The sequence below is a fragment of the Arthrobacter sp. TJ-270 genome (genome assembly GCF_058269075.1).
The window spans coordinates 57,672-115,342 of the sequence record NZ_JBZCNB010000003.1 but is presented as its reverse complement, the minus strand read 5'-3'; the positions used below and the strand labels follow the sequence as shown (position 1 = coordinate 115,342).

Below are 57,671 nucleotides of genomic sequence, written 5' to 3'. Positions count from 1 at the left end.
GAGGACAACCGTATCCACGCTGAGATTGCGTAGACGCTGCAGTAGATCGGTACCGAAGAAGGCGCTGTCCCGTGTCTTCACCAATTCCGGAAGTCCGTCGATGTCCAGCCCGTCAACGGGCTCCGCCTGTTCCGTGCCGCTGAAAAGGAATCCCTGGTCGTCGTCGAGCATGCTCAGGGTCCACGTCGATTTGTCCCGCTGATGCTCCGTGCGGATTACATAGACCGAAATACCGGCTTCACGGGCATCCGCGATGGCCGAGTTACATGCCTTGACCAGCGGATCCTGCTGCCGTCCGAGGGTTTCATCCTCGAAGAACGCCTTCTGCATATCGATAATCAGCAGCGCAGCCGTCATGTCTCTTCCTTCCCTGTTGCGGGTCCATTGCGACCATTTAGCCAGCATACTTACGTTCCACCCGTGCGGCGGGGTGGCTGCATACAAGACAAGGGCAAACAACTGGGCCTCCTCGGCCTACTTGTTGACTGTTAACAGTCGAGCGACTAATGTGAGTCCTGACACAATGCCGTCGTCGGCGGTCGTGACCGCTAAGGAGCGCGTTTCGCCGAAACCGGAGAAATCCACACGAGGTGAACACCCATGGAATCGACCACAGAACAGATCGCGCCTGACGCGGAGCGTCTACAGCGAATCAAGGAAGCGGCCCACCGCATCCGAACCAATGCGCTCATCCAGGCCGAGGTGCAGGGGCAGGGTTACATTGGACAGGCGCTCGATCTGGCCGACGTACTCGCCGTCCTCTACACCGACCAGCTCAAGCTCGATCCTGCCAACCCTGAGTGGGAGGACAGAGACCGATGCCTGCTCTCCATCGGCCATTACGCCATTGCGCTCTACGCTGCGCTGGCTGAGGCGAAGTTTTTCCCGCGCGAGGAACTGGAAACCTACGCAACCGACGACTCGCGACTGCCCATGTCGGCGATGGCTTCCTACACGCCCGGCGTGGAGATCTCCGGTGGATCGCTGGGCCACGGACTCACGATCGCAAACGGGGTGGCGCTCGGCCTCAAGCGAAAAAGGAACCAGGCCTTTGTGTACAACATCCTGTCCGACGGCGAGTTGAACGAGGGCTCTACCTGGGAAGCGGCTGCGGTAGCCGCACACCACGCGCTGGACAACCTCATCGCCATTGTCGATTTCAATGACCAGCAGGCCGATGGAAAGAGCTCATCGACCCTCGGCATGGAGCCGATCGACGGCAAATGGGAGGCTTTCGGCTGGATCACCCGACGCGTTGACGGCAACGACATCTCCGCCGTCCTCACCGCTCTGGAGGAGTTGCGCGCCGCAGATGCTGCCCAACCCCGCTGCCTGATCGTGAACACCAAGCTCGGCAAGGGCGTGCGGTTCCTGGAGAACCGGGAAAAGCTGCACTTCATGTCCGTTGCCCCTGATGAATGGAAACTGGCCCACCAGCAGCTGAAGGAGTCGTTCGAAGCATGAGCACCACCCAGAAGAAGAGACTGACCTCGGATGCGATGAGTGCATCCCTCGCCCATGAGGGCCAGCGCGTCACCGCCGCTCCGCTCGGCCACGCGCTCGTCCAATTGGCGGAGCAGGATGAACGGATCGTGGGTCTTTCCGCCGATCTGGCCAAGTACACCGACCTGCATATCCTGCGCGATGCCATGCCGGATCGTTTCTACCAGATCGGCATGGCCGAGCAGGCACTGCTCGGAGCCGCAGCAGGCCTGGCGCTGGAAGGCTTCGTCCCCTTCGTTTCGACCTACTCGGTCTTTGCCACACGCCGCGCCTATGACTTCCTCTGCCTGGATATCGCCGAGGCAAACCTGAATGTCAATATGGTGTGCGCGCTGCCCGGTCTCACCACCGGCTATGGTCCTTCCCACCAAGCCACGGAAGACGTTGCCATCCTCCGCGGCATGCCCAACCTGACCATTGTTGATCCCTGTGATGCGGTCGATATTGAGCAGGCCGTCCCCCAGCTGGCTGCACACGAGGGCCCGACGTACATGCGCATTCTGCGCGGCAAGGTCCCGAGGGTCCTCGACGAGTACGACTACACGTTCCAGCTGGGTAAGGCCCAGTTGCTCCGTGACGGTGCAGAAGTGCTGCTCATTTCCACCGGCCTGATGACCGAGCGTGCGCTGGAAGCAGCGAAGGCGCTGGCGCTCGACAAAGTAGACGTGGCCGTCTTGCACGTGCCGACTCTGAAGCCATTGGACGAGGCCACCATTCTGCGCGAGCTGGCTCGGGACCGAGTGGTTCTCACCTGTGAGAACCACACAATCATCGGCGGCCTCTTCGACGCAGTGGCACACGCTGCGGTGCGTGACGGCGTTCATCGCCGCGTCACCCCGATTGGGTTGCCCGACGAATTCCTTGACGCCGGCGCCCTGCCCACCCTCAACGACCGCTACGGGGTCAGCACCTCGAAGATCGTTGAGCGGGTCAAGAGGCTACTGAACCCCCCGCATACGGAACGCGCGGACTGATAGCCGCTCGAGCTCGGCCACTCCTTGAGGTGATCCCCGGCGAGGTCTAGCGTTGGCCACACGGAGGTATTGGGCGGAACTGATCAACCGCCGTATAGAAGGAGAACTGGCTGTGAAATCACTTTGGCTTGAATCGTCACCGCGCATCCCAGTCGACGCCTTCCAGGAGGGCGGCCAGTACGACTCTGTGATCGTCGGTGCCGGCATCACCGGGCTCACCCTGGCCGCGCTGCTTGCGCGGTCCGGCCAGCGCGTTGCGGTCCTGGAAGCCCGCACCGTCGGAGCGGTTACCACGGGAAACAGCACGGCGAAGGTGTCACTGCTGCAGGGCACCCGGCTGTCCTCGATCATCAAGCATCACGGCGCGGCCCTGGCTCGCCATTACGTCACCGGAAACCGCGAAGGCCAGAGCTGGCTGCTCCGGTTCTGTGACGAGAACGGAGTTCGCCACGAGCTGCGCGACGCAGTGAACTACGCGGTAACCGACGACGGCGCCCGCCTCCTCAGTGACGAACGCGATGCGTGCGCGAACTCCGGACTCACCGCCGTTCTGGGGGACTCTTCGGAACTGCCCTTCCCGGTGACGCGCACCCTGCGCGTACCAGGCCAGGCGCAGGTACACCCGATGGAGGTGCTCGCGGCACTGGCCGTCGACCTGCGGAAACATTCCGGCCACCTGGTCGAGGGCGCAAGGGTGACGGGGGTGAAGGCGGGCAGTACAAAGGGCGAACGAACCACCGTCCAGACCTCCGTCGGTGAGGTGTCAGCAGCCCACGTGGTCATCGCCACGGGTACTCCGATCCTGGACCGCGGCGGACACTTTTCCGTCCTCCAACCGCACCGTTCCTATGCGGTCGCTTTCACGGTGCAGGATGAGATCCCCAACGGCATGTACCTCTCGGTCGATTCGCCCTCCCGGACGTTGCGCAATGCCACGGTTGAAGGCCGGCCGTATCTCATCGTGGGCGGCAACGGGCATGCCGTCGGGCGCCAGGCGCACACCCAGTCCCTTGTCGATGACATCATCCGCTGGACCCAGGAGCACTTCCCCACTGCACAACCGGCATTCAATTGGTCGGCGCAGGACTACCGACCGGCGTCGTCCGTTCCCTATGTCGGCAAGATGCCGGTGGGAGGCCAGTCCATCTACACCGCCACCGGTTTCGACAAGTGGGGCTTCACCAACGGAGTAGCTGCAGCCCTGGCCCTGTCCGCGGAAATTCTCGGTGGGAACATGCCCTGGGCGAATGAGCTCTACAAAATCCGCGTGGGCAAACAGGATGCACTCAGCACCGCGAAGACCAATGCCGGTGTGGGCCGCGAAATGGTCGCCGGTTGGCTGGGAGGGCTGGTTCGATCCTCCCACGCTCAGCCGCCTGAGGGTCAGGGCGTCGTCGTGCGCAACGGTGCGCGGCCGGTCGGGATTTGCCAGATCGACGGCGTGACCCATCGTGTGTCCGCGGTTTGTCCGCACCTCGGCGGAGTTCTGAGCTGGAACGATGCCGAGCGATCATGGGACTGCCCGCTGCACGGCTCGCGCTTCACCCACGACGGCGAACGGCTGGAAGGACCTGCCACGCGCGACCTTCAAGCGCCCTAGGATGAGTTCACCCGCTATTCAACGTGGGTTCACTCAGCATTCACCTGTATCGTGGGCGTGTGATTTTTCGTCGCGCTCTTACCATCGCCCTCAGCTGTGCTGCCGGTCTTACCGTCGCCTCCTGCGGCTCGGACTATCCGCTTGGCTCCGAGCAGGAAGCTGCGGCTGAGAACGCTTCCTCCAGCCTGAGTGGAACCATTACCGGTGCCGGATCATCGGCGCAGGGTCCTGCGATGAATGCCTGGCAGTCGGAGTTTGCCACCATCCACCCGGATGTTCGGGTGCAGTACTCTCCCGACGGGTCCGGGGCGGGCCGTGGTGCTCTCCTTGCCGGTGCAGTCGATTTTGCCGGATCGGATGCCTACCTCAGCGAGGAAGAGCTCGAGGAGTCGCGCGAAGTATGCGGCCCCGACGGCGCGTTCAACATTCCGGCTTACGTGGCCCCCATCAGCATCGCCTTCAACCTTCCGGGAATCGAGGAGCTGAACCTCGACGCGGAAACGATCGCCCGCATCTTCCACGGTGAGATCACGAGCTGGAATGATCCCGCGATCGCGAGCCAGAACGAGGGCGTGGACCTGCCCGATACCCGTATCACGCCCGTGAGCCGCTCGGACGACTCGGGAACAACAGAGAACTTCACCGATTATCTGCACTCAGTGGTGCCGGACGTCTGGACCGACGAGGCGGACGGCACCTTCCCGTCCGGTTTGGCGGGAGAGAACGCCAAGGGCAATGCCGGCGTCGTCAGCACCGTCTCCAGCACAGAAGGAGCGGTCACCTACGCGGACGACTCCGCCGTGGGACCGCCGCTCGGCAGGGCGAAGCTCCTGGTGGGCGATGAGTATGTCTCGGTCAGTCCGGAAGCGGCTGCTGCCGCCGTCGACGTCGCTGAGCCGGTGGAAGGCCGCGCCGAATTCGACATCGCGTTGAACCTTGACCGGAAAACAACAGCGGCCGGAGCATACCCACTGGTCCTCGTGTCCTACCACATCTATTGCGCTACCTACGAGGATGAGGAAACCGCGAATCTCATCAAAACCTTCGGCTCCTTTGTGGTCAGCGATGAGGGGCAACAGGCCGCAGCCGAAGCCGCCGGCAGCGCGCCGATCTCAGAGAGCCTGTCGAAGCGCGCCACGGAAGCGATCAATACGATCAGCGTCGAGAAGTAAACACCTACACGTGAAAAACGGAGGGTCCTCGCGCAAGCGGACCCTCCGTTTCGTGTTCTGCCTTAGGCCGGGTTGGAGGCTCGAGGTCCACCCGACTCCGGATCGTCCAGCGACGGATCGGCAAGGCCTGCGCCCCCCGCCAGGGGATCGGCCGTCTGGCTGACCGTAGCCGAACCCGAACCGGGCGCGTCGACGTTGCCCCGCCAGGCACCCGTCTCATTCCCCGTGTTCTCGATGAACTCCTTGAAGCGGGCGAGGTCGGACTTCACCTGCCGGTCATCGGCTCCAACCGCTGCTCCGACCTTCTCGGTGAAACTCTCCGGATCCCAGTCCAGCTGGACAGTTACCCGGGTAGTGGACTCATCAAGCCTGTGAAAGGTGACGACGCCGGCATGGGACTTCCCATCGGTGCTCTTCCATGCAATGCGCTCATCGGGGTGCTGTTCGGTGATCTCGGTGTCGAACTCCCGTTCCACCCCGCCGATCTTGGTGACCCAGTGGTTTCGGGTATCAGAGATCTGGGTGATGGACTCCACTCCCCCCATGAACTCAGGGAAGGTCTCGAACTGCGTCCACTGGTTGTAGGCGGTGGACACCGGCACTGAAACGTCAATAAATTCCTGAACTGTTGCCATTGTCTGTTCCTCCTCTTTGTGCTGGAACTCGCGTGGAACAAGTCGCGGTGTTGATGACCGCTTGATCGCCACGCTAACCCACGGCTCATCACGGATCAATAAAATGCTAAGTTTACTTAGAGTTTTCCCAGCAACTGGATTCGGCAAAAAGTCCGAGTCTAGGCTGGAACCGATGCTGGCGGCGTTCAGCGGCCGGATTTCCCTGACGAGTGGAGGATTAATGAAGGCGTCAAAGACCCTGACCGACAACATGCAATCTGTACTGGTTGACCTGGTGGAACTGCACCTGCAGGGCAAACAGGCCCACTGGAACGTCGTCGGCAAGAACTTCCGTGACATGCACCTGCAACTGGACGAAATCATCGTAGATGCGCGTTTGTTCGCTGATCAGATGGCCGAGCGCATGCGTGCCCTGCACGCGGTTCCGGACGGGCGGAGCGCCGTCGTCGCCAAGGGAACCTCGCTGAATGATTTCCCGTCCGGTCTGGTGGACACCAAGGACACAGTCACCATGGTGGTTGCCATGCTGGAGTCAGCTGTCGGCCGGATGCGTGAGGTCCATGACCAGGTGGACGAGGAAGATCCCACCACCGCCGATATCCTGCACGGCATGATCGAGAAGTTTGAGCAGTACGCCTGGATGGTGGACGCCGAGAACATGACGCCCACGGCCAACGTGGTGAAGCCCGAACAGAAGTAGAACACCTAGGCAGCAGGGTGGCGGTCGTCCGACCGCCACCCTTTCGCGTTCCTAGCGACCGGGGAAGTTGGGACGTTCCTTCTCCAGGAAGGCCCGCGTTCCTTCTACCTTGTCCTCGGTTGAGAAAGCGGCGCGGAAAGATTCCGCCTCAATGGCAAGGCCTTCACCGGTGGGCTTGCCCTGGGCGGCTGACAGCGTCTGCTTGACGAGCGCAACGGCGGCGGGAGACTGGCGTGCCACCAGCGCGACTGTGCTGCGCGCGCCGTCGAGCAGGTCCTCGACAGAGTCGAACAGCGCTGTGACCAGACCCGCTCTCTGTGCTTCCTCGGCGTTCATGCGGCGTCCGGTGAAGAGCAGGTCGCGCGCCAGACCGGGCCCAACATACTGTGGCAACCGCACGGATCCACCGAAGCCGGGAACGAGGCCTAGGCTGACTTCCGGCTGCCCGAAGGACGCCGCCGACACCGCATAAATGACGTCGCACGCCATCGCCAGCTCGCAGCCTCCACCCAGGGCAAAACCGTTTACAGCAGCGATGACGGGAACCGGCAGCTGCTCTATCGCGAGGGTGACCCGGTGCATGCGTGAGCTGTAGGCGTGAGCTTCGTCCGGGGTCATCGCTGTCATTTCACGAATGTCCGCGCCGGCGACGAAGGCCTTTCCCGCGCCGGTGATGATCACGCCGCGAACCGGCCACGCGCCGTCGTCGTTGGTCAGAACTTCCGACACTGCGGCGATGCAGTGCTCAAGGTCTTCGATCACCCTCCAGGAGAGGGCATTAAGGGCTTCGGGCCGATTCACCGTAATGGTCAGCACCGAGTCGCGGATGTCGGTGAGGAGCGTGGCGTAGACGGGAAAACGCATGCGCCCAAGCGTAGTCCTAGGAGCGGGTGAAGGGAGCCCGAGGTCTGGTGCGGCAGCGGCCCGGTGAAATGTCGGAGGGGGATGACACCTTTGAATCAGGCACACCGAAGGAGCGCATCCATGACCGACCTCATCTTTCATCCACCCTGCTCGTCGCTGGAATTCCTGAACCTCGGACGGGCGGAAGCGCTCAACCGGGAACAGATCGATTCGCAAATGGCACAGGAGGGAGTCCTGCTGAGATTCAGCCACACCACCGGTGAACTGCCCTGCGCCTACACCGTCGGCCTGACGGAGCAGGGCCTTCCGGAACTCATACTCTATGGCCAAAGCCCGGGCCACGTGCGTCATGCGTGGTCACTGCTTGAACCGGCGCTTCATCAGCTCACGCGGCCTGGGAGCCGGGTTTTCCACGGCCAGTTCAACGGGCAGACCGTCGGTGTGCGGCGAGCATCGCTGCGAAGACTTCGGGATGCTTTCCAGCTATATGGCCAGAACGGGTTCAGCGCGCTGCAGGTCTACTGGATGGTCGGTTCGGACAATCACCTGCCACAGCAGTGGGAAATCCGGTTCCTCGCGGCACAGCCTTTCCTCGGCAACGGCACCTTGGGGGACCTGGTTGATGGCAAGGACAGCTCATAGCTAGGGCAGCAGCTCGGGCGGAATCAGAAGCAGTAAGGCTACGCCCGTGCCGTTGAACACTATGTGGGTCACAATCGCCGCGCCCAACCTCCCGGTGATAACCGTCAGCACACCGCACATCAGGCCAATCGTGAATGTACTGAGCAGGAGGTAGACAGAAGAACGGAGGTCCGGAACAGCACCGGTATGCAGCAGACCGAAGGCAAGGGAGCTCACCAACAGGGCAATGACCGTGGAGGTCATGATGGACCGCCTCTGCACGGCAGGTGTCACTGCGTCACGCCGGTTGCCTGTGCGTCGGAGCCATAGCGCGTTCTGGACCCCCCGCAGCACGAGGCCACGGTTGAACAGCTCCTCAAGAAAGGGTGCAATCAGTACACCGCCGAGAACACCGTTGATGAGCAACCAGACGGTATCCCCCATTAGGAACAGTTCCGCATTGCCCTGGATAATTTCACCGTCCTGCAGTGGCCACAGAAGGGTGAGAAGGATGAGGATTATCGCCACGACAATGCGGGCGGCTATGCCGACTCCCAGTCCAACCGCCACGTCCACCCACTGGAACCGCAGACCGAAGTCGCGCGAAAGGGACCGGAAGCCGTGACGCCGCGAGGCATATAAGGTAACGCCGAACATCGCCGTCCAAGTCAAGAGCAATGACGCGAAGACCAGTTCGGGACCGAAGGGCAGTGTCTCCGCCAGCGCGAGGGTCCCGAGCAGCGGCAACAGCACCACAAGCACCAGCCCGCTCAGTGCCAGTCCGGCTCCCCAGCGGGGTGCGAGGGGTCCCTCGGCGGTCAGCTGGCTGGGGTTGGCCAGGCGAAGCGGCGTCTGCTGCCATATCGGTGAGGGAATGGATCGGGCCATGCAAGCACCCTACCGGTCTATTCGGGGAAGAAACTGGGCGTCGCAGTTGACGGGTGGGGGTGGGTAGTTCTTTAGTGAAGGGACATCAAGATCAGGGAGTGTGGATGAGCGAGTTCGGATTACCGCCAGGGTTCGTGTTCGGGACCTCGACGGCTGCGGCTCAGATTGAGGGTGCCGTCAATGAAGGTGGACGCGGACCCAGTATCTGGGACGAATACGCGAGCCAGCACAGCAACATCCTCGATGCCTCGAGCCCCGCCCTCGCGTGCGACCACTACAACCGGTACGAGGAAGACTTCGACCTGCTCAAGCAGCTCGGCGCCAAGGCGTACCGGATGTCCATTGCCTGGCCCCGCATCCAGCCCACCGGTCTCGGCCCGGCGAATCCCGAGGGGATCGCTTTCTATCACCGGCTTCTCGATGCGCTGCTGGAACGCGGCATCGAACCGTGGGTAACGCTGTACCACTGGGATCTTCCGTTGGCGTTACAGGACGCCGGCGGCTGGCAGAACCGCGACACAATCGACGCCTTCGCCCAATACACGCGCATCCTCCGCGACGAATTCGGGGGCAAGGTTGCCGCCTGGATGACGGTCAATGAACCGGTGGTGCACACCGGCGTCGGGCATGCGATCGGGCGGGCTGCCCCCGGGCTCATGCTGCTCGGTAGCGCGTTTTCGGTTGCGCATCACCTGCTGCTTGCGCACGGACGGGCCGTGCGGGTGCTGCGTGAAACCCTGGACACCCCCATCGGGATCGTCAACAACCACTCCCCCGTTGAGCCCGCCGGCGACTCGGAGAAGGAACGCAACCTCGCGCTTCTCTATGACCACTACCACAACGGCCAGTTCGCGGCTCCGCTGCTGACCGGTGAATACCCGGCAGACCTAGGGGAGATCGAGGGCATGTCCTTCGAGGTCATCCAGGACGGGGACATGGAGATCATTTCCACACCCCTGGATTTCTACGGCATCAACTATTACTTCCCGACGAAGGTTGGGGCTGCCCCTCCACTGTTTCCGGTCCCCTTCATGCCGCGTGACTACTCCGACGTGCCGAAAACCGACTTCGACTGGCCGGTCATCCCCAGCGGCCTGACCACAATCCTCAAGCAGCTCAAGGAGCAGTACCCAAACATCCCGCCGATCTACATCACCGAGAACGGCTGCGCGTATGACGACGGCCCGGGCAGAGACGTCGAAGACACCAACCGGATCGAGTTCCTGGAAAAGCACCTGGCAGCGATCGGGGATGCCGTTGCCGAAGGCGTGGATGTCCGCGGCTACTTCCACTGGACCCTCGTGGACAACTGGGAGTGGCAGGAGGGTTACACCAAAAAGTTCGGTCTGATCCGCATGGAACCCGCCACGCTTGACCGCATTCCGCGGGCGTCTTTCCACCGGTACGCGGAAATCATTGCCCAGCACAGCGGCGCCGGCGCTGATGCTGCCCAACCGCCGCTGGCCGCCGAAGCATCCTAGTCCCGGTTCAACCGCTAACGACGACGACCGCGGCCGCGAGCGCCCTGTGCACCCTTGGAGCTCCCCGGCTTGCGCTTGGTGTTCTTGCTCTTACCCGGAGCGGGCTTGCCCTTCACAGGCTTTGCCGTCTTTTTGGGCTCCCTGGACGTTTCCTTCTGCGCCGACGGCTGCCGTGAACTCCGCGCGGTCCTCCCGCGGACTATGCCGACGAATTCCTCGATCTCATCCGTGGTGTTATCGGCAATCCAGGCGACGGCGATGGTGGTTGGGGGCGCGTCCGGCACAACACGGGCAACGACATCGCGGCGGTTGTAGTGACGGGCAACGGACATGGGAAGCACAACGACGCCGGCACCCGACGCCACAACCTCGACAGCCATTCGCGCGCCGCCGCACTCCTGAACGTCGAGGACCTTTTCATCGCCCAGTTCGGGGAGCGGAACCTCGTCGAGCAAGGAGAGCTCGTTGTCCTTCGAGACGACCACCACAGCAAGTTCCTGGTAGAGCGGGATGACACTGAGCGCGTCCCGGTCAACGGGTAGTCGAACAAAGGCGATGTCCACAGAACCGTCCCGGAGCGCTGAGGCAAGCGCGCCGTCGTCGTACTCGGTTGCTTCGATCGGAAGATGCGGATTCCGCTCACGCCAGCGTCCCACCCACTTCCCGGGCGTCACCCCGGGCACGAAACCGATGTTCAGGGCGGAAGGCTGGAACTCGGGCACGTCTTCACAGTAACCCAGTCGACGCTACCGCTCCTGTCCTCCACAGTTCGCTGACGCTCGGCGCGGGGCCCTCGCCCAGTACGCGCTTCTGGGCTCCCATTCCTCGCTGGCGCTCGGCGCGGGGCCTCGCCCAGTACGCTTAGGAGAATGACCCCAGCGAAGTCCCCGCAGACCATGAAACCGGCTACAGCCGCGAAGAAACTTGGCATCTACCTGCCCGCAACACCACAGGAGTTCCAGGACAACGACATCTCCCGTGGAGACTTCAACGAGATCCAGGAGAATCCGCCCGAGTGGCTCGCGGAGCTGCGCCGCAACGGTCCGCACCCGCGCCCGGTGGTGGCGCACAAACTTGGCGTCTCGATCAGTGGCCTCGCCCGCGGTGGAATTACGGACCCGCTGACGACGGCGGAGATCACCGCACTGCTTCAGGCACCGCCTGAGTGGCTGGTGGCAGAGCGCTCAACGATGGCGCGGGTGCGTGCCGAGGAGAAGCGGGCCAAGGAAGCGCGGCGCGCGAAGGACTAGCTCCTACGCCGGGTTCAGCGGCTCGATCAGCACGGGGCTGTCATCCCGGACGGGTCCCACCTCATGGAACTGCAGCCGTTCCGCAACGGGAGTGGCGGCGGCAACCGCTTCGTCAGCCAGTTCCTGCGTCCCCTTTGTTGTCGGGTTCAGCCACTCGCTCCAGAATTCGCGGGGCAGCGTCACGGGCGTGCGGTCATGGATTTCGGCCACTCCTCCCACTGCTTCGCGGGTCAGGATGGTTGAGGAAAGGACCCACCGGTTGGGATGGTCATCCGGCAGTTCCCGGTTGCGCCACCACGCATACAGTCCAGCAAACACCACCGGTTCACCGGGCAGGTGGATGTAGAACGGGGTCTTGGTTTTCCCCTCGGTTAGCCACTCATAGTAGCCGCTGGCTGGAATGAGGGCACGGCGGCTCTCCAGTGAGGGCTTGAAGGTGGGCTTGCTGCCCACGGTTTCTGCTCTGGCGTTGAAGGTGGGGCCCTTGGTTTTCAGTTCCTTGGAGAACGACGGCGTCAGCCACCATCTCGCCGCCTCCATGCGACGGGTAACGTGGTCGTCCTTGAGGGACTCCAACACCACGCGAATTGGGTCGGTGGGGCTGATATTCCACGAGGGTCCGGGGAGATCGTCGCCCACCGTCTCGACGTCGAAAAGGTCCACCAGATCCTTGTTTGAGCCTGCCACAACAAAGCGTCCACACATGGAGACAGGCTACTCCGTATCGCTTGTCCACAGACTCTTCCACAGGTCCTACGATCAATTGACTTAATCGAACACAGGTTCGAATATTAAGTGTGAGTTCACCAGCTGCAGCCCCGTATCAGGCGGTTCCCTCGGGTCACCCCCCGCAGGGTGCCCGTCGGGCACTGTCTGCGGTGGATGACGCTGCCGCAGCCAACTCCAAGGCCAGGCTCAAGGCAGAACTGCAATCCAGAATCAACGGAATGCAGAACAGCCGGCCCTCTTCCCGGCGGATGCCCACCGTGCCGGTGTTGGCAGGGATCCTTCCGGGTGGTGGCCTGCAGGCGGGTACCGCGTATTCGGTGACCAACTCCACCACTCTCGCCATGGCTTTGCTGGCCGGACCATCAGGTGCCGGAGCCTGGTGCAGCGTTATCGGCATGCCCACCTTCAGTGTGGAAGCCGCCGCCGGCTTCGGCATAGCGCTGGACAAACTGGTTTTGGTGCCAAATCCCGGTGACCAATGGCTCACAGTCACCGCAGCAATGGTGGACGTGGTGTCGGTTGTCCTTACCTGTGCTCCGGAACAAGTCACTCCGTCGGATGCGTCCCGCCTCATGGCCCGCCTGCGTCAGCGGGGTGCCGCACTCGTGACCATGGGCCCGTGGCCGCACAGTGAGGCCACGCTCAGCGTGACCGGAAGCAACTGGCAGGGCCTGGGTTCAGGAACCGGCCATCTTCGAAGCCGCAGGATGAGGATTACAGCGCGCGCTTCCACCGGCCGTTCCCGTACTGCGGACCTGTGGCTTCCGGATCTCCAGCGCGGGCCCTGGGCTGCATCAACACCCGCTGCGCACGCGGAGTCCGGGCAGCAGGAATTCTTCTCACGGTCGGCCCGCGCATCATGAAACTTCCCCGTACCGGCCAGGCTGCACCGGCTTCCCCCACCACTACCCGCACCATGGTTCTCTGGTGTCCCGACTGGCCCATCACTGCAGCACTGAGGGAATACCTCCTGCCGGCGGAACATCCCGTGGCACTGATCGAGAAAGGCGAGGTTTTCGCCTGCTCACCCGCTGCCCGGGAACAGGGAGTCAAACGGGGACTTCGTCTCCGGGAAGCCCAGGCCCGGTGCACCGCCCTCACTGTTCTTCCCTATGATCCTGCGCTGGATGCGAGAACCTTTGAACCCGTCATAGCCGCGGTAGAGAAAATCATGCCCGGGGTGCAGTTGGTCCGCCCGGGATTGTGTGCCCTTCATGCCAAGGGTCCGGCCAGGTATTACGGCAGTGAAGAGCACGCTGCGGCTGTTCTGCTCAAGGCCCTCGCCACCATTGGCCTCACTGCCGCCCGCGTGGGAGTGGCAGACAGCCCTTTTGCCGCTGAGCATGCCGCCCGGGCAACTGAATTCCTGGATGATGCGGGGACCGACTCGGTGTGGATCATCCCACCCGGGGAGTCGGCCTCTTTTCTCAGCAGCTTCCCCCTGGAAGTTCTGGAGGAACCAGCACTCGCGGTGGTCCTGCGGCGGCTCGGAATCCGCACTCTGGGCGATTTCGCTGTCCTCACCCGTACTGACGTGCGCAACCGGTTCGGCGCGGAAGGCGCGCTGGCCCATCTCAAGGCAACCGGATTTGACCACCACAGCGTGGTGGAAAGAAAACCACCGGCGGAACTCGACGTCGTCGTGCACTGTGAACCGCCGCTGGCACGCATTGATGAACTCACATTCACCCTCCGTCTGTCCGCGGAAGAATTCGTGGGCCGGCTGCGTGAGGCAGGGCTGGTGTGCACCGTCCTGGTGGTACGGCTGCAGTCAGAATCCGGTGAGGAATCAGTTCGGCTCTGGCGCCATCCCCGCTGGTTCGACGCCGATGATGTGCTGGACCGTGTCCGCTGGCAGCTACAGGGCAGCGGCAACGTTGAGCATGGGCTGAGTTCCGGGATCAGCAGAATCCAACTTCTGCCCGAAACCGTAGAGGATCTCAGCGACCATGCGGACGGCCTGTGGGGAACGGGACCCGACGAGAATATTCACCACGGCCTTGCCCGGGTGCAAAGCATGCTGGGACATGGGGCGGTGCTGACTGCCATGGTGGCCGGAGGAAGGATGCTCACCGACCGGCGGGTTTTCATTCCCTGGGGAGATCCACCGTCGGAGGATGCAGCGAAAAGCCGGGATCTCCCGTGGCCCGGCCAGCTTCCCGGTCCTGCTCCTGCCACCGTCTTCGATGAACCCCGTTCCGTCGAGGTTCTGGACAGGACCGGAAACGCTGTGGACGTTGATGAGCGCGGACTGCTGACAGCGGCTCCGGCCCTGCTTGTCGCTACGCCTCCCCGGCAATCCGCCATTTCTTCCTGGGCCGGGCCCTGGCCCATCGTTGAGCGCTGGTGGGATTCAAACGGGCGCACACTCAACCGGTTCCAGGTCGTGGATGAATCGGGAACTGCCTGGCTGCTGCTTCTTGAGGATCACCACTGGTGGGCGGAGGCCAGCTATGACTGAGCGCCCAGCATGCGGGCCGCTCCACACGGACGCGGGGCCCTGATATGGGTTTCAACAATCCCCCTATTTCCTGGTCCGAGTTCGAACGCACCCTCTCCGACCGGCGCCGTCCCGGTTCCCCTCCCCTGGGTGCGGACGGTGGTGACAGCCCGGCGTGGTCGCTGAAGCGACATCCGTACTCCCCGCCGGAAGACGCGGTGCCAACCACGGTCGGTCCTGTGGTGCCCTACGCGGAACTACACGTGCATTCGAACTTCAGTTTCCTTGATGGCGCCGCCAGTCCCGAACAGCTTGTTGAGGAAGCCCACCGCCTTCATCTCCACGGGCTGGCGCTGACCGATCACGACGGTCTCTACGGGGTTGTCCATCTGGCTGAAGCGGCGGAAAAACATCCCGGGTTGTCCACGGTCTACGGCACCGAGCTATCCCTGGAATTGAGTAAACCTCAAAACGGTGAACCGGATCCCGAGGGCCGGCATCTGCTCGTTTTGGCCCGCGGCGCCGAGGGCTATCATCGGCTGGCTGCGGCCATCACTGAAGCCCAGCTGAAACCGGAAGCCGAGAAGGGCAAGCCCCGGTACAACCTCTCCGAGCTCGCCGCCAGGGCAGGCAACAACTGGATGATCCTGACCGGATGCCGCAAAGGGTCCGTCCGCCATGCCCTCCTCAACGGAGACCTTCAGGAAGCGGAACTGGAAACCCGGCGTCTGATTGACCTGTTCGGGGCGGGCAATGTCGCCGTCGAGCTTTATGACCACGGCAATCCCCTGGACAGTACGCACAACGATGCCCTGTGGGAGATCGCCTCCCGGCTGAAGCTGCCCGTCGTTGCCACCAACAATGTGCACTATGCCGTTCCGGAGCAACACAGACTCGCCACCGCAGTGGCGGCCGTCCGGGCGCGCAGATCGCTTGATGACATGGACGGGTGGTTACCGGCGTCGGGCTCTGCCCACCTGCGCAGCGGCGCCGAAATGGCCACCCGCTTCGCCGCCTATCCAGGGGCGGTGGAACGGACAGTGGAACTGGCCGATGATCTGGCGTTCCGGCTCAGCAGCGTCAAGCCCGGCCTGCCCAAACTGAACCTGCCCGAGGGCCACACCCAGATGAGCTGGCTGAGAAAACTGGTGTGGGAAGGGGCCGCGAAGTTTTACGCCGGTCGCACCGATGTATGTGAGCGCATTGAGAAAGAACTGCACGTCATCGAGGAGAAGGACTTCCCGGGCTACTTCCTGATCGTCCATGATCTGGTTCAGTTTGCGCGCAGCAGGGGAATCCTCTGCCAGGGACGCGGATCAGCAGCGAACTCCGCGGTGTGCTACCTGCTGGAAATCACCGCCGTCGACTCCATCCTGTATGACCTCCCCTTTGAACGCTTTCTCTCCAGCCTGCGGGATGAGGAACCGGATATCGATGTCGATTTTGATTCCGACCGCCGCGAGGAGGTCATCCAGTACGTCTATAACAAGTACGGTCGATTCAATGCCGCACAGGTTGCCAACGTCATCACCTACCGGCCCAAGTTTGCGGTCCGCGACATGGCCAAGGCGCTGGGACACAGCCCCGGGCAGCAGGACGCCTGGTCAAAGCAGGTGGAACGGTGGGGCGCACTGGTTTCCAGCGATGATCACGACATTCCCGGACCGGTGGTGGAATTGGCACAGGGCGTACTGAAATTCCCGCGCCACATGGGGATCCATTCGGGAGGAATGGTGCTTACCGACCGCCCGATCGGAGAAGTATGCCCAATAGAGCATGGACGAATGGACGGGCGCACCGTCCTGCAATGGGACAAGGATGACTGCGCCTGGATGGGCCTGGTCAAGTTCGACCTGCTGGGGCTCGGCATCATGGCAGCCATCCAGTACAACTTCGACCTCGTGAAGAAACACTTCGGCGAGGAATGGACGCTGCACACCATGCCCCGGGAAGAACAGGGTGTCTACGACCAGCTGTGTTTCGCCGATTCCATCGGAGTGTTCCAGGTGGAGAGCCGCGCCCAGATGGGAATGCTGCCGCGCCTGCAGCCCCGACGTTTTTATGACCTGGTCATTGAGGTTGCGCTGGTTCGTCCCGGACCCATTCAGGGCGGAGCGGTGCATCCGTACATCAAACGGAAACTGGGCGAGGAGGAAGAGAGCTACCTCCATCCCAAACTCGTACCGGTTCTCAAACGCACGCTCGGCGTTCCGCTCTTCCAGGAACAACTCATGCAGATGGCCATGGTGGTAGGTAACTGCTCGGGTGCAGACGCGGACCAGTTGCGTCGCGCGATGGGGTCCAAGCGAGGCCTCGAGCGGATCGACACACTCAGGGAGAAGCTGTATGAGGGCATGAAGTCCAACGGGATCACCGGGGAGGTCGCCGACTCCGTCTATCGAAAAATCCAGGCGTTCGCCAACTTCGGATTTGCTGAAAGCCATTCGATCAGCTTCGCCCTGCTGGTGTACGCCAGTGCCTGGTTACGGCTTCACTATCCGGGGGCTTTTCTTGCCTCGCTCCTGCGCGCACAGCCGATGGGCTTCTACTCTCCCCAGACTCTGGTGGCCGATGCCCGCCGACACGGTGTCACAGTCCTTCGTCCGGACATCCTGCTTTCCGGAACCCATGCGGATCTTGAGGTCAACGGCTCCGCCGCCACGGCGCCCACAGGTTCGGCCGACTGCCTTGCGTTTCACCAGCCCCCCGTAGGGAAATTTGATCGCTCCATTCCGTTCGACTCAACTACTCATCGCCGGGATGGCAACTATGCGGTCCGGTTAGGGCTGGACAGTATCCAGTCAATCGGCAAAAAACTTGCCCAGGCCATCGTCGAGGAGCGCGGGACTAACGGCCCGTTCGAGAACATGGGTGATCTTGCACGCCGGACGCAACTGAACTCGAATCAGCTCGAGGCACTGGCAGCGGCCGGAGCGTTTGACTCAATGGGGCTCTCCCAGCGGGAAGCCCTCTGGCATGCCGGCCCCGCCTCTACCGAGCGTGAGGGCCAAATCAAGGGGACCACTGTATATATCCAGCCGCCCCTGTTTCCGGACCTTACCGAAGGAGACCGAGTGGCAGCTGATCTCTGGTCAACGGGAATCACCACCGATGATCATCCCGTGCGCCATGTCCGGCCAACATTACGACGCCGGGGTGCGCTGACGGCCGCAGACCTCCTTTCCGCCGAGCCCGGCCGGCGGGTTGAGGTCGGTGGAGTAGTCACCCACCGGCAGCGCCCTGCCACCGCCAGCGGCATCACCTTCATGAACCTCGAAGATGAGACGGGTCTGGTAAATGTCATTTGCTCAGTGGGCGTGTGGCAGCGCTACCGGCGAATAGCAAGGGAGGCTAGCAGCGTGCTGGTGCGGGGGGTACTGGAACGGTCCAACGAAGGGGTGGTGAACCTCGTCGCGGACAAGTTCGAGGTCCTCCGGCTCAAGGCCACCACAAAATCAAGGGACTTCCGCTGAGGCCATGCGCCGGGGGCACTGCAACAAAAAGAAATGCCCCGACCTGAGGCCGGGGCATTTCAGTTGGTGCGCGAGGGGGGATTTGAACCCCCACACCCTTTCGGATACTGGCACCTGAAGCCAGCGCGTCTGCCGTTCCGCCACTCGCGCAAATTGAGTGAAGATCCTTCGAATCAGCAGAAACAAGCATAACGGAGGCCTGGCAAAAACACCTAAACGGATGAGTTGCCCCACGTTCCGCAACTTTGAAATCTGCGGAAACGTTGAATGTTATCGACAGGCAACGTCCCCGGTTAAGGCCATTTAGGGGACGCCCCAGTAGTATCGACACAAGACAGCAGCGACCCTGCATGCCTCCGCGCGCTTCCGTGCGGGCAGGTCCGGGTAGCCAAAAACGCAGGTGAGGAGGTAGACCATGGGCATTTTGGATAACGTCGAGCGCGGACTCGAGAAGATCGTTCGTGGTGCCTTCTCCACCGGTTCGCGCTCCCAGGTGCAACCCGTCGAAATAGCGAGCGCACTCCGCCGGGAGCTCGACAACAAGTCGCTGACGCTGGCGCAGGGACGCACCCTTGCCCCTAATGTTTTCACCGCCCGGCTGTCCGATCCCGACTTCGCCCTCGCCCAGGAGTGGGGGTCTCCGCTCGCCGAGGAACTGTGCGACGTCGTTATCAAACACGTCAACAGTCAGAACTACACTCTCAAGGGTCCGGTTCGGGTGTCCTTCACCCGGGACTCCGCCCTGAAACCCGGCGTCTTCGAAATCGACTCCGCTACGGAGACGCAGCCCACGCAGCGACCTTCAGCTCCGAGCGCCCCAAGCCGCCAACCAACCCCCTACCAGCCGGTCCTTGAGCTCGACGGTCAGCGCTACTCGCTCAACGTCGGTTCCGTGCTGCTGGGCCGCTCATCGGAAGCAGACATCCTGATCGATGACACCGGCGTATCCCGGCGTCACCTCGAGATCCACACCGGCCAGGGCCAGTCCCGCGCTGTGGACCTCGGCTCGACGAACGGCAGCTACGTAAACGGGCAGCGTGTGCAGGGAGAGGCTGAGTTGACGGACGGCACCGTAATCACAATGGGCCGCACCCGCATGACTTTCCGACTTGTACCCGTGCAGAACGGCGGCCACTAAGCATGAGTGATCTGACCGTAACGCTGCTGAGATACGGCTTCCTCCTCCTGATCTGGATCCTCGTGCTCAGCGTTGTCAGCGCGCTCCGGCGGGACCTCGTCGTCGGGCTCCGTAACCGGACCGGTGCACCGTCGGCCCGGCAGGCCCGCAAACATCCCGAGCTCGTTGAGGAACCACCGGCCAAGCCGCAGGCCAGACGTCTCGTTGTCACGGAAGGACCCCTCAAGGGGACCTCCCTTGACCTCGCATCCAGTCCCATCCTGCTCGGCCGTGCGCAGGAAGCCTCGCTCGTTCTGGAGGATGACTATGCCTCAGGCCGCCATGCCCGGCTGTTTCCGCAGGGCAGCCGCTGGTTCATAGAGGACCTGGGATCGACCAACGGAACCTACCTCGGAGGCAATCAGCTAACGCGCGCACTACCAGTGGAGCCTGGAGTACCCATTCGGATCGGTAAGACGGTCATTGAATTGAGGCCATAGTCACATGGCCCTGGTTTTCCGTTTCGCGGCCCGTTCTGATGTTGGAAAGGTCCGCGCCAAGAATGACGATTCCGCCTACGCCGGGCGCTACCTGGCAGTTGTGGCTGACGGCATGGGTGGGCACGCGGGCGGCAACATCGCGTCGGCCTCAACCGTCCTGGATCTGGTGCACCTTGACCGGAAAGACTACGACGGCGACGCCGGTACCCACCTAGCAGACGAAATCCAGACCGCCAATTCGCTCCTGTCCGAATTGGTGAGCACCAACCCCCAGCTGGCCGGGATGGGGACAACCGTCACCGCTCTGCTCCTCAATGGTGAGAAAATCTCGTTTGCTCATATCGGTGACTCTCGCGCCTACCGCTTGAAGGATGATGTCTTCGAGCAGATAAGCGTCGACCACACCTTCGTGCAACGACTCATTGAGGAGGGTCGGCTCAGACCGGAGGAAGCAGAAATCCATCCGCACAAGAACGTTTTGATGCGGGTTCTAGGCGACGTCGACGCCAGTCCGGAGTTGGACCTGACCACCTTGGATGCGGCGCCCGGTGAACGGTGGCTGCTCTGCTCTGACGGGCTGAACGCTGTCCTGAATGACGCCACTATTGAACGTGTCGTTCGGGAAACGCCTAACCTCTCAGCCTGCGTTAATAGCCTCGTTGACCTGACACTGGCTGGCGGTTCCCCGGACAACGTCACCATCGTTGTAGTTGACGTGGATACTGCAACCCCCGAGGATCTGCGCACTGCCGCCCTCACCGCACTCCCGCCCGCCCGGGAAGCGGCGGGAGAAAAAGACGGTGAGGCTTCTCCCTCCGACGAAGAATTACCCGGTGCCACCATCAGGGCTGACGTCATCCGCGAGGACCTGTCCTCACGACCCCACACTCTGGTGGGTTCAGCAGCATTAGCTACCGAAACAGGTCAGATCCCAATCGTCACCCAGAGATCCACAGAACGGCGTGCGGCCATGATGCTCACGCACAAGGCGCCCCCTGCTGACACGGACGACGACGATACCGATGACGACCCTGGACCCCGCCGCCGGCGGCGCTGGCTGCTGCCGGCCGCCCTGGCTCTGATGGCGCTTATTCTCGCCGCGGTTCTCTCGCTGGGCTACGTGTGGACCCAAACGCGCTACTACGTCGCGACCTTCGACAACAATGTCGCCATCTACAACGGCGTGGCACAGACCCTCGGACCATTTCCGCTGAGCCATCTTGATCAGACCACCGACATCCCCGTCTCCAACCTTCCGGAGTTCCAGCGCAACCGCCTGGAGAATACGCTCGCTGCAAGGGACCTACAGCATGCGCAGGACATCGTCGAGGACCTCAGACAGTCCCTGCGTGCGTTGCCCTGCCCGCCTGCGAGCGACCCGGACCAGTCCGGGAATACAGCATCACCCGAAGCGGCACCACCGGAATCATCACCCGCTGCTAGGCCGACGACGGGCACCTCGGCCACAGCCGAAGCCGCACCGGGAGAACCCGCCCTATGCGGAGAGAGAATCCCATGAGTGACCTCTTCACAGTCCCAAAATCCCGGCGCAATGTCGAAGCGCTCCTGCTGCTGGTGGCCCTGACGGTAGCCATCGGGGCCAACTGGCTCGTCGGTCTGGACAAGGACAATCCATTCGACTCCGCCTTTTGGTTACAGGGCGGGACGCTGGCCGCGCTTGCACTGATTTTCCATGTGGTGCTTCGGGTCCGCGCGAAATATGCAGATCCGGTAATGCTTCCGATCGTGATAGCGCTCAATGGAATCGGACTGGCGATGATCTACCGGTTGGACCTGGCTCTTCCATCCAGTTCGCAGCCGGTCGCGCCAAGCCAATTTCTCTGGACAACCGTGGCCATGGGGGCATCTATCGCAACCCTCCTGGTCATCCGCGACCACCGCATACTTCGCCGATATACCTATATCTCCCTCATCGTCAGCGCCGCGCTGCTGATGCTCCCGCTCACCCCGCTCGGTGTGGAGATCAACGGCGCCCGCATCTGGATCAACGTGGGTGTAGGGACGTTCCAGCCGGGCGAAGTTGCCAAGATTACGCTCGCTATATTCTTCGCGGGGTATCTATCTACCAACCGTGATCTCATTCTGCTTGCCGGGAAGAAGCTCGGTCCACTGCAGTTGCCGCGGTTCCGCGACCTTGCCCCCATGGTCGCCGCCTGGCTGGTGAGCATCGGTGTCCTGATCTTCCAGCGTGACCTCGGTTCTTCGATCCTTTTCTTCGGTCTCTTCATGGCCATGATCTACGTCGCCACGTCGCGCGTCAGCTGGGTACTGATCGGCCTCGCAATGATCGCGGTGGGAGGCTTCGTTGCCCTGCAGCTATTCAGCCATGTCGCCCTGCGCATTGATAGCTGGATCAACGCGTTCGAACCCGAGGTGTTCAACCGTAATCCCGGCGGCAGCGGACAGGTTGTCCAGGGTCTCTTTGGGCTTGCGAACGGCGGGCTGGCGGGTACCGGGCTTGGCCAGGGCCGGCCCGACCTCGTGACTTATGCCAACAGCGACATGATAATTGCCGCCCTCGGCGAAGAGCTGGGCCTGATCGGGCTCTTCGCCATAGTGCTGCTGTACATCCTGCTCATCTCACGGGGCTTCCGTGCGGCTCTTGGCACCCGTGACGGCTTCGGAAAGCTCCTCGCCTGCGGCCTGTCGTTCACCATCGCGCTCCAGTGCTTCGTGGTTATCGGCGGAGTAACCCGGCTGATCCCGCTCACCGGACTAACCACGCCCTTCATGTCTGCCGGTGGGTCTTCCCTCCTCGCGAACTGGATCATCGTCGCCCTGCTCCTGCTCATTTCCGAGACCGCCCGTCGGCCGGCGATCAAAGGTCCGGTACGCGAGACGTTCCCCGAGGGCAAGCAAAATCGCAATTCCCCAGCCAAGGACAACATCAGGGAGGTCAGCGCATGAACCAGGCCATCCGACGCTCCTGGATCGTAGCCATCAGCATGTTTGCGCTGGTCCTCGGTTCGCTCACCTACGTCCAGTTCTTTCAAGCGAGCGCGCTGGAAAACAATGACTGGAACACACGTCAGATTCTCCAGGATTACGGCAAGAACCGCGGCGCGATTTTGGTGGACGGGCGTCCGATCGCCGAATCGGTTCCGTCCGATGACCAGTTCAATTATCAGCGCGTGTACAACCAGCCGGCCATGTACGCCCATCTCACCGGCTTCTTCTCGTTGGTCAACGGGTCCACCCAGTTGGAGAACGTCATGAACGAGGAACTCTCAGGGAGCAGTGACGATCTCTTCATTGACCAGGTGGTGCGCCTCTTCTCCGGTGCCCAGGCTCAGGGTGCCTCCGTCGAGCTGACCATTGATCCGCAACTGCAGCAGATGGCGTGGGAGATGATCCCCGAGGGCCAGACCGGATCGATCGTGGTGATGGAGCCGACTACCGGGAACATCCTGGCGATGGTGTCCAAGCCTTCCTACGACCCCAACCTGCTCGCGGCACATGACACGTCCGTGGTGGTGCAGAACATCGAGCAGCTCTCGCAGGTACCGGGCCTGTCCATCTATTTCAACCCGGCCACCCAGTCGCTGGTTGCTCCCGGCTCGGTTTTCAAATTGGTGGTGGCAGCCGCAGCACTGGAAAGCGGTCAGTTCGATGCTGAGTCCACCATTCCGAATCCGCCGGTGCTTGATTTGCCGGATACCGACGTTGGGCTTCCCAACTTCACGACGGGCGGTTGTATGGCTCGGGCCACCGCTGACCTCGCGTTCGCGTTGGAGCAGTCCTGTAACACCCCGTTTGCCCAGATCGCCTGGGAACTCGGTGAGGACGCGGTGCTCGAGCAGGCGGAAAAGTTCGGTTTCGGAGAGAGCTTCAACGTGCCGGTCGACGTCGCGGCAAGCCAGTTCCCCACTGGGTTGAACGACGCACAACTCGCCCAGTCAGCGATTGGCCAGTTCAGCGTTGCAGTGACACCGCTCCAGATGGCCATGGTGAGCGCCGCGATCGCCAACGACGGCGTTCTGATGAAGCCAAATCTGGTGAAAGCAGTCCGCGGACCGGATCTCTCCATTATCGAAGAACCCGAGCCGGAGGTGCTGCGGGAGGCACTCAGCGCCGAGAACGCCAATCAGATCACCGAGTGGATGGTCAACGTGGTGGAGAACGGTACTGCACGAAACGCAGCGGTTCCCGGCGTGCAGGTGGCCGGCAAGACAGGCACGGCGGAGGTCGCCGAGCAGGGGGACAACGCCTGGTTCACCGGCTTCGCGCCGGCGGACAATCCCGAAGTAGTGGTCTCCATCGTCATGCAGGACGTCGACATCGCGACAGGTGCCCAGCTAACAAGTCCAAACGCTAAGAGACTCATAGAGGCGGTGTTGAATAGGTGAGACCTACTTCAGGTATCACATTAGGCGGCAGGTTCCAGCTCACTGATCGCATCGCCATCGGAGGCATGGGGGAGGTCTGGAAGGCACGGGACCAGGTGCTCGGACGCCTTGTGGCCATAAAGATTCTGAAAGAGGAATACACGGGTGACCCCGGCTTCCTCAACCGGTTTCGTGCTGAAGCCCGTCACACCGCGCTGCTTAACCATGAGGGCATCGCAAACGTCTTCGACTACGGCGAGGAAGGTGGCTCGGCCTACCTCGTAATGGAGCTCGTTCCCGGCCAACCGCTGTCCAGCATCATCGAACGCGAACAGATCCTGGCACCGGACAGGGCGCTCTCCATCATCGGCCAGACCGCCACCGCGCTCAGCGTCGCGCACCGCCAAGGACTCGTGCACAGGGACGTCAAGCCCGGGAACCTTTTGATCATGCCGGACGGCCGGGTCAAGATCACGGACTTCGGAATTGCGCGTCTCGCTGACCAGGTGCCGCTCACTGCAACAGGTCAGGTGATGGGTACTGCCCAGTACCTGGCACCCGAGCAGGCAACCGGCCAGCCCGCGACCGGCTCCAGCGATATTTATGCGCTCGGGGTCATCGGCTACGAGTTGCTCGCGGGACGCCGTCCGTTCTCGGGTGAATCGCAGATCGCTATCGCCCTCGCGCAGGTCAACGATGCTCCGCCTGACCTGCCCGAGAGCATTCCTCATCCGGTCCGCGCGCTCATTGCGAGCATGTTGGCCAAAGACCCTGCTGACCGCCCGCCGAACGCGGAAGCCCTCGCTGAAGCGGTTGCAGCCATCCGCCGCAACGACGTTCGTGCGGCCGAGGCCGCCGTACCCGGCATGCTGCTGTTCACCGACTCCACGGGCCCGCTCACCACGCCGGTCCCGGCGCCCACCAGTGCTACCCGCGTTGTACCTGCCACGACGACGTCTGCCTTACCCACCGTCGCGGGTGCCGGCGCAGTAGCCGCCTCCCGCGAGTGGTCCGAGGAAGACATCGACGAGGAAGTTCCACCTGCGGAAGAATCGCGAGGACGCAGCCCCTGGCTGATTCCGCTGATCATCCTGCTCGTGCTGGCTGCGCTGGCGCTTGCCGGATTCCTGCTGGCACCGCTGTTGGCTGGGGGTGACGACGACGACCCCGCCGCCGCGCCCACCACCTCTGCGTCCCAATCGCCATCTCCGACCGAGAGTGAGAGCCCGACGCCGGAGGAAACCACTCCGGAACCGACTACGGAGGCGCCCACAACGCCGGAAGCCATCGTGGTGGACGCAGCTGCCTACCAGGGCCGGCCCATCGAAGTCGTGGTGGCCGAGCTGAACTCTCTCGGATTCTCCGTCGACCAGCAGCCGGAAGTCACCGATGAGTTCGAGCCAGGAATAGTACTGAACCTCAATCCCGTCGGTCCCCTCCCGCCCGGATCCCAAATCACGGTTACCTTCGCGGAGGCCCCAGAAACCCTCACCATTCCATCGGGTCTTCAGGGCGCCACCGAAGAAGAACTTCAGCAAACCCTTGCCGATCTGGGGTTGAGTGCCGTCCGTTCCGGCACTGAAGAATCCAACCAGGAAGAAGGCACCGTCCTGTCAGTGGATCCGGCGGAAGGAACCGAGGTGGAGCCCGGCAGTACGGTGCGTTACGTCGTTTCCTCGGGTCCCGAAGAAACCGAAGCACCGCCGGCGATTGGACCTGGTCAGACCCCGCCGGGCCAGGACCAGCCCTAGAAGGCATGTGAAGGGGTACCAGGTGAGCAGCGAGAGAATTCTCAACGGGCGCTACGAGCTGGGCGAGCTGATCGGCCGCGGCGGGATGGCTGACGTCCACCTTGGGCGCGACATCCGGCTTGGCCGTACCGTGGCGATCAAGGTGCTGCGTCAGGATCTGGCCAGAGACCCCCTGTTCCAGTCCCGTTTCCGTCGTGAAGCCCAGGCTGTAGCGGGATTGAACCACCCCACGATTGTGTCCGTCTACGACACCGGTGAGGAGGAGGTCGAGGGCCGGCACCATGATGACGTCCGAGTTCCATTCATCGTCATGGAGTATGTCGCCGGGCGAACCCTACGGGACCTTGTGAAAGCGGGGGACCTTACTCACGAGACCTCGATCGACTACATGCTGGGCGTCCTCTCCGCGCTCGAATACAGCCACCGCGCAGGAATAGTCCACAGGGATATCAAGCCGGCCAACGTCATGATCACGCCTGAGGGCCAGGTCAAGGTGATGGACTTTGGAATAGCGCGCGCGATCGCTGACTCGGCAGCCACCATGACCCAGACCCAGGCAGTGATTGGCACCGCCCAGTACCTCTCCCCTGAACAGGCCCGTGGCGAAACCGTGGACGCACGCAGCGACCTCTACTCAGCCGGTTGCCTACTGTACGAATTACTTACCGGCAGACCGCCTTTCGTCGGCGACAGTCCAGTCTCAGTCGCATACCAGCACGTCCGGGAAGCTCCGACGCCGGCGCGCGAGCTCAACGACAGCATCCCGTCCGAGATCGAGTCGGTGCTTCACATCGCCCTTGAGAAGGACCGGGCCCAGCGCTTCCAGAGCGCGGCTGACTTCCGGTCGGCGCTGCTGGACGCCCGCAACGGCATCCGTCCCGCCGGACCGGACGCTCCCACTGAAGCCATCGCTGCCGTTTCCTCGCGAAGGGAGGACCCAGCGCCGCAGACAAGAACCATGGCCAGGGCGCTGGCCGTCGAGAGCGTGGCCGCCGGATCACTTGAGGAAGGTGAGGAGACGGGCTCGCTTCCCGTCACGCATGCGACGCAAAATCGCCGCGACGCCGAAGAGCGGCGGCGTTCACGCCGGCGCAGCTGGATTGCGGTGCTGCTCGTGCTTCTGGCGTTGCTGTTGTCGGCCGGTGGGGTCGCACTCTTCGGAATTCTCAATTCCCAACCTGAGGAACCCCTCCTCACAGCGGTACCTGCTGTTGACTCGATGACTGAAACCGACGCAAGCAACGCCCTCACCGCCGTCGGACTCCGTCCGCAGGTGGAACTCGAGTTCCACGACGAGGTGGAGTCAGGCCTTGCGATCGGCACCGATCCAACCGCAGGCAGCGAGGTGGAACCCGATTCCCTGGTCACGCTGCAGATCTCCAAGGGTCCAGCCACCCGCACCATCCCCGAAGAGATCTTCCAGATGACGGAGTCATCAGCACGGGATGAGCTGCAATCGGTCGGTTTGCGCGGCGGCACGGTGAGTGAAGCGAACAGCGCAACCGTTCCGGTTGGACGCGTGATTGCCACCGAACCGGCGTTGGGGTCATCCGTGCCGGCAGACTCGGAGGTGAACCTCGTGCTCTCCACCGGCCAGGTGACCGTTCCGCGGGTAGTCGGGCTACCCAGCGAAGAAGCCGTGGCCATTCTTGAAGACCCGGCCCGCGCGCTGGTGCCGCGGATTCAGGAGGAGCCGAATGCCGTCGTCGCACCCGGCCTTGTAGTAAGGCAGGAACCGGCGGAGAACGTCGACGTTGCGCCCGGCAGCGAAGTGGTGATCTATGTCGCCACAAGGCCGCCAGAGGAACCGCCCGCCGAGGAAGAACCCGCTGAAGAAGAACCTGAAGCCTCGGCGACTCCCAGCACCACACCGCCCCCTCCCACAGAGGAGGAGACCGGTAACCAGGGACGCGGTCGGGGTCAGGGCAATAACGGCGGGTAGTAGCAGCCGCTGAAGAACTAGGAGCCCGACTGCTGATGAATCAGAGGGCTCAGCATAGCTGAGCGCTCTGCGGCACCAGCCAGACCAACCTGCTCCAGCCAATTGCCGAGCATGCGGTAGCCTCCTTCGGTAAGCACCGATTCCGGGTGGAACTGCACGCCGCACAATGGTGCAGAGCGGTGCTCGAGGCCCATAATTACGCCACTGGCCGTTCGCGCCGTGACACGCAGTTCAGCGGGAACATCACCGACGGCAGCCAGCGAGTGGTAGCGGGTGGCCGTCAGGGGCGAGTCCAGGCCCTCGAAGACGTTGGTGGAGTCGTGCTCCACAAGCGACGTCTTGCCGTGCATCAGTTCCGGCGCGTGCGTGACCGACCCACCGTAAGCCTCGGCGAGTGCCTGATGGCCCAGGCACACGCCCAGCATCGGCTTGCCGTTCTCGCCGCACCACTTGATCAGGTCGATACAGACGCCTGCCTCTGCGGGAGCGCCGGGCCCGGGGGAAATGAGGACGCCGTCGCGGGCTTCCGCCAGTGCGATCGCGTCGGCGAGCGTGACATCGTCGTTTCGGACAACGGTGGTCTCCGCGCCGAGTTCCTGCAGGTAACCGACAAGGGTGTACACAAAGCTGTCGTAGTTATCAACAACCAGAATGCGGGTGGGGCTGCTCATGGTCAGGTACCAATCGTTGAATCGGTCAAGGGGCTGAATTGGGAGAGCCAGGGGAAGACCCAGCTCACCAGGACGGCTACGGCTGCTGCGGCGATCAGAATTGACCAGATTATGCGCAACCAGAGCGGCCCCGGGAGGTGACGGAAAATGAATGCGTACATCAGGCGGCTCCCTGGATAACGCCGGCTACCTGCGCCGCGATCTCGTCCGGCGGACCGTCGTCCAACGGCCGGAACGAGTCCATCATCGCGTAGGCAATGATCCGTTCCTGTGCTCCGAAGCGCGGGTTGCAGCTGGTGAGGGTGAGTATCCGTTGCTCGGGTTCAACCCCGGGTTGCGTTGGAACGGGCGCCAGAACGTCCACACGATCAGGCAGCACAATCTGTGTGTTGCGGTAGACGTAGGTGTAGTACCCGTCCTGTGTCTGCACGTACATCCGGTCCCCCGGCACCAGGGTGTGGATATTGTCGAGGACAGCACCGTTGGTTTGGCGGTGGCCCGCCAGAGCGAAGTTGCCGATCGCACCCGGCATACCGGTCTCCGGGTAGTGCCCGAGACCCAGGTTGTCGAGTACCGCCGTAGTTACACCGCTGGTCACCGGTCGGGTGTAGTCGTCGCCGAAACGAGGAATGTGAATAACCGCGAACGTCTCGCCGGCCGCCCTCTCTCCGAGCACCGGAATCTCGTTGGGTGCCGACGGTTGAGGGGCATCCACGGCCTCCGGAGGAGCGGACTCTCCACCGAGGTCCGCGAGGAATTCCTCCACAGCCTGGTCCTGCTTGGCGTTCGATTCAACGTTGGTCCACCAGAGCTGCCAGGCGACGAACAGCAGGAGAATCACACCGGCCGTCATGAGCAACTCACCGATCACCTGAGCAGCGATCTGAAGGACACTACGACAACGACGGGCAGCGGGCAGGCGCCGAGAACGGTCACGGCGGGCCACCGCGATGCCTCCGCCGAGGTTGCTCAAGCCTTCTCCCTGCTTACGGATATGTTGCCGGGCGTCGCGGCGCCGGTTCATTAGCTAGAATGGGCAGCTAGAACCGCGCCGATGACGATCGTGTTGTCTCAGGATAACTGGTGTCACCGCTGCAGTCCGAGCCTGTATGACCGCAAACACAGTGGCTGGTAACCCAGCGCACCGTCTAGGAGGATCCGTGCCCGAGTCGAAGTCCCGCAAGAAGCAGGTCGAGTCGAGGACGCGCGCGGCTGCGGAACCGAAGCCCAATCCGGTTTGGTTCAAACCGGTGATGTTCGGGCTGATGCTTCTCGGCCTGCTATGGATTCTGGTGTACTACATTTCCGAGGGACGCTTCCCGATCCCGGAGATCGCATCATGGAACATCCTCATCGGGTTTGGAATCGCGATTGCCGGCTTCCTCATGACCACGCGCTGGCGCTGACGGGCTCCCCGGTTCAGGCTCTCAAACCCAGCCTCGCCATAATGCTGTCAGTGACCTCCACAGGCGTGCCGACATTCTCGACAATCAGCCCTTGCTCGTCTTCCTGAAGAGGTTCGAGGGTGCTGACCTGTGAGGGCAACAGAGATTCAGGCATGAAGTGGCCGATCCGCGTCTTCATCCGTGACCGGATGATTTCGAGGTCTCCCAGCAGATGCACGAATCGCACATCCCCGTCCGCGGCCGCAAGGACGTCCCGATAGCGTCTCTTCAGGGCCGAGCAGGTAACGATGGTGGACTCACGTTTCGCGGTCTTGTCGCTGATCCACCGAGCGATCGCTTCAAGCCATGGTGCCCGGTCTTCATCGGTCAGGGCTATGCCTTGGCTCATCCTGTCGATGTTCTCGACGGAGTGGAATTTGTCAGCTTCTGCGTAGACCCAGCCCAGGCGCTCCGACAGGGCGGTGGCGATGGTCGTTTTGCCCGATCCGGACACCCCCATGATGATGAGATGCATTGGTGGTTCCATGTCGTCTCCTCGACCCCCTCGTCGCACGGCCTAGTGATGCACCGCATCTATCCTCTCAGACAAAGGTATCACCTTTCAGGGAAAGGATAGTACCTTTGAACTGCCGTTGCACTCCCGGCATATCCTGATTTCATCCTCGCCCCCACCGTCGGAAAGGTCCACCAGTGGCGCTGTCTTCGCAAGGCCCGGCACCGGTAGCGGCTGTGATGTATAGCGGCATCATCGAGGAGCTCGGAAGGAGCATCGTCAGCGGTGGGCTGTCAACCGGGGAACGGTTGACGATTGAAGCGCTGCAGCAGCGCTTCGGAGTTTCCCGGACCGTAATACGGGACTGCATGCGCATCCTCGAATCAATGAACCTGGTCTTCAGCAAGCGCAGGGTCGGGATTGTGGTCCAGGCACCCCGGCACTGGAACGTGTACGACGCGCGGATCATCCGCTGGCGGCTGGAGGGCACTTCCCGCGCGCGGCAGTTCAAGAGCCTGACGGAACTGCGCTGCGCCGTCGAGCCGCTTGCTGCGGCAGGAGCAGCCCGCAACGCGACCGGGGAACAGCGTACCGCCGTCGTCAATCTAGCCGCTCAGATGCGCACGCTCGGCGAGGAGGGCCGGCTAGAGGAGTTCCTCGCCGTCGATGTCGAGTTCCACGCGTTGCTCCTGCGTGCCAGCGGCAACGAGATGTTCTCTGCACTTGACGGCGTCGTCTCGGAAGTCCTGCGCGGCAGGACCAATCAGGGGCTCATGCCCCGCAAACCGCGGGAGCATGCCCTCGCCAGTCACGAAGCCGTCGCCGCCGCGATCGCCGCCGCCGATTTCCTCGCTGCTGAAGCAGCGATGCGGGAACTGCTGGCCGAAGTGCGGGAAGCCATCACCTGAGCCCGGAGTAAGTGCAGTAATGGTGGAGAACGCGTCATACACACGTTGTGCACCGAGTTATCCACAGCTGTGTGTAACTTAGAGCGACCTTCAAGCATTCGCCGCGTGAATGTACGGTTCGCTTATCCACATCTGTGGAATTACATGTGTGTAAGTTTTCCCCGTTGTTGATAAACCCTGTGGATAACTAGGCCGGCAGTGCGACCAGATTTGCTCCGACAAAGGTCAAGGCAATCAGCACGAGCGTCAGGGCCGCCAGAGCTGACCAATGGATCAAAGGCCGCTTCGAGCCGCGCGGTGTGTAGGCGATGATGGCCGCGGCCGCGCTCCCGGCGAGGAGGCCACCCAGATGCGCCTGCCAGGAAATCCCCGCCACAACGAAACCGAGAACGGTGTTGATGGCGATCAGCACTGCCAGCTGCCGAATGTCGCCACCGCGCCGACGCTGCACGATCAGCATGGCGCCGAAGAGTCCGAAGACAGCCCCTGATGCTCCAACCACGCCCTGGAGAGGATTGGTGAGCAGGAGAACGGCAACCGAGCCGCCAAAGGCTGCGATCAGGTACAAAGCCAGGAACCTTGCCCTTCCCAGCAGAGGTTCCAGCGCCTGACCTATAATCCACAGCGCGTACATGTTGAAGCCGATGTGGAGCAGGAATCCGGTGGAGTGCAGGAACGCGGCTGTAATCATGCGCCAGGGCTCCGGAGTGATTATTTCCGAGGTGTATATGCCCGCGTACGCCAAAGCATCGGTCACACCAGGGACGGCGAGTTGTGCGAGAAAGAGAGCCACGCAGGCTCCAATCAGCGAAAGTGTCACCACAGGCCGACCCTGCCGGACCGTTCCGCCGAAAACAGTCCTGGTGGTTGGAGCGTTGCGCTGCGCCTCGCGCACGCAGTCAACACACTGAATCCCGACGGCCGCCGGACGCTGACACTCCGGGCAGGCTGGCCTGCCGCATCGTTGACACCGCACATAACTCACCCGGTCAGGGTGACGCGGGCATACGGGAACGTCCTGGTCCGGCTGGCCCGCCGGGACTCCATAGGTCATGGGGCGCTAGGCCTGCTCGATGGTGATGCTGTTGATGACGACGTCCTCGAGCGGCCGGTCACGGCCGTCGGTGGGGATGGCGTTGAGCTGGTCGACGAGGGCGCGTGACGCCTCCTCCTTTACCTCACCGAAGATGGTGTGCTTGCCCTGAAGCCAGGTGGTGGGAACCGAGGTGATGAAGAACTGTGATCCGTTGGTTCCGCGACCGTTCTGCAGACCGGCGTTGGCCATGGCCAGCTTGTAGGGGGTACTGAAGTCGAGATCGGGGTTGATTTCGTCGTCGAACTGGTAGCCCGGGCCGCCGATCCCCTGGCCCAGTGGATCGCCGCCCTGGATCATGAAGTCCTGGATGACACGGTGGAAGACGGTGCCGTCGTAGAGGGGCGCGTTGGTTTCCTCTCCCGTGCCCGGGTGGGTCCACTTGATTTCGCCGGTAGCCAAGCCAATGAAATTCTTCACCGTCTTGGGAGCGTGGTTTCCGTAGAGCTCCACCTTGATGTCACCGAGGCTCGTGTGAATGGTTGCGTTTGCAGTTGCGATAGCTGTCATGGGCTCCATTCTTTCACGCAGAGGCGGTGTAAACCCCCGAAGCACCGGGTTCCGCGCACAGTGAAAATGCTGTGAAATCAACCTTTGGATAGCACTGACCTCCGGATAGCACGTAGGCTGACTAAGAACAGTCACTATCCTTGGGAGGTAGTTGTGAAGAAATCCGCAACCGTTGTCCGCACCATCGAAAACAATGTTCTGATGGGCGTTGGCACTGCACGGGGTTGGGCCACGCCACGAGTGGATGCCGCAAAGGGTTGGGTTGCTCCGCGCATCGAACGAGGAATCGAAACGGCCTCACCGAAGATCCAGCAGGGTGTCAACCGCGCAACGCAGGGTCTGTCGGAAGGCATCGCCGTCGTCACCCCACGAATCCAGGAGAGCCTGGACAGGGTGGGACCCCGTATCAACCAGATTGTCGATGACACCGCTCCGCGCATACAGGGTACTTTGGACCGTGCAACTCCGGCGATCCATAACGCCCGTGACCGGGTCGTGGGCGAGTACATCCCCGCCGTGTCCTACCGTCTTGGTGACGCCGCCGATTCAGCGTCACGCACCCTCGCCGCTGTTACCGTCCCAGCCGGTGTTGCCGGTGTCGTCACGAAAGTGACCGGTGACAAGAAGGCCGTGAAGAAATACCAGAAGGCCGCGGTTGAGGCAGCTCAGCGTGCCGCAAAGGATCTCAAGCGCAGCAAGCGAAGCAAAGGTAACAAGGGCTGGCTCATCGCCGGCATTGTCGCTGCAGCTGTGACCGCCGGTATCGCCATCTGGCGCGCTTCCCAGCCTGTCGAAGATCCGTGGAAAACCCCGGCTCCAGTGGAACCGAAGCCGACTTTCGACGCGACGCAGAAGGACGAGAGCACGGAGGCTCTCACCGACATCAGCGAAGCCGCGGACCGCGCGGCGGAGAAGTCGAACGATGACACCGCGCCGAAGGGGCCCGCCGTCTAACTCGCTTCCCATCCCTCTTCAAAGCGGGAAAGATCCTCACATGGGTGGATCTTTCCCGCTTTTTCGATTTCTCCAGCGTGAGCGTCACCGGCTGATGATAGATTTACCGCCGTGCACCCCGTGAAGCCGTCCGTGTCGATCGTGATTCCGGCGTACAACGAAGAAGTCGTCATCCGCCAATGTCTCATCGCCGCCATCTACCAGTCCATGCCGGCCCACGAGATCCTGGTCGTCAGTAACCGCTCCACCGACCGTACGGCGGACATCGTCCGCCAGATGCAGCTTGAGTACCCAGAGAGCCCGATTCATCTGCTCGAACAGAATGACGTGCAGGGGCTCATACCCACCCGAAATTACGGCCTGGACCGTGCCTCGGGCGATGTCCTGGGAAGAATTGATGCGGACTCCGTCCTGGAGCCGGACTGGGTCGAGACGGTCCAGGCCGGCTTCAGCGACCCGGAGGTCGCCGCAGCCACGGGCCCGGTCGTTTACTACGACATGCCGATGCGACGCTGGGGTCTGAAAGCTGACGACAAAATGCGCCAGCTGGTCCTCAAGCTCGCACGCAACCAGTACCACTTCCTGTTCGGTTCCAACATGGCGCTACGCAGGACAGCATGGGAGCAGATCCGTGAGAACACCTGCCGCGATGAGAAGGATGAAATGCATGAAGACATCGACATCTCCCTGCATCTCGCTGAACAGGACCTGGTGATCCGCTACATCCCCACCATGGTCAGTGGAATGTCAGCCCGACGCCTTGAGAACTCACCCAAGGATTATCGCTACTACGTGACGCGGTTTGACCGCACCTACCGGGCTCACCAGATCGACAAGCGGGTCCTGAAGATTCCCATGCTCATCTTCATGTCCATTTACTACCCTGCGAAAGTCCTGCGCGCCGTACACACCGCGCGTTCTTCCCGGACCACAGCATCGCGCCGCTAACGCAGCCTTAAAACAACGAAGGGTTCCAGCCATAATCGCTGGAACCCTTCATTTTACGGTGGAGGCACGGGGACTCGAACCCCGAACCCCCTGCTTGCAAAGCAGGTGCGCTACCAATTGCGCCATGCCCCCGTAAAACGGAACCTGATCAGTATACCCCGATCATTGAGTGAAGTTTTACTCGACCGAATCGGTCGCGTTACTCCACACTTCTTTCTCCTTCTCGGACTCCTGCCACCGTTTATAGGCAAAGAGTCCTGCGACTGCAGCTGCCGCTACCAGCAACTTCTTCACAGTGCTCCTTCCTTGCAGTTTCCTGCCGGTTTCAGGATCCGTGGGCGTACCAGGACTTGAACCTGGGACCTCTTCGTTATCAGCGAAGCGCTCTAACCGCCTGAGCTATACGCCCCCGTACCTCATCGGGCCGAGATACGACTTTACAGCAGGCCCTCAGCGATCCACAAATTGAGGACCGCCGCAGGTCAGTCGTCCGTGAGCGTCACACCGATTCCGCCCACCAGAGTGGATGAGATGTTGTACAGAACGGCCGAAAGCATTGCCAGTGCGGTCAGCAATACCACATTCACGACAGCGATAATCGTTGCGAAAGACACAACCTGGCCCAGGGATGCGAACTGGCGGAGGTCGAAGCCCGCTCCCTCGGATCCGGCAATCTCGCCCAGCAACTGGTTCACCCGGTCGAAGATGCCGGTGAGGTCAAGCACAGTCCAGATCACGATGGCCGCGACAACGGTCACGATACCGAGCGCTACGGAGAGCAGGAAGGCCATTTTCAGAACCGACCAGGGGTCGATCTTACTGACCAGCAGGCGAGCTTTACGTGCCTTGGCCTTGGGCGCGGGCTTGACCAGTCCAGGACGGCTTACGGTAGGCCTCTGCCCTGATGAGGCAGGGCGTTGCGTTGGCCGCGCGGGTGGATTGACCCGAGGTCCTCCGCCTGACGACCGCACGGCGCTGCCCGCAGTCGCGCGCGGATTTGAGTTGGCAGAACTCACTCGGAACCTCCAATATCGCTTGACTCAGCCTCCGGCTCAGCCGTCTCTTCTGTCGATAACGGTACTTCATCTCCCGCGCCCGGCGCAGGTTCAGCGTCATCCAGGCCCATCACGGGGATGTCATCATCAGCTGTCAATCCCCGTTCGGTGTTACGGGCCACGGCGATGATCCTGTCGGACTTGTCCGGCTTGGCAAAAATAACACCCATGGTGTCGCGGCCCTTTGCGGGAACGCCGGCAACCGCCGAGCGGACCACCTTGCCCCCGCCCATGACCACGAGCACCTCATCCTCTTCCTGCACGATGAGAGCGCCAACGAGATCACCACGCACTTCGGCAAGCTTCGCTACTTTGATGCCGAGTCCACCGCGGCCCTGCACACGATATTCATCGGCTTTGGTCCGCTTTGCGAAACCGCCTTCGGTCACGATGAAGACATAGGAGTCGTCGCTGACCACGTTCGCTGCCAGTAATTCATCCTCGTCGCGGAACTTCATGCCGGTAACCCCCGAGGTAGCCCTTCCCATCGGGCGTAGCGCTTCATCTGTGGCGCTGAATCGGAGCGACTGGCCCTTCCGCGAAACGAGCATCATGTCATCGGTTTCGGAAACGAGTTGGGCTGACACGAGCTCATCACCGTCGCGCAGGTTAATGGCAATCACACCCGCCGAGCGGTTTGTGTCGTAGTCCTCAAGGCGGGTCTTCTTGACCAGACCGCGCTTGGTAGCGAGTACCAGGTACGGGGACTGCTGGTAGTCCCGCAGGTCGAGAACCTGTGCAATAGTCTCGTCCGGCTGGAACGCGAGCAGATTGGCGACATGCTGACCCTTCGCATCCCGCGCAGCTTCGACCAGCTCGTAAGCCTTCGCACGGTATACACGTCCCAGGTTGGTGAAGAACAGTAACCAGTGGTGTGTAGTAGTCACGAAGAAGTGTTCAACGACGTCGTCGCCGCGCAGCTGCGCCCCGCGGATGCCCTTGCCGCCGCGGGCCTGCTGGCGGTAGTTGTCGCTACGGGTCCGCTTCACGTACCCGCCGCGGGTAATGGTGACCACCATCTCCTCTTCGGGGATGAGGTCTTCCATGCTCATGTCGGAGTCGTAACCCATGAGGATCTCGGTGCGCCGGTTGTCGCCATGCTTGTCGACGATTTCCTGCAACTCCGTCGAGACGATCTCGCGCTGCTGGACCTCGGAGGCAAGGATCTTCTTGTACTCGGTGATCTCAGACTCAAGTTTGGCGTGCTGGTCCTGGATCTTCTGCCGCTCAAGAGCCGCGAGCCGCCGCAGCTGCATGTCGAGGATCGCCTGCGCCTGAATTTCATCAATGTCCAGGAGCCCCATGAGGCCGTTACGTGCATCCTCCACGGTCGAGGACCGGCGAATGAGGGCGATGACTTCATCCAGCGCATCGAGGGCCTTGAGCAGTCCGCGCAGGATGTGGGCGGCTTCTTCGGCCTTGCGGAGACGGTACTGGGTCCTGCGGACGATTACCTCGAGCTGGTGCGTCACCCAGTGGCGGATGAAAGCATCGAGGCTGAGAGTGCGCGGCACCTCGTCGACGATCGCGAGCATGTTCGCGCTGAAATTTTCCTGCAGCTGGGTGTGCTTGTAGAGGTTGTTCAGCACCACCTTGGCTACTGCGTCACGCTTCAGCACGACAACCAATCGCTGGCCCGTGCGCCCGGACGTTTCATCCCGGAGGTCCGCGATACCCGAAACCTTGCCGTCCTTGACGAGGTCGGCAATCTTGATCGCCAGGTTGTCCGGGTTTGCCTGGTAGGGCAGTTCGGTCACGACCAGACAGGTACGTCCCTGGATTTCTTCGACGTTGACCACGGCGCGCATGGTGATCGATCCACGGCCGGAACGGTAGGCATCTTCGATACCCTTATGGCCGAGAATCTGAGCGCCGGTGGGGAAATCAGGGCCTTTGATGCGCTGGATGAGGGCCTCTAGCAACTCTTCCTTGCTGGCTTCCGGATTCTGCAGGTACCACTGCACACCGTCGGCGACCTCGCGTAGATTATGCGGCGGGATGTTGGTGGCCATACCGACAGCGATGCCGGAGGAGCCGTTCACCAACAGGTTCGGGAAACGGGACGGCAGGATCGTGGGTTCCTGGTTCTTGCCGTCGTAGTTGTCCTGGAAATCGACTGTCTCCTCGTCGATATCCCGGACCATCTCCATGGCCAGCGGGGCCATTTTGGTCTCGGTGTATCGCGGGGCGGCCGCGCCGTCGTTACCGGGAGATCCGAAGTTTCCCTGGCCGAGAGCCAGTGGGTACCGCATGGTCCAGTCCTGGATGAGGCGGACCAGGGCGTCGTAGATCGCGCTGTCACCGTGCGGGTGGTACTGGCCCATGACTTCGCCGACGACGCGCGCGCACTTGTTGAATGAGCGGTCCGGGCGATAGCCGCCGTCGAACATGGCATACAGGACGCGGCGGTGGACCGGTTTGAGACCGTCCCTGACATCAGGCAACGCTCGACCGACAATGACCGCCATTGCGTAGTCCAGGTACGACCGCTGCATCTCCGTCTGCAGGTCCACCTGCTCGATTCGGTCGGTCAGCACGGTCCCTTCGACGGGTGTCTCGTCGCTGGGAACCTCAGGCGTTACTTCGTCACTCATCTAGTTCGTTCCATTTCGTGAATGCGTGTGAGGAACCGGTCGCTGAGACTCGCACAACCGGCCGGGTTTGCTCAACATCGATCAGATGTCGAGGAACCGTACATCTTTGGCGTTCTGCTGAATGAAGTTGCGGCGTGATTCCACGTCCTCGCCCATCAGGACGGAGAAGATCTGGTCTGCTGCCGCGGCATCGTCCATGGTGACCTGCAGGAGTGTCCGGTTGTCCGGATCCATGGTGGTTTCCCACAGCTCGGTGTAGTCCATCTCTCCGAGACCCTTATAGCGCTGAATCCCGTTCTCCTTGGGGAGACGCTGGTTGTTGGCCAGGCCAATTTTGATGGTTTCATCCCGCTCACGGTCGCTGAAGACGTAGGAGTGGGCCGCATTGGACCACTTGATGCGGTAGAGAGGCGGCTGTGCCAAATACACATAGCCGTTCTCGATCAGTGGCCGCATGTAGCGGAAAAGCAGTGTGAGCAGCAGCGTGGTGATGTGCTGGCCGTCGACGTCGGCATCCGCCATGAGGACGATCTTGTGGTACCGGGCCTTATTAACATCGAAATCCTCGCCGATTCCGGCTCCGAAAGCGGTGATCATGGCCTGGACTTCAGCGTTGCCGAGCGCACGGTCGAGCCGAGCTCGTTCGACGTTGAGGATCTTCCCTCGCAGCGGCAGGATTGCCTGCGTTTCGGGGTTGCGACCGCGAACTGCCGAACCACCTGCGGAGTCACCCTCCACAATGTAGATCTCGGATTTCGAAGGGTCCTTCGACTGACAGTCCTTCAGTTTGCCCGGCATACCGCCGGACTCCAGCAAGCCCTTCCGCCGGGTGGATTCGCGAGCCTTTCGTGCAGCCAACCGGGCCTGGGCCGCCTGGATCGACTTCCGGATAACATCGCGGGCCGGGCCGGGGTTACGTTCCAGCCAGTCACCCAGTTGATTGGTGACGACGCGCTGCACAAAGCCCTTCGCTTCGGAATTACCCAGCTTGGTCTTGGTCTGTCCTTCAAACTGGGGCTCTGACAACTTCACCGAGATGACGGCGGTAAGGCCCTCCCGGATGTCATCACCCGTGAGGTTGTCGTCCTTCTCCTTGATGATGTTCTTCTCCCGCGCGTAGCGGTTGATCAAGGAGGTCATTGCGGCGCGGAAACCCTCTTCATGGGTTCCGCCCTCGTGAGTGTTGATCGTGTTGGCGTAGGTGTGCACGCTTTCGGAATACGCCGTTGTCCATTGCATGGCCACTTCAACTGCGATGGACCTGTCGGAATCTTCGGTCTCAAAAGCAATGACGTCTTCGTGGATAACATCGACACGCTTCGACGAGTTCAGGTGCTTGACGTAGTCCAGCAGGCCATTCTCGTAGAGGTATTCCACATGTCGGTGCTTGTTCTCTTCCGACTGTTCAGCCGCGGCGTGTGCGGCGTCCGTGATCTCCTCGGTTTCCACCTCAGGCACGCGTTCATCCACAAGGCTGATCCGCAAACCCTTATTGAGAAATGCCATCTGCTGGAAGCGTGCACGCAGGGTCTCGAAATCGAACTCCACCGACTCGAAGATGGAATCATCCGGGTAAAACGTCTGGGTGGTGCCGGTCCCGGAGGTTTCCTCACCCTTTTCGAGCTGGCCGACGGGCTTGCCGCCGTCCTCAAACGACTGCCGCCATACGTGGCCCTGGCGGCGAATTTCCGTGTCAACTCTGGAGGAAAGCGCATTCACAACGGAGATACCAACTCCGTGAAGGCCACCGGAGACGGCATAACCGCCGCCACCGAACTTTCCGCCCGCATGCAGGATGGTCATGACCACTTCAACGGTGGGTTTACCCTCGGTCGGGTGCATGTCGACGGGGATGCCTCGACCGTTGTCGATAACCCGCACGCCGCCATCGGCAAGTAATGTCACCTTGATGTGGTCGCAGTATCCCGCAAGGGCCTCATCCACAGAGTTATCCACAACCTCGTACACGAGGTGATGCAGGCCGCGCGGACCCGTGGACCCGATATACATACCGGGTCGCTTGCGAACCGCTTCGAGTCCTTCGAGGACCGTGATGTCACTCGCGCCGTAACCCTTGGGTGCACCGGCGCCGCTCTCCGGCATTCCGGCAGATTCCACTTCGTTGTCGTTAGCCACGGACGCTGTCGACTCCTTGTTGTCCTAGTTTTGCCTAGTCTCAAAATGAAGGCATCCCCGTAAGGAATGCCTACGCGTCTTATTCTACCGTGCGGCCCCCTACAACTCCGCCTCAATTGCCCTCTAGCGCCGAATAAACCGGGATTTAAGCTCACAGCGGGGGGCCGCGTGGGGGCGTATACGTCCGCTGGGGTCCGCTCGACGCTGCACGCCGCTCGTCGAAGAGGTCACGGCCAGATCGGCAGAAAGCTACCCGTAAGTATCCCGGGGGCCGCGACCGCGAACTGATCGGCCTCCCTTACGCCAGGACGGAGCGGACGGGCCGACAACTTTCATGGCCGTGACAACACCGGAGCCCAACTCGTGTTCGAACCGCCGGAGGAGGTCAGGGCTGATCAATCTGAGCTGCGTTGCCCACGCTGTGGAATCACACCGCACGAGCACCGTGGTCTCGTGGAAACTCTCCGGAGTACAGTGCGTCGCGATTTCGGGGCCAACGAGCTCGGCCCATCGCGCCATGACCGAACCCACTGCTACCGGCGAATTCCAGCCACGCTCGCTGAGCAAGCGCCCAAAGACTGCGCCCACCCCTTGCGGATCCCTCCCGGAATACGATTCCTGAAGTTTGGGGCGCCCTGCGCTGGTACCAGAACGACGACGGCGGGCGGCCGGCGCGCGAAAATCACCACGCGCTGCGGACGCATCCCGCAGGCGATTCAAGAGCAGCCGCGGCGCATCTCCAGCCGGGGCGTCCTCGGCGTCCGGTGGAAAAGGCGCAGCGCCGCCGTCGTCGTTTGATTCTTTGGCAGCGGCCGCTGCTGATTCATCCTCAGGCCGGTACTTCACTGAAGCCTCCCGGAACCACCAGGAACTGGCGGCCGTCCAGTGCGTCCGGCACGTCATCTCCGACTGCGGCAGTGACGAGTACCTGCTCGGCACCGGCAACGACCGATGCCAGCCGCTCGCGCCGCTCAGCGTCCAGTTCGGCGAACACATCGTCGAGGATGAGCACGGGAGTGGAGCCGGGAGTATGGTCATCGTCGGTGAGCAGATAGTACGACCCGAGGCGCAGCGCGAGTGCCATGGACCAGGTTTCGCCATGCGACGCGTATCCCTTCACCAGGGCACGACCGAGCATCAGCTCGACCTCGTCCCGATGCGGTCCCACAAGGGAAATGCCACGTTCGATCTCGCGCCGGCGCTGCTCCGCGATCACCGTCAGGAACCTGTCGGTGAGTTCTTCGATCGAAAGGGTGCTGAGATCCTCGGCGTTGGACGCCGGGCGGTCGTCGTCATCGCCGACGGAACTCACCAAAGAGGAGCGGTACGCCGCGGCAGCGATTTTTGTACCGTCGGTCAACTCGCGATAAGCCTTCTGCACGTGCGGCAGCAGCCGGGTGAGAACAGCGAGGCGAGCATGAAGGAGTTGCGATCCGATCGCCGCCAGGTGCTGGTCCCATACCTCGAGCGTGGCCTCGTGTGCAGCGGTCAGCCTACCGCCCCGCAGCGACTTGAGCAGGGCGTTGCGCTGTTTCAGTACGCGCTCATAATCGGCGCGGATGCCCGCATGGTGCGGCACCAACTGAACCATGAGGTCATCAAGGAACCGACGCCGGTTCGAGGGGTCGCCTTTCACAAGCGCCAGGTCTTCAGGCGCAAACAGGACAGTTCGCAGTATTCCCGCGGCATCCCGGGCTCGTACCGGGTTCGCCCTGTTGATTCGCGCCCGGTTGGCGCGGTCACCATTAATTTCGAGCTCCACGCTTGTAGCTTGTGCTCCGCGGACAAGGCGGCCACGGACCAGGGCCTTGTCCGCGTCGAAGGCAATCAACGGCTTGTCCGTACTCACGCGATGCGATGACAGGGAGCCGAGGTATCCGATTGCCTCGACGATATTGGTCTTGCCGACCCCATTTGGGCCAACAAATACGGTTACCCCGGGCTCGAGCGCCACATCAAGCTGGGAATAGCTGCGGAAATCGGTCAGTGAGAGATGTTGAACGTACACCGCTGCTCGATCATGCGGAATTGCGGGGTGGGCGTACGGCATGTCCACCGAACTGGTTACGCAAGGCGGCGACCATCTTCAGCGACGGCGCATCCTCCTGCCGCGAGCTGAATCGTGCGAAGAGCGCAGCGGTTATTGCCGGTGCTGCCACTTCGTTGGCAATTGCCTGTTCGACGGTCCAACGCCCCTCACCGGAGTCCTCGATGTACCCGCCCACATTGCTGAGCTTGGGATCTTCCTCAAGCGCCTTGATGAGCAAATCCAGCAGCCAGGATCGGACAACGGTGCCCTTCTGCCATGCCCGGAAAGTGCCATGAACATCCTTGATGATGTCCTTCGCCTCGAGCAGTTCATAACCCTCGGCATAGGCCTGCATCAGCCCATATTCAATTCCGTTGTGCACCATTTTGGCGTAGTGCCCCGCCCCGGTTTCGCCCACATGCACAAAACTTTCCTCCCGGTTGCCTTCCGGCCGCAGCGCATCGAACACCGGCATGACACGTTCGACGTCGGCCTCCGAGCCTCCGACCATGAGGCCGTACCCGTTTTCCAGCCCCCAAACGCCACCGGAAACTCCGCAGTCAAGAAAACCGATACCGTTCACAGCCATGGACGCGCTGTGTTCCTGGTCCGTGCTGAACTTGGTATTTCCTCCGTCGATTACGAGATCGCCTTCGGACAACTTCTCTCCGAGCTCAATGATGACCTGGTGGGTAATCTCGCCGGCCGGCACCATGACCCAGACCACTCGCGGTGTGGGAATTCGAGCGATTAGTTCATCGACGGTCATGACATCGGACACTTCGGGATTATGGTCGTAGCCGGTCACCTCGATACCTCGGGAACGCAACCGTTCCCTCATGTTGTATCCCATCTTTCCGAGTCCGATCAGACCGATATGCATAGTGTCCTCCATGGGGGTCGGCGGGGATGGATGGTACCGCTGCTATTGGTTGGGCAACCTCACGGGCATCAACAGGTACCGGTAGTCTTCGCGGTCTTCGCCGGTGGCTTCTTCCTGCGCTGAGATGACCGCGGGTTTCGGCGGTGTGGTGAAGGAGAATCGCACAAAACGGCTGCTGAAAGCACTCAGGCCTTCACTCAGGTAATGCGGATTGAACGCAACGGTGATGTCATCTCCGTCCAGCGTCGCCTCGATGGCTTCGGATGCCTGGGCATCCTCACCCGTTCCGGCGTCGAGCACTACCTGACCTGTGCTGAAAGCGAGCCGAACCGGCGTGTTCCGCTCGGCGACCAGTGCCACGCGCCTTACAGCTTCGGCCAGCTGACTGGTTTCAACTGTGGCATGAATGGGCGTGTTCTCTGGGAAAAGGGAACGGATCTTGGGGTAGTCACCGTCAACGAGCAGAGAGGTCGTCCGCCTGCCGCCGCTCTCGAACCCGATGAGTTCGCTGTTGTCGGAGAGGGCGATCTTTAGGTCCCCGGAGCCGCCAAGGGTTTTCGCCACCTCGCTCAAGGTCTTCGCTTTTACCAGTGCGCTGGTGGAGATGCCCGGGTTGGCAGGCTTCCAGGAGAGTTCGCGGAGTGCAAGACGGTAGCGGTCTGTCGCCAGGAACGTGATGAGGTCTTCCTCAATCTCCATCCGCACACCGGTGAGAATTGGCAGAGTGTCGTCACGGCTGGCCGCAATGATGACCTGGGAGACTGCTTCAGCGAATGCATCGCCATCGACGACGCCGCTGACATCAGGTAGAGCAGGGAGTTCCGGGTATTCGGCTTCGGGCATAGTCGCGAGGTTGAAACGGCTGTTGCGGCAGGTCAATGTGACCTTGGACCCGTCTGTTTCCACTTCGACGGGCGCCGAGGGAAGACTGCGGCAGATATCGGCGAGCAGCCGTCCGGAGACAAGGATGGTTCCTTCTTCAGCTACATCCGCAGGGATCTCAAGCCGGGCCGAGATCTCATAGTCGAAGCTCGCCAGACTCAAGCTGCCGGCACCCGCCTTGATCAGCAAGCCCGAAAGCACCGGGACGGGAGGGCGCGGTGACAGCGATCGCGCCGTCCACGTTACGGCCTCAGCCAGGACATCGCGCTCGACTCGGAATTTCACTGAAGGGTGCCGCCTTTCGCGAGGTACATCGGGGAAGTCGCTCATCCTCGACCATTCCGGCAAAGGAGGACGGGCGAGCAAAGGGTGAACTCTACTGAGTCACAGCTTAGCGCGATGCGGTGTCCCCGTCGGACCGAATTTCGTGGGTGGTCCGGAGGGGAAATGTTATTTAGAAGAGCTCGCGGATTAAGGATCAGTAGTGTTAATAACTCCTGTGGATACTGTGGATAACCGAGACTATCGGCGCCATCCCGGGACTTGCCCTGTTGACAGTATGTGCACTCACACCAGTTGAGGACTAGCGCCGCTGTGTACGGAAAGCCTGTGATTCCGCGGGTCCACAGCCCGGGCGATGCTTGTCCTCATTAACGTCCACCGGAAACATGTAGTTATCCACAATTCTTTCCACAGCTGTTAATTCAGCTGTCCCTGGCACCCGCTGGCACCCGCTGGCACCTACGAGTCCTTCCGATGGTGTTTGATGCGGTTAGTCAGTTCAGTCACCTGGTTGTAGATCGCCCTGCGTTCAGCCATCAGTTCGCGGATCTTCCGATCAGCGTGGATGACCGTGGTGTGGTCTCGCCCGCCGAGTTCCTGTCCGATCTTCGGCAGGGACATATCCGTTAGTTCCCGGCAGAGGTACATGGCGATCTGCCTGGCCGTGACGAGCGTTCGCGTCCGGGATTTGCTGCACAGGTCATCCAGGGTGATGTTGAAGTACTCGGCTGTCTGCGCCATGATCAGCGAAGAGGTGATCTCCTGCGCACCGTCGTCCGAAATCAGGTCCTTGAGCACTATCTCGGCCAGATTCTCATCAACGGCTTGACGGTTCAGGCTCGCGAACGCGGTGACACGGATCAGGGCGCCTTCCAACTCACGGATGTTGGTTGAGATCTTCGACGCGATGTACTCAAGCACTTCATCCGGTGCGCTCAACCCTTCGCTGATCGCTTTCTTGCGAAGGATGGCGATCCTGGTTTCGAGTTCCGGAGGCTGGATGTCGGTCAGCAGTCCCCACTCGAAGCGTGAACGCATCCGTTCTTCGAAGCCCGACAACTGCTTGGGCGGAAGATCCGAGGTGATGACCACTTGCTTGTTGTGGTTGTGCAGTGCGTTGAAGGTATGAAAGAACTCTTCCTGCGTCCTGTCCTTGCCGGAGAGGAACTGGATGTCGTCAATCAGGAGGATGTCAACGTTTCGATAGGTCTGTTTGAAGCTGGTGCCTTCGTCGTCCCTGATCGAATTGATGAAGTCGTTCGTGAACTCCTCGGAGTTGACGTATCGAACCCGGATCCCGGTATAGAGGTGTCGTGCATAGTGTCCGATGGCATGCAATAGGTGGGTCTTACCCAACCCCGAGTCACCGTAGATGAACAGCGGGTTGTAGGCCTTGGCCGGCGCTTCTGCAACCGCGACCGCGGCAGCATGGGCAAACCGGTTGGATGAGCCGATGACGAACGTGTCGAAGATGTATTTGGGATTCAGGCGCCCGAATTCGTGGGAGTTGCTTGGCGGAGTGGGCGACGGCGCCTGTTCCCGCTGCGCGATCTCCTCCGGCACCTCTTCCGGTTCCTCTTCGACAATGGGCGTGAGATCAGGGTCAATGACGAAAGCGCACTGAATCTCTTCGCGGAAGACATCGCGGAGGGCGTCGTTGAGTGGGCTCCTGAGCTGGCTCTGGAGAACCTCGCGGGTCAGGTCGTTGGGAACCGCGACGAGCAGCGTTGTACCAATCAGTCCCTGCGCCTGAGCCAGCACCACGAAACCACGCTGGCGCGGGGAGATCCGTTCGTCCTGTTCGAGCGTGCGGATGACCTTGCGCCAGGAGCTGCCTACATCATTGATCTCGTCGGTACTCAATCGCGTCCTCAGTTGTAAGTTCAGAGAGCCGTTTCAGGCCCATAGACGGGCATTAATCCACAGACTTATGCACAGGCCGTGGATAAATGCGCCACCCGGCAACAGTAGACGATGAAAAGTACCGGGGATAGCTCAGACCGGCCCTGTGGATAAGATCACTTGAGGATCAGCTGAGGAGCCGAAGAAGTGTGGTCCGGGACCGCAGTTGTCCACATGCATTCGGCTGGATGACACGTCTGCCCATGGTGCCGTCGGTTTGACCCTGCTGTATCTGGTGCCCTAACGTTATGTAGTCCTTTATGTCTGCATTTCGCATGCCTCCATACCGCCAGCCAAGGCTGAGCAGTATGCCGTAGGCCGGCAGGGCGGATGTACTACAACTTCATTGCGCCAGCCCGTTCTTCCCCCCTGTTGCAACGGCAGCGCATGCCAAGAACGTTCTGGAGTATCACAGTGAGCAAGCGGACCTTTCAGCCGAATAACCGCCGTCGTGCCAAAAAGCACGGTTTCCGTCTTCGCATGCGGACACGTGCCGGTCGCGCCATCCTGTCTGCGCGCCGCAGCAAGGGACGCACCGAGCTTTCGGCTTAGCATCAGTTAATCCGTCCGCCGGCGTTTTCTGACCGATAGCGCCCTGACCGTCCCGGAGCTCAAGGTGCTGTCTATCGCCCACCGAGTTCGGACGGCCACAGATTTTTCATATACCGTCCGTTCCGGTGCCCGATCCGGGTGCCGGAACTTGGTGTTATATGCCGTCGGAACCGAAACAGGTATGCCCTCGCGGTTCGGCTTCATTGTGTCGAAAAATGTGGGGAACGCCGTTACGCGAAACCTCGTTAAGAGGAGACTGAGAGAAGCAGCAGCATCAGCGCTGGTTCAGCGACCAGATGGACTTGATGTCGTTGTGCGCGCACTGCCCCCAGCAGCTGCGGCCAATTGGCCTCAACTAAGTGCCGACTTCGAACGGTGCCTGGCATCGAGTGTGAAGCGAATCGGGAAGTCTGGCGGCGGAAAGGGAGACGGCAAATGACAGCGGATCATTCGCCGTCGAATATCTCACGACTGGTTCTGCTACCCCGCGCCGTCCTTATCGGTATTCTGGTGATCTATCGCCGACTGATTTCACCTCTTTACGGTCCGGTGTGCCGTTTCTTCCCCTCTTGTTCGGCCTACGCGCTCGAGGCAGTGATCGTGCACGGCGCGCTGAAAGGATCATGGTTCGCTGCCAGACGGCTGTGTCGCTGTCATCCCTGGAATGACGGCGGTGTGGATCATGTGCCAGTCGGAGGAAGACGTTTCGAGCCTGGTGAAGAGCCACAGATTGTAGTGCTGAATCACCCGGTGATTCCTGCAGATGAGGAAAGCCGCCCCGCGGCCTGAGGAGCAACAGATTATGGATTTCTTCGAGACGATTCTCCTGCCCTTCCGGTGGCTGGTGTCCTGGGTCATGCGGGCCTTCCACGAGGGATTCACCTTCCTCGGTATGGATTCCGCCTCCGGATGGACCTGGACTTTGTCGATCGTCGGTCTCGTCGTGGTAATCCGTGCTGCGCTGATTCCAGTCTTCGTCAAGCAGATTAAGGCCCAGCGTGGGATGCAGGCTCTCCAGCCTGACCTGCGGAAACTGCAGCAGAAGTACAAGGGCAAAACGGATCAACTCTCGCGTCAGGCCATGACGCAGGAGCAGATGGCTCTGTACAAGAAGCACGGAACCAACCCCTTCGCGGCATGTTTGCCGATCCTGATCCAGATGCCGTTCTTCTTCGCGCTGTTCACCGTTCTTAACGGTGTGTCATCGGCAAGCGATCGAGGCGAAGGTATCGGGGCCCTCACTGTCGAGGACGTCCGACAGTTCGACCTGGCTGAAATCTTCGGCGCCCCACTCTCCTCTTCGCTGCTTCACGGCTGGGGCACTCCGGGCCACGGCTCCGTGATAGTTCTTTCGATCATCATGATCATTGCTATGACTGCGTCGCAGTTCATCACGCAGAAGCAGATCATGGCGAAGAACATGTCTGAAGAGGCCATGCAGAGTCCATTCATGCGTCAGCAGAAAATGATGCTCTACATCTTGCCGCTCGTATTCGGCGTTGGTGGCATCAACTTCCCAATTGGCGTACTGATCTACTGGACTACCACCAACATCTGGACCATGGTGCAGCAGTTCTACGTGATTCGACGGATGCCGACGCCCGGATCCCCCGCAGCTAAGGCCCTCGCTGAGCGCCGTGCGAAGAAGGGGTTGCCGATGGTTCCGCTGCTTGGGGAGAAGAAGCCGGAGCCTGTGGTTGAAGCAGTTGCGCCACCCAAAGCTCAACGAGTACAGCCTCAGCGCAAGAACAGGAAACGTAAATGAGCACTGACAATATGCAGGAAGAAACGCTTGAGACTGTGAACGAAGATGCAGTTGACCAGGATGGAGGGGGCTCCGTGGAAGACGAAGGCGATGTGGCTGCAGACTACCTCGAGGAGCTCCTGGATATTGCCGATATAGACGGCGATATCGATATTGAAGTGCGGAACGGTCGTACCTACATCTCCATCGTGTCCGAGGATAACGATGCACAGGGATTGCAGGCTCTCGTAGGCCGGGACGGTGAGGTGTTGGAAGCACTGCAGGAACTGGCTCGTCTCTCCGTACTTACCTCTACTGAGCATCGTTCGCGGCTGGTCCTGGATATCGACGGGTTCCGTGAAGGCCGGAACAAAGAGCTCCGCGAAATCGCAGAGCGAGCAGTTAGCGAAGTGAAGGAAGCCGGTAAAGAGGTGGCGCTGGTTCCGATGTCCGCGTACGAACGCAAAATCGTTCATGACATCGTGGCTGAGCTCGGCATGGTCAGCGAGTCCGAGGGTGAAGGTTCGCGGCGCCACATCGTTGTGTCGGCTGGATCCTGACGTCGGTTTGCCTGTTCCGAAGGAGGGGTTGTCTTGACGATTGAGATCGGCATGAAGGAGCTCCAGGCGGCTCAGAGCATATTCGGTGAGCGGTTGACTCTCGCAGAGCGGTTCGTCGAGCATCTCGCTACGTCAGGGATTGAGCGCGGACTGCTCGGACCACGGGAACTTCCCCGTTTGTGGGACCGGCACGTCCTGAACTGTGCAGTTGTTGGTGAGTTGATTTCGCCGGAGGCGCGCGTAGCTGACGTTGGTAGCGGTGCGGGCCTGCCCGGGCTGGCACTTGCCATTGCGCGGCCGGACGCATCGTTCGTCCTGATTGAGCCGCTCGAGAGAAGAGTGAACTGGCTGCGAGAAGTAACCCAGGATCTTGAACTGAACAATGTAGAGATCTTCCGTGGCCGGGCGGAACAGGCGGTGGGCAAGTTTGATGTGAATGTGGTGACGGCGCGCGCCGTCTCCGCTCTATCGGGTCTTGCCACGATGACTATGCCGCTCCTGAAGGGACCGGGAGAGGTCCTGGCCATCAAGGGCCGGAGTGCCGCTGAAGAAGTGGAGAAGGCGTCCAAGATCATTCGGCGCCTGGGTGGGAAAAGCACCACTGTTGAGACTGCTGGTGGCGCCCTGCTGGACGAACCGACAACCGTTGTGCGCATCGTGGTGGCCGGCTGACTGCATTCCTTGGATGCAAGTTCCGTACCCTGCGGGCTGTCTGCCCGGGTATTTCCTCCGCACCGGATAACCTAGAGGGGACCCACCCGGCACCTGAAAGTGAGCGAGACGCTTGTGACGAAAGATTCTGCCACGCGACGCGAGCAGCCTACGTCGACGATGGGTTCGTCTTTGGCTATCACAATCGCTGATATTCAACCAGAAGTGTTTTCAAACCCAATTAACACAGGCATCGTTTCACGTGAAACGAGTGGTGCAGCCGGGGTAAATGACTCAAGTCAGGCCGTAAGCGTGAAATCGAATGGAAGCACCAAGAACGTGATGGACGTTCTGGACGACAGCACACCGCTAGCCCGAGAGCTGGCGTCGGAGACGCGACGCCGAGAGAAGTTATTTGGGCGCAAACTGCCTCGCCCTGCTGGCACTCGCGTCCTGACGGTCAGTAACCAAAAAGGTGGCGTCGGCAAAACCACCACCACGGTGAACCTTGCGGCGGCTTTGGCGTCCGCCGGCCTGAACGTGTTGGTCATTGATATCGATCCTCAGGGCAATGCCTCCACTGCGTTGGGCATTCCCCACCACGCCGAAGTGGACAGTATTTATGACGTACTGATCGATGATCTCCCACTGTCCAGTGTTGTGGCGGCTTGCCCGGACGTACCCAACCTGATCTGTGCCCCGGCCACCATCCATCTGGCCGGCGCTGAAATCGAGTTGGTCTCGCTGGTCGCCCGGGAGCAACGGCTCCGGCGTGCGATCGATCTGTACGCAAAGGATCGTGCAACGAACGAAGAAGAGCGCCTGGATTACATTTTCATCGACTGCCCGCCGAGTCTCGGTCTGCTCACCGTGAATGCCTTTGTTGCCGCTCGCGAGGTGCTTATTCCGATTCAGTGCGAATACTACGCTCTCGAAGGCCTCAGTCAGCTTCTGAAGAATATCGAAATGATCCAGAAGCATCTCAACGCCGATCTCGTCGTTTCCACTATTCTGCTTACGATGTATGACGGTCGAACCAACCTTGCTGCCCAGGTCGCCGCCGAAGTCCGTGAACACTTCCCTGATCAGGTGCTGAAAGCGGTCGTGCCGCGGTCAGTCCGCATATCGGAGGCGCCGAGCTACCAGCAGACGGTTCTCACTTACGACCCTTCGTCGAGCGGCGCGCTCTCGTATCTTGAGGCTGCCGCAGAAATCGCTGAACGCTCCTAGAGCGCCTGCGCGGTTGTCGGTACCGCCCACAGTAGACTGGTCGCGATATCAATCGCTGCAGTTTGTCTGCGCTCCTTCGAGAGGAACCGTTTCATGCCTGAGAAGCGTAGAGGTCTAGGTCGAGGACTTGGCGCGCTCATCCCGAGCAGCGCGGAGCAGCAGGATGAATCCACGAACAACGTCGGTACCAGGGTCGCGGAGAGGGGTCGTCCAGTAGACCTCTTCTTCCCGTCGGCCGGATCCAATGGTGGTACCTCAGAGGGAATTGGGGGGGACCAGTCGGGCCCATCCTCGCGCTCAACAAAGAAGTCTTCGATCAATAAGGAGGCGCTTACCGCGCCTGCGAAGAGGACGAACGGGCGAAACCAGGCGGCGACGAAGCGGGCGACGGCAGCCAGGGCTCAAAAGCTGAAGGCTGACGCGACCGCCGATGCGACTGTGGTAGAAGCGGCTTCGGAGCTCGAGAAGTATCCGCCTGTAGGCGTTACCCCGTCGGTAGAGGAGATCGAAGGTCCCGCGACTGTGGAGGTCCCAGGTGAAGATTCCGCCGAGGATGAGGTGTCTGACTCGAATGGGATTGAACCGGATAGAGCAGCGGAGCCCGCTAGCAACGAGGATCCGATTGACGATGCGGATGTGCAAGTTTCACGTGAAACGCTGCAGGAGGTACCCGGCGCACGCTTTGCGGAACTCCCTATCGGATCGATACATCCCAATCGCAAGCAGCCTCGTACCGTCTTTGACGAGGACGAGATGGCCGAGCTGGTCCATTCGGTTCGCGAAATCGGCGTGCTGCAGCCCGTGGTCGTTCGGGCCTCTTCAGAGGGCGGCGAACAGGGCTACGAACTGGTCATGGGTGAGCGCCGGTGGCGTGCGTCCCGGGAAGCCGGCTTAGAGACCGTTCCGGCCATCATCCGCGATACCACGGATGACGATCTCCTCAGGGACGCGCTCCTCGAGAACCTTCACCGTAGTCAGTTAAATCCACTGGAAGAAGCTGCCGCTTACCAACAACTCCTAGATGATTTCGGGTGTTCGCAGGAGGAACTGGCTGCGCGAATTGGCAGATCGCGTCCGCAGATCTCCAATACTTTGAGGCTGATGAAGCTGCCTCCTCTGGTACAGCGGCGGCTTGCGGCAGGGGTTCTGAGTGCCGGGCATGCCCGCGCCCTGCTGGGCCTGTCCGATCCGGCCGAGATGGAGAAGCTTGCGCAGCGGATTGTCGCGGAAGGACTTTCTGTTCGGTCGACCGAAGAGATCGTAGCCATGAGCGATGGCTTGCGTCGACCTGGGAAGCCAACGACACCCCGTGCGGGAGCCCGACACGAGCGGTTGGACTACCTTGCTACTTCGCTGTCAGATCGTTTGGATACGAATGTCAAGATCACACTCGGGGCAAAGAAGGGGCGAGTGAGCATTGAGTTTGCGAGTGTCGATGATCTGAATCGCATCATGGGAGTGCTTGCCCCCACCTCCTAGGTCTCAGAGTGTGCCGTTTCACGTGAAACGGCACACTCCTCTCCGTGATAGCTTCTGAAAAGAATCTAGTTGGCCGCAGCCCCACTTGCTATAGTCGCTGAGCTCAATTGCCGTCGACCCTCGCTGCTGGGGCTAACTCACCAGGGACCACCGTTCACGGCAGTTGAGAATTTACGCCCCTCTCTTCATCGCTCGGACGGTGTCGGTCGCTCGGACGGTGTCGCTTGCCATCCGTGACCGGGGCGATCAACCATGCAAGGTTCAATAGTCGCTGCAAAAGGAATCGCATGCTCGCTCTATCGGGAACAGGCAAGGGGGACGTCGTCGGACGTTTCACGTGGAACGGATACGACCACGGCCTAAACACCCTTGTTCCATCACTCATCCCCCGACAGCGCTGGCCGAGCATAAGAGGTCGCAAATACGGCCGTAGCCCCTGTTATCGACAGCCACTTGTGCCGTGAGGCGAGCGTTACCCCGTAGCCCACCTCCAAGGCAAGCCGTCGCCTGCTCCTACGGTAGAGGGCCTGAGTGATTGAGCCCGCAGGGAAGAGGCCCTTTCTCCCGTGCCTCATCCTCGCCGATTCGACTTCGACTCTTCTGCGCGTATAGAGCTCCGGCGGGCGCCCTGTCTGTTTCACGTGAAACGGCATTGAAGACGCGCTGGGCGGCCAGCCTGGCGCGAGAATGCGATCTTCTTGCAGGTAGTGCGCGAGCACTATGCACCGGAAGGGAAGATAGCCTGCGGACGTCTGTTGCGGCGGCTCTGACTGGCACCTTCTCGACCGCGCTGAGGGTACGTGGACAGGGAAAGGCCTCCAGGTTCACTCGAGCCGCTTACCGACTCGACGGGCTGCGACTTACTGAGCCGTATGGATCGCTGCAGGCTCGACTCCATCCGTGGTGGGGCAGGTAACGTTGTCTTTTCAGGAGCGGACTTGGCGTTCCCGTCATGGTGCTTGGCCCAGCACCATGTTTCACGTGAAACTAAGCGCGGTACGAACCTTTTCAGGGGCAAGGACGTGCATTTGAGCGGGGTGCGGGTCTCAACCATCAAAAACGTCTCATGCCCACCATCAATATGTGCGACTTCAGGCGCGAAGCGTCTTTGCATGCTGACCGGCGGTGTTGCGGTCTTGCAGGCTTGCAGGCTGGCGACAGAGGCCAGCGAGGAGAATTGCGGGCAGCGTCATCCTGACGTTTTGAACCCGGCATCGGTCGTGCGAAAGAACGGGCCCCCGCTACTTGGTTGTGGCGTTTCACGTGAAACGCTGGCCTCTATCGCGAACCGTGCGTGCGGGAGGCCTGATCTGTCTCAGCACATGCTTTCGGTGCTCTAATAGCGGGGCCGTTCTCGTGGTCCGCCGACCAGTTGTCATGATCTCTGCACTTCGAGGCTTGCTTCTCTGACCGGGTCGCAGGTTCTCAAGGTATAAAGCTCGATCGAGGCTGCGTTGCCTCAACGGATAGCGATGTGTGGCGTAGCGTTTCACGTGAACGCTACGGCACTACGCCAACTTCTTGGAACAGTTAGGGTCTAGCGCTCTGCGCATCACGGAGGGGTCATCATGGAGGGCGTCCCCAGCGGGCCGCACACCCCAGCGAGCCAGCGGGCGGAAGGGCCAGACGGGTCCGCAATCTTGGGAGGTACCGTACCCACGCAAAACAGTTGCGGGCCTTGCGCTTCGGACGGGTTTGGTTCAGACGGAAAGCTTGACGGCACGTTTCACGTGAAACCGCCGGAAACCCGGGCTCGGCGACCAATTCGACCCACGAGCATGGCGCTCCTTCGCCGGGTTGCGTTTTACAGGACACTTCCCGCCCTCTTGGCATTGTGCGCGGGATGGCAGAGTGGGAAGACGAGACTCACGGGCAGGGCTGCGGACCCGAGAGAGTTCATGACTTGGTCGACGATAGACCATTGCACCCTTGCGTAATCGGTTTCACGTGAAACGCTTGCAATGGTGGTGGATGGATGAGGGTGGTTCCTGCCAAGCAGTGACGCGCGCGGCCGGCTAAGGTTCCCAATGCCTGTCACGGGCGTGGCGGATGGGGCTGTGCACTAGCAGAGCAAATCGACGGCTAGGTCGTGCCTTTGGATCCGCAGTCCTGGGCCGATTCCGATGCGTTGTGCGAGAAGGTACCCGCTCTGCGTAATTCGATGCTCTCCCTGCTTTTCCATTGGCCTAGGTAGAGAGTTGACTATCCGGGCGGGTGCTGGCTCCCGGGCGGCGGCGCAGGGTTGGCCACTCTGAAGGAGGGCCTAGTTGGATGTAGGGCTGCACCTACTCGTAGCTGCAGTTTCGGCCGCCTATCAGACATGCTCCACGTGAAACACGCCGTATATGCCGGCCTGTCTACTTATCAGATGAGGTGAGGCAGCTCGAACGCAGGCACCCATTGACACGCTTTCGGTAGGTACGGGTGTTCGGCAGGGTTACGCGGGTGGGAAGGGGCGGACGTTATAGCAACCACGGTGCGATCATATTCAGGACCCCTCCCTCCTCCGGTGTCGCGCAGTTGAGGCGTTTCACGTGAAACGGCGACCAACTGCCGGGCGGGCTCCCGCCCCTCTATGGCCGCTGTCGAGAAAGTCGATTCCCGAACCCTAAGGTTTTCTCTTGATCATCAACCTTTGGAATGTAATTGGGGAGTTGCTTTGCGGTCCGGGACCACCGTTTGGAGCAGCGATTCGGAAAGCTGCAAACCCTTGAGTCAACTGACGGCCCTACCGGCTCGGAATGCTCGGGCGCTTGGGGATGCCCCGGCGACCTGAGCGCGTCCCCGGGGCACCCCGAGGATCTAATAAGGGATCGAGGCGCCATCGCGGCGAACGTGATCAAGACCTTTTCGCTAGGTCGGAAGGTCCAATTCTCTGCACCATGCGCGTGTTTCACGTGAAACGGTCTGCTCCAGGGTATGAGAAAGGCCGGGCCGCCTACAGCGCGACCCGGCCTTGTCGATTTACGTTCGTGCTTTAGAGGAACTGAGCGAACTCCTGCTCCAGCACCTGCTTCGGCTTTGCGCCAATTGAAGTCGCAGCCACTTCGCCGTCCTTGAAGACGTAGACGGCCGGAATAGAAGTAATGCCGTACTTCGCGGCAGTAGCTGGATTGTCATCGACATTCAGCTTTACGACATCGATCTTCTCCGAGTGCTCAGAGGCGATGTCATCCAGGATTGGCGAAAGCTTACGGCACGGTCCGCACCACTCAGCCCAGAAATCAACCATTACGGGTTTCGAAGCGTTGAGTACGTCCGCTTCGAACGTTGTATCCGTTACTTCCTTAGCGTTGCTCATATCTGTCTGCTCCTTCTCGCGGGTTATACGGCAGCCGTCTCGGAAACTTCTTCAGACGCTGGAGTTGGTACTTCAGCAGCCGTGTTTACAGCATCCCCGAGGTCGGCAAGGTAGTGCTCTACATCGATAGCGGCAACGCAGCCCGAGCCGGCCGCGGTAATGGCTTGGCGGTAGGTCGGGTCAATGACGTCGCCGGCAGCGAAGACGCCCGGCAGGGAAGTCTTGGAAGTCCGACCGAGGACGGCGATGGTCCCCTCCTCAGTGAGCTTCAACTGTTCCTTCACAAGGTCGATCCGGGGATCGTTTCCGATAGCCACAAATACGCCAGTGACTGGGAGCTCTCTGGTGGAGCCGTCGACCGTGCTGGCAAGGGTGACCCCGGTGACCTTGTCTGCGCCGTGGATGGCGGTCACCTCAGCATTCCATTCGAACCGAACCTTCTCATGGGCCAGTGCGCGGTCCTGCATGATGCGCGAGGCACGAAGTGAATCCCGGCGGTGCACAACAGTGACGGAGCGGGCGAACTTGGTCAGGAAAAGCGCCTCTTCCATCGCGGAGTCACCCCCGCCGACAACAGCAATGTCCTGATCCTTGAAGAAGAAGCCGTCACACGTGGCGCACCAACTCACTCCATGCCCGGAAAGCCTCTTCTCATCTTCGAGACCGAGCTCGCGGTAAGCCGACCCCGTGGAAATGATGACTGCGCGTGCCTGGAACGTCTGACCGGTTCCGATGGTGACGGTCTTGACGTCTCCAACGAGGTCCACGGAAGTAACGTCTTCAAAGAGGATCTCTGCGCCGAAACGGGCGGCCTGCTTCTCGAAGTTCTCCATGAGGTCCGGACCCATGACTCCCTCAGGGAATCCGGGATAGTTCTCGACGTCAGTGGTGTTCATCAGTTCTCCGCCCGCGGTGACGGAGCTGGCGATCAGCAGAGGTGAAAGGTTGGCGCGGGCGGCGTAGACGGCGGCTGTGTAGCCGGCCGGACCGGACCCGACGATGATGACGTCGATGACGTCGCGGATATCGCCGGATGCATTGCTGCCGACTTCTGTCTCAGTGCTCACGGGTTGAATGAACCTTTCTATCGGTGAGAACGCCCGAACCATCCAGTCCGATGACGATCAATTGCAACAACGACCTTCCAACGGTTGTTATTCCGTGCGACAGAGCCGCCTCAGACACTAGGAGACGTTAATCTCTGCGATCCGCATACCCCAGGGGTACTGCGCCTGAACGTTGGAGAGACGGGGTAGTTGGGTGAAGTTGACGATTACATACTGCGCCGTGGGAGGAGCGCCGTCGACCTCGGGGACGTTGAACGTCACAGAGGGGCCGGTGAACCCTGACTGCGCCACCTGGGTGGCGCCCTCAAGGGTGGGCTCATCATTCAGGAGGACAGTGAAACTGCCGCCGGAGCTA

At 61.2% G+C, this 57,671-nt stretch carries 53 protein-coding genes and 3 tRNA genes (2 of these 56 cut by a window edge); 30 read left to right on the top strand and 26 right to left on the bottom strand.

The window, feature by feature from the left end; genetic code table 11:
* Positions 1–357: the 5' portion of a cysteine hydrolase family protein gene (locus AC4D2M_RS07730; RefSeq protein ID WP_490891068.1), read on the bottom strand. Its footprint begins 207 nt before the window's first position; only the first 357 of its 564 coding nucleotides appear in the window; the start codon lies at positions 355–357; the stop codon falls past the left edge of the window.
* A gap of 243 nt (positions 358–600) precedes the next feature.
* On the opposite strand from AC4D2M_RS07730, the gene AC4D2M_RS07725 reads away from it, so the two are divergent.
* From AC4D2M_RS07725 to pstS, 4 genes are all read left to right on the top strand, one after another.
* On the top strand, positions 601–1,464 hold the full coding sequence (locus AC4D2M_RS07725; RefSeq protein WP_490891067.1) for a transketolase: 864 nt from the start codon (positions 601–603) through the stop codon (positions 1,462–1,464).
* Complete coding sequence (locus AC4D2M_RS07720) at positions 1,461–2,477, top strand: transketolase family protein (protein ID WP_490891066.1); 1,017 nt, start codon at positions 1,461–1,463, stop codon at positions 2,475–2,477. Before AC4D2M_RS07725 ends, AC4D2M_RS07720 begins: the two co-directional genes overlap by 4 nt.
* A gap of 112 nt (positions 2,478–2,589) precedes the next feature.
* Positions 2,590–4,077, top strand: coding sequence for an FAD-dependent oxidoreductase (locus tag AC4D2M_RS07715; RefSeq protein WP_490891065.1), 1,488 nt, complete (start codon positions 2,590–2,592; stop codon positions 4,075–4,077).
* Positions 4,078–4,136: 59 nt separating this feature from the next.
* Positions 4,137–5,249, top strand: coding sequence for a phosphate ABC transporter substrate-binding protein PstS (gene pstS / locus AC4D2M_RS07710; protein WP_490891063.1), 1,113 nt, complete (start codon positions 4,137–4,139; stop codon positions 5,247–5,249).
* Between the two features lie 62 nt (positions 5,250–5,311).
* Here pstS and AC4D2M_RS07705 read toward each other — a convergent pair whose 3' ends face one another.
* The gene (locus AC4D2M_RS07705) at positions 5,312–5,884 is read right to left on the bottom strand and encodes an SRPBCC family protein (protein ID WP_490891062.1); all 573 of its coding nucleotides are present in this window, start codon (positions 5,882–5,884) and stop codon (positions 5,312–5,314) included.
* 220 nt (positions 5,885–6,104) lie between these two features.
* Between AC4D2M_RS07705 and AC4D2M_RS07700 the strand changes: the two genes are divergently transcribed.
* The gene (locus AC4D2M_RS07700; RefSeq protein ID WP_490891061.1) at positions 6,105–6,584 is read left to right on the top strand and encodes a Dps family protein; all 480 of its coding nucleotides are present in this window, start codon (positions 6,105–6,107) and stop codon (positions 6,582–6,584) included.
* Between the two features lie 51 nt (positions 6,585–6,635).
* On the opposite strand, the gene AC4D2M_RS07695 is transcribed toward AC4D2M_RS07700, so the two are convergent.
* Positions 6,636–7,448, bottom strand: a complete 813-nt coding sequence (locus AC4D2M_RS07695) for an enoyl-CoA hydratase/isomerase family protein (RefSeq protein ID WP_490891059.1) — start codon at positions 7,446–7,448, stop codon at positions 6,636–6,638.
* A 120-nt stretch (positions 7,449–7,568) separates the two neighbouring features.
* On the opposite strand from AC4D2M_RS07695, the gene AC4D2M_RS07690 reads away from it, so the two are divergent.
* On the top strand, positions 7,569–8,090 hold the full coding sequence (locus AC4D2M_RS07690) for a DUF4262 domain-containing protein (protein WP_490891057.1): 522 nt from the start codon (positions 7,569–7,571) through the stop codon (positions 8,088–8,090).
* On the opposite strand, the gene AC4D2M_RS07685 is transcribed toward AC4D2M_RS07690, so the two are convergent.
* Positions 8,091–8,957, bottom strand: coding sequence for a CPBP family intramembrane glutamic endopeptidase (locus AC4D2M_RS07685; protein ID WP_490891056.1), 867 nt, complete (start codon positions 8,955–8,957; stop codon positions 8,091–8,093). It abuts the gene before it with no gap.
* Between the two features lie 104 nt (positions 8,958–9,061).
* Here AC4D2M_RS07685 and AC4D2M_RS07680 point away from each other — a divergent pair, with 104 nt between their 5' ends.
* Positions 9,062–10,438 (top strand): GH1 family beta-glucosidase, encoded by a 1,377-nt coding sequence (locus AC4D2M_RS07680; protein WP_490891055.1) that lies wholly within the window; start codon positions 9,062–9,064, stop codon positions 10,436–10,438.
* A gap of 14 nt (positions 10,439–10,452) precedes the next feature.
* Here AC4D2M_RS07680 and AC4D2M_RS07675 read toward each other — a convergent pair whose 3' ends face one another.
* Positions 10,453–11,160, bottom strand: coding sequence for a LysR family transcriptional regulator substrate-binding protein (locus tag AC4D2M_RS07675; protein ID WP_490891054.1), 708 nt, complete (start codon positions 11,158–11,160; stop codon positions 10,453–10,455).
* 147 nt (positions 11,161–11,307) lie between these two features.
* Between AC4D2M_RS07675 and AC4D2M_RS07670 the strand changes: the two genes are divergently transcribed.
* On the top strand, positions 11,308–11,688 hold the full coding sequence (locus tag AC4D2M_RS07670) for a DUF5997 family protein (RefSeq protein WP_490891053.1): 381 nt from the start codon (positions 11,308–11,310) through the stop codon (positions 11,686–11,688).
* 3 nt (positions 11,689–11,691) lie between these two features.
* Here the strand turns inward: AC4D2M_RS07670 and AC4D2M_RS07665 are convergent, their stop codons facing one another.
* Positions 11,692–12,393 carry an SOS response-associated peptidase gene (locus tag AC4D2M_RS07665; protein WP_490891052.1) on the bottom strand — a complete coding sequence of 234 codons (702 nt, stop codon included), beginning with the start codon at positions 12,391–12,393 and terminating at the stop codon, positions 11,692–11,694.
* Positions 12,394–12,485: 92 nt separating this feature from the next.
* On the opposite strand from AC4D2M_RS07665, the gene imuA' reads away from it, so the two are divergent.
* The 3 genes from imuA' to AC4D2M_RS07650 are packed head-to-tail and all read left to right on the top strand — an operon-like array spanning position 12,486 to position 18,330.
* Entirely contained in the window at positions 12,486–13,280 is a 795-nt protein-coding gene (imuA', locus tag AC4D2M_RS07660; protein WP_490891051.1) for a DnaE2-dependent mutagenesis accessory factor ImuA', read from the top strand.
* A complete protein-coding gene (locus tag AC4D2M_RS07655) occupies positions 13,277–14,878 on the top strand; it encodes a DNA polymerase Y family protein (protein WP_490891050.1) in 1,602 nt (533 codons plus the stop codon). Before imuA' ends, AC4D2M_RS07655 begins: the two co-directional genes overlap by 4 nt.
* A gap of 44 nt (positions 14,879–14,922) precedes the next feature.
* The gene (locus AC4D2M_RS07650; RefSeq protein ID WP_490891049.1) at positions 14,923–18,330 is read left to right on the top strand and encodes an error-prone DNA polymerase; all 3,408 of its coding nucleotides are present in this window, start codon (positions 14,923–14,925) and stop codon (positions 18,328–18,330) included.
* Positions 18,331–18,394: 64 nt separating this feature from the next.
* Here the strand turns inward: AC4D2M_RS07650 and AC4D2M_RS07645 are convergent.
* A tRNA-Leu gene (locus AC4D2M_RS07645) sits at positions 18,395–18,480 on the bottom strand.
* Between the two features lie 265 nt (positions 18,481–18,745).
* Between AC4D2M_RS07645 and AC4D2M_RS07640 the strand changes: the two genes are divergently transcribed.
* The 7 genes from AC4D2M_RS07640 to pknB are packed head-to-tail and all read left to right on the top strand — an operon-like array spanning position 18,746 to position 27,986.
* Complete coding sequence (locus AC4D2M_RS07640) at positions 18,746–19,468, top strand: FHA domain-containing protein (protein WP_490891048.1); 723 nt, start codon at positions 18,746–18,748, stop codon at positions 19,466–19,468.
* A gap of 2 nt (positions 19,469–19,470) precedes the next feature.
* A complete protein-coding gene (locus AC4D2M_RS07635) occupies positions 19,471–19,947 on the top strand; it encodes an FHA domain-containing protein FhaB/FipA (protein WP_490891047.1) in 477 nt (158 codons plus the stop codon).
* 4 nt (positions 19,948–19,951) lie between these two features.
* Positions 19,952–21,466, top strand: a complete 1,515-nt coding sequence (locus AC4D2M_RS07630; RefSeq protein WP_490891046.1) for a PP2C family protein-serine/threonine phosphatase — start codon at positions 19,952–19,954, stop codon at positions 21,464–21,466.
* Positions 21,463–22,875: an FtsW/RodA/SpoVE family cell cycle protein gene (locus AC4D2M_RS07625; protein ID WP_490891045.1), complete on the top strand. Its 1,413-nt coding sequence runs from the start codon at positions 21,463–21,465 to the stop codon at positions 22,873–22,875. Before AC4D2M_RS07630 ends, AC4D2M_RS07625 begins: the two co-directional genes overlap by 4 nt.
* Positions 22,872–24,314 (top strand): peptidoglycan D,D-transpeptidase FtsI family protein, encoded by a 1,443-nt coding sequence (locus tag AC4D2M_RS07620; protein ID WP_490891044.1) that lies wholly within the window; start codon positions 22,872–22,874, stop codon positions 24,312–24,314. The genes AC4D2M_RS07625 and AC4D2M_RS07620 overlap by 4 nt, the downstream gene beginning before the upstream one ends.
* Positions 24,311–26,044 carry a protein kinase domain-containing protein gene (locus tag AC4D2M_RS07615; RefSeq protein ID WP_490891043.1) on the top strand — a complete coding sequence of 578 codons (1,734 nt, stop codon included), beginning with the start codon at positions 24,311–24,313 and terminating at the stop codon, positions 26,042–26,044. The genes AC4D2M_RS07620 and AC4D2M_RS07615 overlap by 4 nt, the downstream gene beginning before the upstream one ends.
* A gap of 22 nt (positions 26,045–26,066) precedes the next feature.
* Entirely contained in the window at positions 26,067–27,986 is a 1,920-nt protein-coding gene (gene pknB / locus AC4D2M_RS07610; protein WP_490891042.1) for a Stk1 family PASTA domain-containing Ser/Thr kinase, read from the top strand.
* Between the two features lie 17 nt (positions 27,987–28,003).
* On the opposite strand, the gene AC4D2M_RS07605 is transcribed toward pknB, so the two are convergent.
* Complete coding sequence (locus AC4D2M_RS07605; RefSeq protein ID WP_490891041.1) at positions 28,004–28,657, bottom strand: anthranilate synthase component II; 654 nt, start codon at positions 28,655–28,657, stop codon at positions 28,004–28,006.
* A gap of 160 nt (positions 28,658–28,817) precedes the next feature.
* Positions 28,818–29,576 carry a class E sortase gene (locus AC4D2M_RS07600; protein ID WP_490891384.1) on the bottom strand — a complete coding sequence of 253 codons (759 nt, stop codon included), beginning with the start codon at positions 29,574–29,576 and terminating at the stop codon, positions 28,818–28,820.
* Positions 29,577–29,817: 241 nt separating this feature from the next.
* Here AC4D2M_RS07600 and AC4D2M_RS07595 point away from each other — a divergent pair, with 241 nt between their 5' ends.
* Positions 29,818–30,063: a cell division protein CrgA gene (locus AC4D2M_RS07595; protein ID WP_490891040.1), complete on the top strand. Its 246-nt coding sequence runs from the start codon at positions 29,818–29,820 to the stop codon at positions 30,061–30,063.
* Positions 30,064–30,076: 13 nt separating this feature from the next.
* Here AC4D2M_RS07595 and AC4D2M_RS07590 read toward each other — a convergent pair whose 3' ends face one another.
* Positions 30,077–30,589 (bottom strand): gluconokinase, encoded by a 513-nt coding sequence (locus AC4D2M_RS07590; RefSeq protein ID WP_490891039.1) that lies wholly within the window; start codon positions 30,587–30,589, stop codon positions 30,077–30,079.
* A 164-nt stretch (positions 30,590–30,753) separates the two neighbouring features.
* Between AC4D2M_RS07590 and AC4D2M_RS07585 the strand changes: the two genes are divergently transcribed.
* Complete coding sequence (locus AC4D2M_RS07585) at positions 30,754–31,464, top strand: FadR/GntR family transcriptional regulator (RefSeq protein ID WP_490891038.1); 711 nt, start codon at positions 30,754–30,756, stop codon at positions 31,462–31,464.
* Positions 31,465–31,651: 187 nt separating this feature from the next.
* Here AC4D2M_RS07585 and AC4D2M_RS07580 read toward each other — a convergent pair whose 3' ends face one another.
* Both AC4D2M_RS07580 and AC4D2M_RS07575 read right to left on the bottom strand, forming a co-directional pair.
* Entirely contained in the window at positions 31,652–32,257 is a 606-nt protein-coding gene (locus AC4D2M_RS07580) for a rhomboid family intramembrane serine protease (protein WP_490891037.1), read from the bottom strand.
* Between the two features lie 267 nt (positions 32,258–32,524).
* Positions 32,525–33,067 carry a peptidylprolyl isomerase gene (locus AC4D2M_RS07575; protein WP_490891035.1) on the bottom strand — a complete coding sequence of 181 codons (543 nt, stop codon included), beginning with the start codon at positions 33,065–33,067 and terminating at the stop codon, positions 32,525–32,527.
* 153 nt (positions 33,068–33,220) lie between these two features.
* Here AC4D2M_RS07575 and AC4D2M_RS07570 point away from each other — a divergent pair, with 153 nt between their 5' ends.
* Positions 33,221–34,021 carry a hypothetical protein gene (locus AC4D2M_RS07570; RefSeq protein ID WP_490891034.1) on the top strand — a complete coding sequence of 267 codons (801 nt, stop codon included), beginning with the start codon at positions 33,221–33,223 and terminating at the stop codon, positions 34,019–34,021.
* 111 nt (positions 34,022–34,132) lie between these two features.
* Complete coding sequence (locus tag AC4D2M_RS07565) at positions 34,133–34,969, top strand: glycosyltransferase family 2 protein (protein ID WP_490891032.1); 837 nt, start codon at positions 34,133–34,135, stop codon at positions 34,967–34,969.
* A 59-nt stretch (positions 34,970–35,028) separates the two neighbouring features.
* Here AC4D2M_RS07565 and AC4D2M_RS07560 read toward each other — a convergent pair.
* The 11 genes from AC4D2M_RS07560 to dnaA form a co-directional block, all read right to left on the bottom strand.
* Positions 35,029–35,101 (bottom strand) — tRNA-Ala (locus AC4D2M_RS07560).
* Positions 35,102–35,146: 45 nt separating this feature from the next.
* The gene (locus AC4D2M_RS07555; RefSeq protein WP_490891030.1) at positions 35,147–35,263 is read right to left on the bottom strand and encodes a DLW-39 family protein; all 117 of its coding nucleotides are present in this window, start codon (positions 35,261–35,263) and stop codon (positions 35,147–35,149) included.
* Between the two features lie 41 nt (positions 35,264–35,304).
* Positions 35,305–35,378 (bottom strand) — tRNA-Ile (locus tag AC4D2M_RS07550).
* 73 nt (positions 35,379–35,451) lie between these two features.
* The gene (locus AC4D2M_RS07545) at positions 35,452–35,985 is read right to left on the bottom strand and encodes a DUF3566 domain-containing protein (RefSeq protein WP_490891029.1); all 534 of its coding nucleotides are present in this window, start codon (positions 35,983–35,985) and stop codon (positions 35,452–35,454) included.
* Positions 35,982–38,618, bottom strand: a complete 2,637-nt coding sequence (gene gyrA / locus AC4D2M_RS07540) for a DNA gyrase subunit A (protein WP_490891028.1) — start codon at positions 38,616–38,618, stop codon at positions 35,982–35,984. Before gyrA ends, AC4D2M_RS07545 begins: the two co-directional genes overlap by 4 nt.
* Positions 38,619–38,699: 81 nt before the next feature.
* A complete protein-coding gene (gene gyrB, locus AC4D2M_RS07535; RefSeq protein WP_490891027.1) occupies positions 38,700–40,754 on the bottom strand; it encodes a DNA topoisomerase (ATP-hydrolyzing) subunit B in 2,055 nt (684 codons plus the stop codon).
* 249 nt (positions 40,755–41,003) lie between these two features.
* Positions 41,004–41,600 (bottom strand): DciA family protein, encoded by a 597-nt coding sequence (locus tag AC4D2M_RS07530; RefSeq protein WP_490891026.1) that lies wholly within the window; start codon positions 41,598–41,600, stop codon positions 41,004–41,006.
* Positions 41,584–42,762: a DNA replication/repair protein RecF gene (gene recF / locus AC4D2M_RS07525; protein ID WP_490891025.1), complete on the bottom strand. Its 1,179-nt coding sequence runs from the start codon at positions 42,760–42,762 to the stop codon at positions 41,584–41,586. Before recF ends, AC4D2M_RS07530 begins: the two co-directional genes overlap by 17 nt.
* 10 nt (positions 42,763–42,772) lie before the next feature.
* Positions 42,773–43,666, bottom strand: a complete 894-nt coding sequence (gnd, locus tag AC4D2M_RS07520; RefSeq protein WP_490891024.1) for a phosphogluconate dehydrogenase (NAD(+)-dependent, decarboxylating) — start codon at positions 43,664–43,666, stop codon at positions 42,773–42,775.
* A gap of 42 nt (positions 43,667–43,708) precedes the next feature.
* Positions 43,709–44,833: a DNA polymerase III subunit beta gene (gene dnaN / locus AC4D2M_RS07515; protein ID WP_490891023.1), complete on the bottom strand. Its 1,125-nt coding sequence runs from the start codon at positions 44,831–44,833 to the stop codon at positions 43,709–43,711.
* A 456-nt stretch (positions 44,834–45,289) separates the two neighbouring features.
* Positions 45,290–46,693 carry a chromosomal replication initiator protein DnaA gene (gene dnaA, locus AC4D2M_RS07510; RefSeq protein ID WP_490891022.1) on the bottom strand — a complete coding sequence of 468 codons (1,404 nt, stop codon included), beginning with the start codon at positions 46,691–46,693 and terminating at the stop codon, positions 45,290–45,292.
* Between the two features lie 453 nt (positions 46,694–47,146).
* Between dnaA and rpmH the strand changes: the two genes are divergently transcribed.
* The 8 genes from rpmH (at position 47,147) to AC4D2M_RS07470 (ending at position 52,948) form a co-directional block, all read left to right on the top strand.
* Positions 47,147–47,284 (top strand): 50S ribosomal protein L34, encoded by a 138-nt coding sequence (rpmH, locus tag AC4D2M_RS07505; protein ID WP_055854070.1) that lies wholly within the window; start codon positions 47,147–47,149, stop codon positions 47,282–47,284.
* 64 nt (positions 47,285–47,348) lie between these two features.
* The gene (rnpA, locus tag AC4D2M_RS07500; RefSeq protein WP_490891021.1) at positions 47,349–47,723 is read left to right on the top strand and encodes a ribonuclease P protein component; all 375 of its coding nucleotides are present in this window, start codon (positions 47,349–47,351) and stop codon (positions 47,721–47,723) included.
* Positions 47,720–48,073 (top strand): membrane protein insertion efficiency factor YidD, encoded by a 354-nt coding sequence (gene yidD / locus AC4D2M_RS07495; RefSeq protein WP_490891020.1) that lies wholly within the window; start codon positions 47,720–47,722, stop codon positions 48,071–48,073. The genes rnpA and yidD overlap by 4 nt, the downstream gene beginning before the upstream one ends.
* 13 nt (positions 48,074–48,086) lie before the next feature.
* A complete protein-coding gene (gene yidC, locus AC4D2M_RS07490) occupies positions 48,087–49,049 on the top strand; it encodes a membrane protein insertase YidC (RefSeq protein ID WP_490891019.1) in 963 nt (320 codons plus the stop codon).
* Positions 49,046–49,588 (top strand): Jag family protein, encoded by a 543-nt coding sequence (locus AC4D2M_RS07485; protein ID WP_490891018.1) that lies wholly within the window; start codon positions 49,046–49,048, stop codon positions 49,586–49,588. The genes yidC and AC4D2M_RS07485 overlap by 4 nt, the downstream gene beginning before the upstream one ends.
* A gap of 51 nt (positions 49,589–49,639) precedes the next feature.
* Entirely contained in the window at positions 49,640–50,260 is a 621-nt protein-coding gene (gene rsmG / locus AC4D2M_RS07480) for a 16S rRNA (guanine(527)-N(7))-methyltransferase RsmG (RefSeq protein WP_490891383.1), read from the top strand.
* A gap of 171 nt (positions 50,261–50,431) precedes the next feature.
* Positions 50,432–51,469 (top strand): ParA family protein, encoded by a 1,038-nt coding sequence (locus AC4D2M_RS07475; RefSeq protein WP_490891017.1) that lies wholly within the window; start codon positions 50,432–50,434, stop codon positions 51,467–51,469.
* Positions 51,470–51,562: 93 nt separating this feature from the next.
* Positions 51,563–52,948, top strand: coding sequence for a ParB/RepB/Spo0J family partition protein (locus AC4D2M_RS07470; protein ID WP_490891016.1), 1,386 nt, complete (start codon positions 51,563–51,565; stop codon positions 52,946–52,948).
* A 2,977-nt stretch (positions 52,949–55,925) separates the two neighbouring features.
* On the opposite strand, the gene trxA is transcribed toward AC4D2M_RS07470, so the two are convergent.
* The 3 genes from trxA to AC4D2M_RS07455 all read right to left on the bottom strand — a co-directional run.
* Entirely contained in the window at positions 55,926–56,249 is a 324-nt protein-coding gene (trxA, locus tag AC4D2M_RS07465; protein WP_490891015.1) for a thioredoxin, read from the bottom strand.
* Between the two features lie 23 nt (positions 56,250–56,272).
* Positions 56,273–57,316 (bottom strand): thioredoxin-disulfide reductase, encoded by a 1,044-nt coding sequence (gene trxB / locus AC4D2M_RS07460; protein WP_490891014.1) that lies wholly within the window; start codon positions 57,314–57,316, stop codon positions 56,273–56,275.
* A 117-nt stretch (positions 57,317–57,433) separates the two neighbouring features.
* Positions 57,434–57,671 carry the end of an ABC transporter substrate-binding protein gene (locus AC4D2M_RS07455; protein ID WP_490891012.1) on the bottom strand. 1,265 nt of this gene lie beyond the right edge of the window, so only the last 238 of its 1,503 coding nucleotides appear in the window; the start codon falls outside the window, past its right edge; its stop codon occupies positions 57,434–57,436.

What these genes read in the sequence shown, in the direction of transcription:
- AC4D2M_RS07725 (WP_490891067.1), top strand. Translation starts at nt 601, where the DNA reads ATGGAATCGACCACAGAACAGATCGCGCCTGACGCGGAGCGTCTACAG.
- AC4D2M_RS07720 (WP_490891066.1), top strand. Translation starts at nt 1,461, where the DNA reads ATGAGCACCACCCAGAAGAAGAGACTGACCTCGGATGCGATGAGTGCA.
- AC4D2M_RS07705 (WP_490891062.1), bottom strand. Translation starts at nt 5,884, where the DNA reads ATGGCAACAGTTCAGGAATTTATTGACGTTTCAGTGCCGGTGTCCACC.
- AC4D2M_RS07700 (WP_490891061.1), top strand. Translation starts at nt 6,105, where the DNA reads ATGAAGGCGTCAAAGACCCTGACCGACAACATGCAATCTGTACTGGTT.
- AC4D2M_RS07695 (WP_490891059.1), bottom strand. Translation starts at nt 7,448, where the DNA reads ATGCGTTTTCCCGTCTACGCCACGCTCCTCACCGACATCCGCGACTCG.
- AC4D2M_RS07690 (WP_490891057.1), top strand. Translation starts at nt 7,569, where the DNA reads ATGACCGACCTCATCTTTCATCCACCCTGCTCGTCGCTGGAATTCCTG.
- AC4D2M_RS07685 (WP_490891056.1), bottom strand. Translation starts at nt 8,957, where the DNA reads ATGGCCCGATCCATTCCCTCACCGATATGGCAGCAGACGCCGCTTCGC.
- AC4D2M_RS07680 (WP_490891055.1), top strand. Translation starts at nt 9,062, where the DNA reads ATGAGCGAGTTCGGATTACCGCCAGGGTTCGTGTTCGGGACCTCGACG.
- AC4D2M_RS07670 (WP_490891053.1), top strand. Translation starts at nt 11,308, where the DNA reads ATGACCCCAGCGAAGTCCCCGCAGACCATGAAACCGGCTACAGCCGCG.
- AC4D2M_RS07665 (WP_490891052.1), bottom strand. Translation starts at nt 12,393, where the DNA reads ATGTGTGGACGCTTTGTTGTGGCAGGCTCAAACAAGGATCTGGTGGAC.
- AC4D2M_RS07655 (WP_490891050.1), top strand. Translation starts at nt 13,277, where the DNA reads ATGAAACTTCCCCGTACCGGCCAGGCTGCACCGGCTTCCCCCACCACT.
- AC4D2M_RS07650 (WP_490891049.1), top strand. Translation starts at nt 14,923, where the DNA reads ATGGGTTTCAACAATCCCCCTATTTCCTGGTCCGAGTTCGAACGCACC.
- AC4D2M_RS07640 (WP_490891048.1), top strand. Translation starts at nt 18,746, where the DNA reads ATGGGCATTTTGGATAACGTCGAGCGCGGACTCGAGAAGATCGTTCGT.
- AC4D2M_RS07635 (WP_490891047.1), top strand. Translation starts at nt 19,471, where the DNA reads ATGAGTGATCTGACCGTAACGCTGCTGAGATACGGCTTCCTCCTCCTG.
- AC4D2M_RS07630 (WP_490891046.1), top strand. Translation starts at nt 19,952, where the DNA reads ATGGCCCTGGTTTTCCGTTTCGCGGCCCGTTCTGATGTTGGAAAGGTC.
- AC4D2M_RS07625 (WP_490891045.1), top strand. Translation starts at nt 21,463, where the DNA reads ATGAGTGACCTCTTCACAGTCCCAAAATCCCGGCGCAATGTCGAAGCG.
- AC4D2M_RS07620 (WP_490891044.1), top strand. Translation starts at nt 22,872, where the DNA reads ATGAACCAGGCCATCCGACGCTCCTGGATCGTAGCCATCAGCATGTTT.
- AC4D2M_RS07605 (WP_490891041.1), bottom strand. Translation starts at nt 28,657, where the DNA reads ATGAGCAGCCCCACCCGCATTCTGGTTGTTGATAACTACGACAGCTTT.
- AC4D2M_RS07590 (WP_490891039.1), bottom strand. Translation starts at nt 30,589, where the DNA reads ATGGAACCACCAATGCATCTCATCATCATGGGGGTGTCCGGATCGGGC.
- AC4D2M_RS07575 (WP_490891035.1), bottom strand. Translation starts at nt 33,067, where the DNA reads ATGACAGCTATCGCAACTGCAAACGCAACCATTCACACGAGCCTCGGT.
- gyrA (WP_490891028.1), bottom strand. Translation starts at nt 38,618, where the DNA reads ATGAGTGACGAAGTAACGCCTGAGGTTCCCAGCGACGAGACACCCGTC.
- gnd (WP_490891024.1), bottom strand. Translation starts at nt 43,666, where the DNA reads ATGCATATCGGTCTGATCGGACTCGGAAAGATGGGATACAACATGAGG.
- yidD (WP_490891020.1), top strand. Translation starts at nt 47,720, where the DNA reads ATGACAGCGGATCATTCGCCGTCGAATATCTCACGACTGGTTCTGCTA.
- yidC (WP_490891019.1), top strand. Translation starts at nt 48,087, where the DNA reads ATGGATTTCTTCGAGACGATTCTCCTGCCCTTCCGGTGGCTGGTGTCC.
- AC4D2M_RS07485 (WP_490891018.1), top strand. Translation starts at nt 49,046, where the DNA reads ATGAGCACTGACAATATGCAGGAAGAAACGCTTGAGACTGTGAACGAA.
- rsmG (WP_490891383.1), top strand. Translation starts at nt 49,640, where the DNA reads ATGAAGGAGCTCCAGGCGGCTCAGAGCATATTCGGTGAGCGGTTGACT.
- AC4D2M_RS07470 (WP_490891016.1), top strand. Translation starts at nt 51,563, where the DNA reads ATGCCTGAGAAGCGTAGAGGTCTAGGTCGAGGACTTGGCGCGCTCATC.
- trxA (WP_490891015.1), bottom strand. Translation starts at nt 56,249, where the DNA reads ATGAGCAACGCTAAGGAAGTAACGGATACAACGTTCGAAGCGGACGTA.